Here is a 55,966-nt window from a genome sequence, read left to right as displayed (position 1 = left end):
CTGCTGTGCGGCAGCGCCTGGCTGCCCGCACTGTGGTTCAACCTATGCAACCTGGGTGTCGTGGTCACTCTCTGGCTGCTGCTATCGCGCCTGCCCCGTGTGCACCGGCGCTTGCGCACCCCCCAGGGTGTACTCAGCGTGTTCGCCGCCTGTGCCGCCGGCGCCGTGGTCGCGGCCAGCATGGCAGCAGCCATGGCCGCGCCCTGGTTTGAACAGTCCCTTGGCGCCACTTGGCGGGCGTGGTTCAGCGAACAGTTCTCGACCAGTGTGCTGATCCTGCCCGTACTGCTGACTGCACCCTCGATGCGAGCCCTTATACGCGGTGGCGCGCAGCCTGTACGGCTGGCACCACTGCTGGGGCTGCTGGCCTCACTGGCGTTCAGCATTGCCTTCGGCGGCCCTGGCGCCATCGCCTTCCCCATCGCCGCACTGCTGTGGTGTGCCTGGACCTACTCGCCGTTTCTGGTGTCGCTGCTGGCGCTTACCGCTGGGAGTACGCTGATCGTGGCCGTGGCACAAAACCTCATGCATTTCAGCGTGCCGCAAAGTGCGCCGGGGGTGACGACACTGTTGTCCGCGCGCCTGGGCATTGCCATGCTGGTGCTCGGGCCACTGGTGGTGGCCTGCGTCAGCCAGGCCAACCGCAGCCTTATGGCCCGCTTGGCCCACCAGGCTACCATCGACCACCTCACCGGCGCGCTCTCCCGCAGCGCCTTCACCCGCCGCGCCAACGCGCTGCTGGACAGCCGGCAACACGCCCAGGCACTGCCACTGACCCTGATGATGCTGGACATCGACCATTTCAAGTCGATCAACGACGCCCATGGCCATGCCGTGGGCGACCAGGTGTTGCGCCAGTTCGCCGGCGCCCTGCAAGACCAGTTGCACAACAATGAACTGTTTGCCCGCCTGGGCGGCGAGGAGTTCGTTGTGGTGATGCCAGGCCTTGCGCCCGAGCGGGCCACGTTCACCGCCGAACGGCTGCGCCGTGCCGTGCAGGACCTGCACGTGGTCCAGGGCGACAAATGCCTGCAAATTACGGTCAGCATTGGCGTGGCCGGCTGAGAAGCGCACATGCCGTCACCCAGCCTGGACCTGCTGCTGGCCAGCGCCGACCAGGCGCTGTACCGGGCCAAGGCCCACGGCCGCAACTGTGTGGAGCATGCCGACCCGCAGCGCCAGGTGGTGTGAGTCAGCCGACGAACACATCCCACGACAGCTTGGCGATCAGCACGCACAACAGCACCAGGAACAGCCCGCGAACGAAGCCCGCGCCCTTGCGCACGGCCAGCCAGGTGCCGGTCAACGCGCCAAGGATATTGCACAGGGCCATGGGCAGGGCAATGGCGTACAGCACGTTACCCGACGGCACGAAAAACACCAGCGCCGCCAAGTTGGTGGCAATGTTCACGACCTTGGCAGAGGCCGATGCGTGCAGGAAATCCAGGGCGAAGAAGCGGATGAACAGGAAGATCAGGAAGCTGCCGGTGCCAGGGCCGAACAGGCCATCGTAGAAACCGATCGCCCCACCGATCAGCACTGCCAGGCATTGCTCCTTGCGGCCGATCCGGGCCGGTTTGTGCAGGGTGCCGAAGTCTTTCTTGCAGAACGTGTACACCGCCATCAACACGATCAGCACCAACACCGCCGGGCGCATTACCCCCGGCGGCAGCAGCGACACCGTGGCAGCACCGGCGAACGACATGACAAAGGCGCTGACCGCCGCGGGCACGATCAAGCCCCAGTCCAACGTGACCTTGCGGATGAACGAACGCGCTGCGAAGGCCGTGCCACATACCGAAGCCAGCTTGTTGCTGCCTAGCAATGCCGCCGGTTGCGCGGTGGGTAGCACGTTGAACAACGCGGGAATCTGGATCAAGCCGCCGCCGCCCACGGCCGCATCGATCAGGCCGGCGGCAAAGGCGAATACAGAAAGTACAGCGATATCCATCATGACGCGGTTCCAGGCAGTGGGTACAGGTGCAAGGCTAACCAAAAGGGCGTGGCTGTGTTGAAATGCCATATTGCGAAAACTGCAATAAGGAGCAGCGCATGGCATTGGACATGCTGCGGGAAATTCAGGCGTTCGTCAGCGTCGCGCACAAGCGCAGTTTTGTCGCCGCGGCCCGGGCGTTAGGGCGTTCGCCCAGCGCGGTTACACGCGCGGTACAAACCCTGGAAGACAACGCCGGGAGCAAGTTGCTGAACCGCAACGCCAATGCGGTCACCCTGACGGCAGCGGGCGAACGCTTGCTGCCGCACGCCGAGCGCTTGCTGGATGTGCAACGCGATGCAGCCGACGAACTGGCTGCGCTCAGCGGGAACGCACAAGGCTGGATCCGCTTCGCCGTGCCGCAACTGTTGGCTGAACACCTGTTGCCCCAGGTGCTCGCAGATTTTTCCCGTCGCCACCCCCAAGTCACGCTGGATGTGCAGTACAGCGACGAAGCGCTCGACCCACTGCTGGGCAAGTTGGATTTTGCAGTACGCGGCGCCTTCCCGCAGTCCAGCGAACTGATCGGCTACCCGCTTTGGCCCTACCAGCGGCACTTGTATGCGAGCCCGGCGTACCTGGCCTTGGCCGGTACGCCGGCGCATCCCGAACAGCTGGAAGGCCACTCGCTGATCCTGCATACCGCACCGCGCATCCTCAAAGCCTGGCACTTTTGCCGCGATGGCCAGATCACCAGCGTGCGGCCCAGGCCGCGGTTGCGCCTGGCCTCGGGCACTGCGGTGTACCACGGCGCCCTGGCGGGTGCCGGTATCGCGCGCCTGGCAGCCTGGGTAGGCGAGGCGCAGGTCAAGGCCGGGCGCCTGGTGCGGGTATGCGCGCCATACCGCCTGACCTCCAGCACTGGCCAGGACCCGCAGATGCACGCGGTATACCCGGCTGGCGAGCTGCCCGCCCGGGTGCGCGACTTGCTGATAGCCCTGCGCCAGGCCTGCCGGGCGCCATGAACAGCCCTTCGAAAAAGGCTGTTCAATTTCTGCTCAATTTAACAGAGCCCGCCACCGGCATGGCTTACAGCACTTTATCCACAGACCTACCCACGTTTTTTGTGGACAGATTTCCCAACGCAAAGAATGACTTATCCCACACCCAGCAATGCCGCATTGGCCAGCTTTACCAGCTCGATCCACTCTGACGTGCTGATATCCCCCGCCTGCTCCAGCGCTTGTGCATTGCGCAGCGCCTGCTCGTAACCCTGCTCATCCAACGTGCCCTCGGCGAGGAAACGGCTACGCCACTCCAGAGCGGCGCAGGCGCCTTTCTTGCATTCCATTAATGTGTCGACTCCCAGCGGAAAAGGCCGATCCGAATGAGCGGCGGCGGGAGACTACACGAGGTATTAATGCTTGAAAATGACATGCAGCGACCGCTGGTCCAGCGATACTGACGAAGGGAATAGTGGCTATTTGCCAGGAAATTGGGCCCGAGCTTGAAGTAGACGGGCCGCGCAGAAAAAGCCGATCACCCTCAGCTTGGCGGAATGGTGCCAAGCAGGCCGATCAGAATAGTGAGTAGCAGAAAACCCCCCAGGAACAGCGCCAGCTTGCCCATTGGAACCTCGACAGTTGTGAAGCGGGAATGGGCGTATTGTCGGGCCTGGGCTGATACGGTTACAGATTCAGGTTGGCGCAAAAAAAGCGGATCAGATGCAGCGCACGGCACGTGGCAGCGTTGGGGCGCCCCTCAGCCCAATTGCTGAAGCTTCTCTGCCGGTAACCAGCCCAGCTCGCCGTTGCCATGGCGCCGACACCACAGCCACCCATTGAGCGGCCGCACCATCTGCACCAGTTGCCCCGGGTCGGCGTCCAGTTCGTGCGCACAGTAATGATCGAGCGCCCGCCCCTGGCAAACGCTGAGCCGTTCAATCAGCTGCGCGGGCACCCAGCCGGGCTCCTGGCCGGTGCAACTGCACAAATACCAGTCCTGCCAGCCAGGCTCGCCTTCATAGCGCGGGCCAATCTCCAGCAAAGTGCCTTTGGCAAAGCGGATAGGCCGCGGGTACTCACTGCGGTGGGATTCGATCACAACGTAGTGCATGGGCCTCTCCTTGGCCGGAAAACCTTCGCGCCAGGCTCAGGCGGCAGACACCGCCCGTCATCGGCGCATGTATGGGGCGACAACGGCAATGATACATACCAAATGCCACGGCGTTTCGTGCGGCATGCAGAGCATTGTGACAGCCCCTGTTTTGCAGAAGTTGCACCGGCCCGGGGTACGTCCCGCGCAGGTCGCTGAAGGCCTGGCACCTGCTGGCTGTGCAAGGTAAGTGCAACATAACATTTCCAAAGCTGATCGCGCCCTGCGCAGCGGGCCGGCCGAAGGAGAACCGGCCCAACCCAGCGGATACCGGATGCCAGACGGCACGTGGCGACATATACAGAAATGCATTTTGTAGGAAACTTTACCGCTCAATGTAGGAAATACCGCGAACACCAGATTTTCCTGTATGAAACATCAGTTTCTAGAGGTAATTCGAGCTGCTACGGTCCATGTTTCCTACAACGGCACGGAAGCCCACAGTGTGAGAAGCCCATGGACCCTTTCAACGCTTCAGCCCTGAAACTGCAGAAAAACCTCCTGAACCTTCGCATTGAGCGGGACCGCCTGAGAAGTGCGGGCAAACACCAGGAAGCTGATCAACTTGCCCAGTCTGTCGCGCAACTGGAGGCGGCTCTGCAGCAGTTGCCAGATGACCTCAAACCAAACACCTTGCAGTGAGGATACCCACGTGGTGCCCCCAGCCGGTGAAGCCTGCCGGGCTGAAAAGCGCCGCCTGGGGGCCCGCACAACGATCCCCTGCTGCCGGCTGACGCTGCCCCGCATCCACAATTCCACTGGCCTTGATCCTGATAATTAATTGGAGGCAAGCGCTCATCCGCCTTACCGTGGCAAGCCACCAAGCCCCCAGTAGAAAAGGCCAGTTCCATGAACGACCGTGAGTTCATCAATGCCATCGATGCCGATGGCCTGCCCCTGCACATTGCTGTCAGCAACGGCCGCATCAGCCACATTGGCGCGCAGCGCGCCGGCACCCCGGCCCGCGAAACGATCGACCTGGAAGGCTTGCTGGTATTGCCGGGTTTCGTTGATGGCCACATTCACCTGGACAAGAGCTTCGTGGGTGATCGCTGGCGCCCGCACCAACCTGTCGCCAGCCTGCGCGAGCGCCTGGCCGTGGAAAAACGTGAGCTGGCGAGCGCACCGCCCATCATCGAGCGCGCCGACGCGCTGATGCGTCAGGCAGCTGCGTACGGCACCTTGGCCATGCGTTGCCATGTGGACGTGGACGCCACCACCGGCCTGAGTCACCTGCACGCCATGCTCGAAGCCCGGGACAACTGGAAACACCTGCTCGACATCGAGCTGGTGGCCTTCCCCCAGGCCGGCGTGGTCACCTGCCCTGGCACCGCCCAGGTCATGGAGGCCGCTATCGGCGAAGGGGCTCAGGTGGTTGGCGGCATCGACCCCACCACCTTGGACGGCGACGCTGACGCCCAGCTGGATATCGTCTTCGGCATCGCTGAGCGGCATGGCGTTAAAGTCGATATCCACCTGCATGAACCCGGCGATATCTGCATCGCCCAACTTCAGCGCATTGCCGCGCGCACCCAGGCCCTGGGCATGCAAGGCCTGGTTGCGGTCAGCCACGCCTACGGCCTGGGCGACGTCACCGACGCGGTGGTCGACCACACCGCCGAAGCGTTGGCGGGCGCAGGTATCTCGATCATGACCAATGCCCCGGGCGACCGGGCCTTTCCGCCGGTGCTGCGCTTGCGCGCCGGGGGTGTGCAGGTGTTCACCGGCAACGACAACATCCAGGATGCCTGGTGGCCGTATGGCAATGGCGACATGCTGCAGCGGGCGATGCTGGTCGGTTACCGCTCGGGGTTCAACACCGACGAAGAGCTGCGGGTGGCACTGCAGATGGCGACCGAGGCCAGTGCCGCGGTCATGGGCAAGCAGGATTACGGCCTGCACCTGGGTAACGAGGCCAGCTTCGTGTTGTTGAGGGCGCCCAATGCGGCGGCCGCGGTGGCGGCTGCCATTCATGAACGGGTGATCGTCCGCCACGGCGCGTTCTGGGGCGGGCCTGCACAGGTGCACCTGCAGGCTGGCCAGTTCGCTGCCGAACTGCGGCGCTGACAACAGCCCTGGCCGGCTTCGGCACTCAAGCGGCAGCCGCCCGTTTGCCCTCTTCGCTGGTCTCGAACTGCCCGACCAGCTTCTGCAACTTGCCGGCATCCACCCGCACCTTCTGCGCACTGCTCTGCAACACCACCGCAGTCTGGCGCATCTCGTGGGAAGACTGGTTGACCTGCTCGATGGTCTTGCCATATTCCAGGCTGCGCCGGTTGAGCTGCTGGATGATCGCGAACATACCCTCCACCGCCTGGTGCAGTTGCACGTTTTCGGACGAAGCGTCCTCGGCCAGGCGCAGGCTGCTGTCCACGTCCTGCACGCCCCGCTCCATGAAACTCACGGCCTGACGGGTCTCACCCTGCAGGCTCTCGACCATGGTGCGTATGTCATCGGCAGCCCGCGCCGTTCGCGCCGCCAGGCTGCGCACCTCGTCGGCCACCACGGCAAAGCCACGGCCGTGCTCGCCAGCGCGCGCCGCCTCGATCGCAGCATTGAGCGCCAACAGGTTGGTCTGGTTGGTAATGTCACTGATCAACCCGGTGATGTTGTCGATCTCGACCATGCGGCTGTCAAGGCGTTGCACACTGGAGGACGAGCGCGCCACCACGTCGCGGATCGACTGCGTACCGGCCTGCACCGCCTGGAACTGCTCGCGGGCGCGGGTGACCACTTCGTCCATGGCCTGCTTCATCTGCTCGGCGCTGACCGAGGCCTGCTGCAATTCGCCCAACTGCTCTTCCATGATGATCATCATCTGATGCACGGCCTCGGCCACGTCAGCCGAAGTGACGCTGGCATCCTGGCTACGGCCCAGCATCATCTGGTTGGTGACGCCCACCGTGTGGCTGGCCTTGACCACCTGCCCTACCACTGCATCCAGGCGGTCGATGAAGCTGTTGATCCAGCGGGCCATGTCGCCGCTTTCATCGTTGCCCACCGTGTGGGTATCCAGCCGCTGGCGCAGGTTGCCCCCACCCTCGGCGATGGTCCGCAGCACATTGCTCATGCCATTGAGGCGCGCCGCCACACGGCGCGGCCCGAGCATGCCGAACAGCACCGCAGCGGCGAGCATGGCCAAGGCTTCGACCATCTCGTTCAGGCCCTGCGGCAGGCCCGCGTAGTGCTGCACCAGGTAGTTGCAACCGAACAGGCCGACCATCGTCGCAATGTAGGGCTTCATCAAGCCATAACTGAGCGAGCGGCGCCGGTACACTTCCTCGAGGTCTGCCTCGCACATCATTCCCCAGCGGTCCGGCGAGCCCGGCAGCTGGAAGGTCACGCCCTTGCCCACCACTGGCACATGACGGTAGTCGGAATACCCGGGGTAGGTAACGAACACATTGGCGCCGCAACGGATGGTTTCGCGTACCCCCGGGTGCAGCTCGCGGGTGGATGGGTCGGTGAAACGCAGCTCCAGCTCGGTATGGCGCTGCACCTGCACGGTGCCCCACGCCGTGTGAACGCCGTTTTTCAGGTTCTCGCCGTGGGTGAAGGTGGCATCCTCGAAACGCGAGCGCGACAACGCCGTACCGGGCTGGATAGTCGGGTCGAAGCGCGACTGCGCCATGAACAGGTAGTTGTCACCCGATTCGGCGTAAATGTGCCCGGCCTCGCGCTGGATCAGATCGCCCAGCACATCGTTGGGTACGCGACCACAGAGGCAACCCACGACGTTGCCGGTAACCTTCACAGGCTGGTAGAACATCAGGGTTACCTCATCGTGAAAGCGCGAAGAGGACGGGCCGATGCTCAAGGTCAGCGGGTCGCAATAGGGGCCGTGCAAAAATGGCGCCTTCAGCCCCTGCGCCAGCGCACGGGTGTGCTCGACGGGCGCTGTTGCCCGTTGCGGCCAGGTCGAGGCAAGCACCTTGCCAGTGGGGTCGACGACGAACAGCTCGGAGAAGTCCTCGGCCTGGGCCAGCTTGTCCTGCAATTGCGCGCTGCCCAGCCGGTCAAAGCCGGGGGCCAGTTGCTCGGCCAGCTCGGCCAGGTGCTCCCATTGTTCGTGCGCCCACTCCTGCAGCAAACGGACGCGGGTCTGGGCAATGGCCTCGAAGGTTTGCTCGATTTGCGGATAATTTGCCCGGTTCAAGTGACATGCCCAGCCCATGCTGAACTTGCCGGTTCTGCCAAACCAGGGCAGCCAGCCCTTCTCCTGAGATGACAACTGCATGGAAGCACTGGAAAGCGACATTATCTTCACCATAAGCGACATCGAATGGCAATTTGATAGCAAGTCGCAGGCCAATAGAGGCATCGGGGTAGAATCACGGTTTACCACCGCATCCCGCCCGCTAAGGGTGCAAAAACACGCCAGTCAGGTGGCGGGTTGCACCATGCAGGGGCAAAGGGAGGCGCCAAGCCCCTGAGCGCACGCGACTGCACCGCCGTTCGGGGTGCTCGCAGATCGCACAACAGTTCGATAATCGCACGAATTCCGCCAAACCCCCTCTACTGTAGCCCTGTCTTGCGGCACGCTATGGCCAAAGTCAGCAAGCAATTGCACATGCTGACAGGCCAATCGCTTTACAGGCGCCGGCCAGCCCGACAACTCCAACTCCAGGAACAACCAGGAGCTCGCCTTGATCAATAAAACGTACGAGTCCATCGCCAGCGCGGTGGAAGGGATCACCGACGGATCGACCATCATGGTCGGTGGCTTCGGCACTGCCGGCATGCCGTCCGAGCTCATCGATGGCCTGATCGCCACCGGCGCCCGCGACCTCACCATCATCAGCAACAACGCCGGTAACGGCGAGATCGGCCTGGCAGCCTTGCTGATGGCCGGCTGCGTGCGCAAGGTGATCTGCTCGTTCCCGCGCCAGTCCGACTCGTACGTGTTCGACGAACTGTACCGCGCCGGCAAGATCGAACTGGAGGTGGTACCCCAGGGCAACCTGGCCGAGCGTATCCGCGCAGCGGGCTCGGGCATTGGTGCGTTCTTCTCGCCGACCGGCTACGGCACGCTACTGGCCGAAGGCAAGGAAACCCGTGAAATCGACGGCCGCATGTACGTGCTGGAAATGCCGCTGCACGCCGACTTTGCGCTGATCAAGGCGCACAAAGGCGACCGTTGGGGCAACCTGGTCTACCGCAAGGCGGCGCGCAACTTCGGCCCGATCATGGCCATGGCCGCCAAGACGGCCATCGCCCAGGTCGACCAGGTTGTCGAACTGGGTGAACTGGACCCGGAACACATCATCACCCCGGGTATCTTCGTCCAGCGCGTCGTCGCCGTCACCGGCACCAGCGCTGCTTCGCTTGCCACCGCTGAATGAGGCCTGCCATGACCATCACCAAAAAGCTCTCCCGTACCGAGATGGCCCAGCGCGTGGCTGCAGATATTCAGGAAGGTGCCTACGTAAACCTCGGCATCGGCGCACCGACCCTGGTGGCCAATTACCTGGGTGACAAGGAAGTATTCCTGCACAGCGAAAACGGTCTGCTGGGCATGGGCCCTAGCCCGGCCCCGGGCGAAGAAGACGATGACCTGATCAATGCCGGCAAGCAGCACGTGACGCTGTTGACCGGTGGCGCTTTCTTCCACCATGCCGACTCGTTCTCGATGATGCGCGGTGGCCACCTGGACATCGCGGTACTGGGTGCCTTCCAGGTTTCGGTCAAGGGCGACCTGGCCAACTGGCACACCGGCGCCGAGGGTTCGATCCCGGCGGTGGGCGGCGCGATGGACCTGGCCACCGGCGCGCGCCAAGTGTTCGTGATGATGGACCACCTGACCAAGACAGGCGAAAGCAAGCTGGTGCCTGAATGCACCTACCCGCTGACCGGTATTGGCTGCGTCAGCCGCATCTACACCGACCTGGCAGTGCTGGAAGTTACGCCTGAGGGGTTGAAAGTGATCGAAATATGCGCAGACATCGACTTCCATGAACTGCAGAAACTCAGCGGTGTGCCACTGATCCAGTGATCGAGCGCAGGCGCCCGCTGTACAGGCAGCCCCGCGGCAAATGATCGATAACCGCATTCGGGTTCATCTGAATGCGGTTATTCGGTAGACTAACGCCCGGGTGTCTGCTGCATGGTGCAGTGAGGCAGGTTAAAGAACAGCGCAGGTCGGGCCGCCATGCGGGAGTACTTGCGCCTATGCCTAAAACAGATTTGCCTCGCGCCCAGAAACTGGCCGAGCGCGCCTTCGCCAGCCTTCAACGCTTTTTGCACATCGAAGCAGTCAGTGGCATCGTGCTGTTGGTTGCCGCTATCGCCGCCCTTGTCTGGGCAAATTCCCCTGCCGCCGACAGTTATGAAGCCCTGTGGCACGCCCCGATAACGTTCGGCGTGGGCTCGCACGTGTATGCACAGTCGCTGCATTTCTGGGTCAATGATGGGCTGATGACCATCTTTTTCCTGGTGGTGGGCATGGAGATCCGCCGCGAAATCCACGAGGGTGCCCTGGCCAGCCTGCGCCAGGCCATGCTGCCCATGGCCGCTGCGGTCGGCGGCGTAGCCGCACCGGCGCTTCTCTACCTCGGTATCGTTCATTCGCCAGCCGACCAACAGGGTTGGGCAGTGCCAACGGCCACCGATATCGCTTTTGCGGTAGGCGTATTGGCCCTGCTGGGCAAGTCGATTCCGTCCAACGTACGTGTGTTTCTGCTTGCCCTGGCGATCATCGATGACATTATCGCTGTGCTGATCATCGCGGTCTTCTACTCGGGCGGCCTCGACTACAGCGGTTTCGGCGTCGCGGCGATCGGCCTGCTGATGGTAATCGCGCTGCAGAAGATCGGTGTGGGGTCGGCTTACGCCTATATCGTTCCCGGTGCGATCGTTTGGCTGGGCATCCTGTTGACCGGTGCCCACCCGACCCTCGCCGGCGTTGTGCTCGGGCTGATGACCCCGGTAGCCGCCATGCCGATGCGTGAGCGCCCTCTGGACGCCATAAGCCGCTTCACGGGCGAGTTGATGGGCCGCGCCAAGGCGCCTGAGCGCGATGCCAGCGAACTCATCGACCCGTTGAAACGCCTGCGCCTGGCACAGCGCGAACTGCTGCCGCCAGTGGTGCGGATGCAAGGCACGCTGCACCCTTGGGTAGCCTACGGCATCATGCCAGTGTTTGCCCTGGCCAATGCCGGGGTCAGCCTGGCTGGGGTCGACCTGTCTGCGGCGGGCCCACAATGGGTCATGATCGCCGTGGTAGTCGCCCTGGTCGCAGGCAAGCCCTTGGGCATCATCAGCGTCAGCTGGTTGATGGTACGCCTGGGCTGGTGCGCGCTTCCCGCCGGGGTGAACTGGCGCAGCATCACGCTGGTGGGCCTGTTGGCCGGTATCGGTTTCACCATGTCGATCTTCATCGCCAACCTGGCGTTCTTCGACCCCGGCTCACTGGGGGCAGCCAAACTTGGCGTGCTATCGGCCTCGGTGATCGCGGCGGTGTTCGGGCTGACCTGGGGCGTATGTAGCGTGCGCCGTGCAGCCCCTGCAGGCAACCTGGGTTCGTCAACCTAGCAAAGCCTGCACAGGCCAGTTCTGGCCGGAGCTGAAATGCCCCGGCCAGAACTGGCCCTGCGGCCCTTTGCAATCGACAGAAGCAGCCGCGCCGCTTGAGCGCCTCCTGGCCTCTATGGCCTGTGGTACAAAGGAGGATCTGGGGGGCTGGTTGCCTTTTTCTCGCTCCATATTCCCAATCAGCCCCACACGAAGTGGCTTACTAGCCCTCATTTTCTTGTTAATGAGGCTCCCACGTGTCGATGGCACTCATGCCCCGCAGTAACAGTTCAGTGCCTTTGTCGAGTGTACGACTGTAGCCATGCCGACTGCTGGCTAAGAAATACCTGCTCAAGACGTTCCATCTCGTCGACTGGCCGGGCGTCATCAACGGCTTGCTGATGGGCCCGTATCGCCTGAAGAGTTTGCTTCAAGAGGGACTCTCCCGCCTCAGCCATTCCCAAGGCCGTTCTCTTCACTTAGGGCACCAGCAATGTCTGTTTGTGCGGTGAGCTTCAGGCATAAGCATCTTGCTCAGATTCTGCTCTGAAAGCGGTAACCCTATGGCCGGTCGCTTACCTAATCGCCACGATGAACTATTGAGTTGGTGCCTGCGTGACGATCAGGCAGGTGAGTTCAGACAATAAGGCCTGAGCATCCGCCTGGTAACCTTCGCACCACCGCTCGTGCCATGCCAAAGGAGAACCCTGTTCCTCCCACTCAGCCAACGCGAGTGCGTTGACGATCTCCATCTCAAACCAAATAGACGCCCACCTAACTGCATTCGAGACCAGGGTTGTGTTCTGCCAGACAAACTCCGTCAGCGCCACGAACAACGACCACGACTTCAGATCCTTGTGTGCGCCACGGCTCAGTGCTATGACCTCCGACGACGTGAGCATTGCTGTTCTACATTGATGCATTTTGGCTATTCAAAATCTCGCACCTGATTAAGCTGCATCCCGCTGAGCTGCTCGTATAGATCCTAGCGCCGCTACAAAATCTTCCGACTTCACTCGTTTGACAATGCAAGCGTTCCATAGTGATGGAATAGCATGAGTCTCGGCTGCAAGCAAAGCAGCTTCCCAGTAGCCTTTCAGTTTCAAACTGCCACCACCCACTGCCAGACGCGAGGGGTTGAGCAAATTTATGATACTGGCCATCCCTAGACCCAACGCCTCACCACCGGCCCTCACTGTTGCCGTGGCGATAGGGTCATCATCATTCGCCAATCGAGCGAGGGCTTCTCCACTGATGCCAAGCAAGTTGGCCATGGCGCCGCCACCGGCTATCTCATCCAGCCTCTTGACTGAACCATCAACGTGTAGCGGTAAATACCCAAGCTCCCCAGCCCAGCCATTAACACCACGTAATTCCCGTCCGTGAGTCATGAATGCAGCACCGATGGCAGTGCCCGCCATAATCACGCCACCAGTAAAATCATTACCAACATCCTGCATTTCTTCCTGCAGTGCCGCCTCGACATCATTGATAACTGTTATTTGGCACCCAAGTGCTTTGAGGGAGGTTTCTGGACGCCAGCCTGTCAGACAGGGTAGGACATCGCAGCTAACGATCTCGCCGTCGCGAGCGACCAGACCAGGCACCGCGATTCCAATACGAACCGGGCTTAGACCCACATCTTCGATGAAGGCATAGAGTTGGGTAGCAAAGTCTTCGGGTGTGTAGCCGGGCCCCGTTTCAAAACGTCTTGAATGAGCTCCGCATAATAGCAGCAGCTTAGTACCGCCCAAGTCGGCGCCAATGATGATCTCATTTCCTTCGGGGGCACTGTGCATTGCGATACCTTTGGTTAGCAAACGACGGGGTGGAAATACTCAGCACTCGAATTGGACGGTTCATCATTCAGTCATGAGCACTGGGGAAAGCTTGAGACATTGCACACGTCACGGCAAGTTGCCCAACTCATCGCTCGTGATGCGGACCAAGCCTTTACCGCTAAAGGCTCGGTGCTGCAGGCCTTCAAGATGATCTGGAAGACGCTCAAACGAGGCGACATTAAAACTCTCAGGCTCCCACTCGCCCCTCCCCACTGAGGTGAGGATACTCTCGCCTGCATCTACGAGGTCTTGCCAGGCACGATCGTCACCGAACGTATGCAACGCACCCAGTGCCACCTCGTGCATCGAAATCGTCCGAGTGAAAGGTGGTACTGGAGACGCCTGGAGCCGGTCTTGAACGCATACCAAGTGACCGTTGGCCCTAAGCGCGGCCACGAGTCGCGCAGCATGTTGAGCGTTCACCGTGTCTATTACAGCGTCGAACACCATGGGCCCATCCCATGCCTCAACGAGAGGGCCCTCCATGCAGTCGAACACCCCCAGATCGGTCAGCCGTTGCGCATGCCGCGGGTGGCTCAGCGAGCTGACCTTGAACCCTCGCCGCACAGCTATCTGAATCAGATGATTTGCAACAGATCCACCAGCCCCACTCACCAGCAGCGTCTGACATGACTGTGGTAGCTTTTCGAGAGCCAACCACGCGGTGAGTGCTGGGCACGGGAGACTGGCTGCTTGTTCCCAACTCACGCTTGCCGGAACCCGAAGGACTGCTCTGGCTTTCACAGAGGTATATTCCGCAAAACTACCATGACGACTAAGGCTTTGGTGGTAAGCAACACGTTGGCCAATCCAAGAAGCTGGGACATTCTCACCGACAGCAACCACAACACCCGCACCATCTACACCTGGTACGTGACCTGGCTGCCAACTGACCAGACGCCCACCCAAGACTTTCCAATCCACAGGATTGAGGCCGATCACGACGTTACGAATGAGCACATCGCCCGCTTCCGGCCTAGGAAGAGGGATCTCATTGAGTCTCAGCTCTGCTGGGTCAGCGCTGCCATGCCAGGTAAAAGCGCGGTGTGTTGTTGCCAGAATCATGATTGATAAGCTCCCGCCGAGTAGGTGAGCTCGTAGCTGTGGCTGTAGATTTCAAGGATGTTGCCGAACGGATCCTCCATGTAAACCATGCGGTACGGCTTCTCACCTGGAAAGTATTCACGCACCGGCATCCGCTGCTTACCGCCCGCAGCGACGATCTTGGCGGCTAGGCCTTCGACATCCGGATCTTGTACGCAGAAGTGGAAAACCCCCGTTTTCCAGTATTCAAAGTTATTCTCCGGACGCTCGGCGTTGGGAAACTCAAATATCTCGACGCCGATACGATCACCCGTGGACAGGTGGGCGATGCGGAACGAGCCCCACCCCTCACCAAAAACATCCGTACACATTACGCCAATTGCGGTTTGGTCTTCAGTGATGGTGGTCGGCGGCATGATCAGGTACCACCCCAGTACCTCTGTATAGAATTTGACGGCGCCGTCCAGATCGGTGACCGACAGGCCAATGTGAGAGAAATTGCGTGGATAAACGGACATATCGGCTAGCCTCCAAAACAGTTGGCCCTACCCTATCCCCCGCAACGTATAATGAAAACAACGATCACGTTATGGTTACGATAAGACTTCATGATGGTTAACCCGCAGTGGCTCCGATCCTTCGCAGTGCTTGCCGATCTTGGGAATTTCACCCGCACTGCCGAGCATCTGAATCTGACCCAGGCTGCCGTGAGTCAGCACATACGACACTTGGAACAGCAGTACGGTAGTCTATTCATCCGTCACCACCGGCACGTTGAGCTGACCCCTGCGGGGAATGCCTTGTTGGAATACTTCAGAGAAATGGAGCGCGCTGGCCGTGCACTCGATGCCCGCCTGAGCGCAGAAGAACAAGACGTAGGTGATATCAGCTTAGTGTCCCCCGGCAGTATAGGATTGGCACTGTATCCGCTCCTGCTGGACTATCAACAAGCCCATCCTGGACTGATCATTCGCCACAGGTTCGCCCCTGACGCGGAGGTGCTCGCAGCAGTACTGAGCAATCGTTTCGAAATGGGAATTGTGACTTACAAGCCAGACAACGAGAGGATCGAAGCACAGAGGTTTGCCGAGGAGCCATTGGAGTTGATACTGCCAACCGCCAAACCCTACGTGGGGTTCGAAACGCTCTCCGAACTTGGCTTCATCGATCACCCCGACGGGGCCGCTATGGCAACGCGCCTACTCAGCCGAAGGTATCCAGAAGCACAGGGTATTCAAGCAATCCAGAAACGAGGCTTCAGTAATCAGGTAGGCCTCATCTTGGAGCCGGTTTCAAGAGGTTTGGGCTTTACTGTGCTGCCGAGGTTCGCCAGGCGCGCCTTCCACAAACAAGATACTTTGCAGGTGGTGGAGTGTGGGAACCCCGTTGTGGACACGCTCTGGCTCATCTACAGATCAGAGTGGCCTCTGTCGTCCAGAGCCAGGCGAGTCGTTGATCAGATGCAACAACACCTGAATGTAACCAACTGCCGCATTTGAGTTTTAAGATTCGGTTAAAAGCTCAGGCCCTTTGCAGCATCGACCAGTCCACTTAACCAATTCTGATGGCCGCTGATCACAGGATTCGGCTGGGCCTGTGCAAGCTCCTGTGCAGGCTTTCCGATCTGGGTCTCTTGGGTGAGTATCCGAACTCGGCCACCTTCCAAGTTTTCAATAAGCCACGCGGTGACCGATGAAGCGCTGTCAAAGATTAATCGACGGCGAAGAGTCTCCGTCTCTGTCCCCAGCTTCCTCATACTCCCAGAGTTGCTAAGCACCTGTGATCTGATCGCTGTAGCACCAGAGCGGCTGACTCCAGCGGATGAAACACTTGTCGTGAGAGAGCCACCAGTCGATATTCCTGGGTTCACGAAAGCGATGGTTTGGCATGGAAGAACAGAGCGAGATGAAGGACAACGATGGATACGGTCATTCATGATTGAAGCATACAGTCGCGAAGCCCTGTGACTATGCTAGATATCCAGTATTTGACACACCAGCTAGGGGTGGCGTACAGCTCGCACGATGAAGTCTACAAATGCGCGCACCCGAGCTGAGAGGTGCCGGTTCTGGGGATAAAGGATGGAGAACCGGCGAGTACGTCCGCCAGCACTGTGCAAAACCTCAACAAGTTCGCCCCGGTCGACGGCTGCTTGGGCGATGAAATGATAAATCTGAAATAGTCCCCCGCCTGCAATCGCCCAGTTGACACAGCCAAGCACGTCGTCATGAACCCGCTTCTGGCTTCGGAAGGTAAAGTCGATATCTTTGCCGGCCACGTCCCTGAAAATCCAGGGCATAGCCCGTCCAGTGCTTGGAAGCACGAACTGTAGACAGTCATGGTCATTCAGATCGGCCAGCGTCGACGGTGTTCCGCGCGCTTTTAAGTAGGAGGGGGCGGCAAAAACCCCCAGAGTGGCATCTTCAAGGGTGTGCGCAATTAGCCTGGAGTCTTGCGGAATGCCCAACCTGATGGCCAGATCAAATCCCTCATCGACAAAGTCCACCACGCGATTCGAGATACTCAGCTCGATCTCGACCTGGGGATACATCGCTTGAAATTCAGGCAGCAGAGGAAGCAGCCGGTAATGCGCATAGGGGGTGCCGACGCTAAGGCGTAGCACTCCACTGGGGACTTTTTGGTTTCCAGTAATTATTCGTTCCGCTTCCGCTATCTGCTCCAGCGCTTGCTGACACTGCTGCCGGTAAAGCTCGCCCTCAGTGGTTAGACGGATGTGTCGAGTTGTACGCGCAAAAAGCCGGACACCTAATCTCGCCTCCAGTCGGCTGATTGAGCGGCTGACCGATGCTGGCGTCAGCCCCAACACTTCGGCGGCGGCGGTGAAACTGCCGAGTTCCGCTGCTTTGCAGAACAGCTCGATGCTGCCCAGTTGGACGGGGTCAAAGGCTCTCATTTGTTCACCAGTGTAATTAATGAATTGCTTTCTTGCCAGTTTATCTGCATCAGTTCTATCAATACAGTTGGCTCACACAAGCGACCACTTTGGCCTTTAGCAAAAACTATCTTTTACCCACAGCAACGGACAGATCGTCATGAAATCGCTGTGCAAATCACTATTACTCGGATTGGCATTTGCTATTTCTGCTACTTCTCATGCTGCGCCCAAAGGCGAGGTACTGGTGCTGCTCTCCAGTGAAACCGAATTGCCCCTTCAGGACGGCAAGACTTTGCCGACGGGTTACTACCTCAATGAATTCGGCGTTCCCGCTGATGCTCTGTTACGTGCCGGTTACCAGTTAACGGTAGCCACTCCGAAAGGAAACCAGCCCAAGGCGGATCCGCGTTCTATTGATCCGGTTTACTTCGCCGGCAAGGCTGGCGAAATGCGCCGTATACAGGGTGGCGTTGAGAGTCTAACCGCGCCCGATCACGTCAGGTCTCTGGCTGAAGTAATGAAATCTGGACTAGGCCGCTATGACGGCGTTTTCATCCCAGGCCGGCACGCGGGGCTTATTGATCTCTCGAACAATCCAAAGGTCGGACAGCTGCTGCAGCATTTTCATGCGCAAGGCAAGCCGACTGCCCCAATCTGCCGTGGCCCGATCGCGCTTCTGGCTGCTCAGGATGATCCATGCAGCTATGAGCAGGCTCTGGTCAATAGCCGGCTGGATCAGGCGCGGAACTGGGCCTACAGCGGCTACCGTATGACGATCTTTTCAGATGCCGAAGAGAAGGTTTTTGAAGATTCGCTGAAAGGCGAAAAACTGCGCTACTACCCGGCAAAAGCGATGGCGCAGGCAGGTGGCCAGATGCAGTTTGCTGATGCATGGCAGCCCAAGGTTGTAGTGGATCGTGAGTTGATCACTGGCCAGACCCCCTTCTCCGACCATGCTCAAGCAACCGAGTTTATCAAATCACTGAACCAACATTGACCCCTGATTAATAGCTGAACAAAGGAAAACTTCATGGCTCCTAAAATTCTGATGATCGTGACGTCCAGCAGCCGTATGGGTAACACTGACAAGCCCACTGGCCTCTGGGCTGAAGAACTTGCCGTACCCTACTACGCGCTAGTCGATGCAGGTGCGTCGATAGTAATTGCCTCAACTGCCGGTGGCAAAGCGCCGATCGATGCCGGCAGTGTTAAAGCTAAAGGGGCGAACGATCCCGATGTTGAACGTATGTTGGCTGATGACTCGTTGCTGGCTCAGATCGAAAGGACATTCCCTGTCAGCGAGCTAAGAAGCGAAGATTTCGACGCCGTTTTCTTCCCGGGTGGCCACGGCACGATGTGGGATCTGCCTACCGATCAAAGTGTGAAGGTCGCGGTGGAGTCAGCTTTTGAAAATGGCCGGCTCATTGCATCGGTATGCCACGGCGCTGCCGGTCTGGTTTCTGCGGTTCGAAGCGATGGGCTGCCGATGGTACATGGCAAGCGCGTCAATTCATTCACCGATGCCGAAGAGGTTGAGGTTGGCCTGGCAGGCGTGGTGCCCTTTATGCTGGAGACTCGATTGCGGGAACTGGGCGGTGTTTTTGAAGGCGGCGATAACTGGCAACCCTTCGCCATTCGTGATGGCCAGTTGATTACCGGCCAAAACCCGCAGTCCTCAGCGAAGGTTGCCGAGATTCTGATTGAGGCGCTTGGTATCAAGGCCTGATAGTCAGACGAATAGCTCATTAAAGCGCTGCTACTCACTGAGGTGGGCAGCCTATGCCTATCGGCTTAACGGTGATGTCAAGTTTGACTCAGACACACATGTCGACATAACCGCTTTGAAGGATACCGTAATGACCGTTCATGTTTTTGCCACTTTACAACCTAAGCCAGAGTACCGAATTAATGTAGAGAAAGCTCTGCAAGCACTGGTGAAAGCCACACGAACCGAGTTGGGAAATATTAGTTACGATCTCTTCGTTTCCGATACAGATAGCGGTTTCTATCTGATTGAAAGCTACAGGGACGAAGCTGCTTTTAAGGCTCACAAGCTGACGGAGCACTATCTTGGCTACCGTGAAAAAACTACCGACTGGCTCCTTGAGCCAACCATGGTGAAAGTTCTCTATCCGTTAAACGCGAATCATAAAAAGTAAGAGCGGGAGCCGGCACATGCACAAAACCATTGTTCTGACTGCTTACCCCAGGGTTAGTCTGTCAATATTGTCCTGAAGGACAAATCTTCTTCACTACCTTGTCGGCTCTTGATGTGATCAAAGCCTAATTTATTAATCGCATGGTAGTACTTATCAGCCAAGGATTTTTATGTATAAGCCATCCAGAATGTATGTAGCACTGTCTCTTGTTGCGCTGATCTCTCATCCGGCATTCAGTGCTGAGGCCGGGGAGCCTTCGTCATTACCTGCAGCCCGATCTATAGGCGTGATCGAGCCAGTGGCGACTTTCTACGGCGCAATGCCGACCGGGGTCACTGTCAGCGAAACCGGTCGGATTTTCGTTAATTTTCCGCGCTGGGGCGACGAAGTTCCGTACACAGTCGCTGAGTGGCGAAACGGCAAGTCGGTACCTTATCCTAATGCTCAGATTAACCGCCAAGACAATACCCACCCTTCCGAGCGATTCCTGAGTGTTCAAAGTGTCGTTGCCGATGGGCGGGGGCGTCTTTGGGTACTTGATACAGCTGCTCCTGAGTTCTCTCGCCCAATTAGCGGTGGTGCCAAGCTAGTTGCTATTGATCTAGCTACCGACAAGGTGGTGAAAACTGTAATCTTGCCGTCGAATGTCATCGACGCTAGCACATATGTCAACGATGTACGACTCGATTTCCGCGTTGGGCGAGAAGGTGTTGCATATGTCACGGACTCATCACCGAGCGGCCAAGGCGGAATTATCGTTGTCGACCTTGCCACCGGGAAGGCGCTAAAACGATTGGTCGGCCATATTTCGACCTCGGCAGATGCAGAATTCGTGGCAATTGTTGAGGGTAAACAAATGCTTTTCCGAAATCCTGACGGTACTACTAAGCCTTTCACTATCGCGTCTGACGGTATCGCTCTTTCGCCAGATGGCACTACGCTCTATTACTCCCCGCTTACAAGCCGTCGTCTGTATAGCGTGCCTACAGCGCTCCTACGTGACCCTGCTGTTTCCGAGGAGAGACTAGCTGCTGCTGTAATCGACTTGGGTGACAAGGGTGCCTCGGATGGCTTGGAAGCTGACGCTGCCGGAAACATTTACGCAAGCGACTATGAGCATAATGCTATCCATCGTCTCGATTCCCATGGCCGCTGGAGCACCGTTGTACAAGATCCACGCGTGCTTTGGCCTGATACTTTGTCAATAGGCCCTGACGGCTACCTGTACTTTACTGCCAACCAGTTACATAGACAAGCTGGTTTCAATGAGGGTGTTGACGTACGCCAAAAACCTTATGTTATTTATCGTACTCCTGCAAAGAATGGCCCGGCTCCCACTCGCTAATCTTCCAACTTTCGAGATTCGTTGACGGTGAGGCCATGTACGGCACTCACCACTCCGGACGATCCGTAAGGGCCTAGCAGCACGGCATCATGTGCAGGCTTTACCAGGTAGTAGTTATCCGAAGATACTGCCGGGGGGAGGTTGTTGACTCTCGTGCCCCCCAAATTCATTTTACCTCGGCCTCGATGGGATGGATCGTGGCCCATTCTTTGAAGTGCTCGATGAACGCTCGCACAGGTGGGGCCATATTCTCCCTAGAGGGGTACACAGCATAGACGCCTACATTCGGTTCCACATTCCAATCAGGCAACGCCTCGACCAACCTACCTGATACAAGATCGGGCTTGACATGCCAGTCTGCCAAGAGCGCGATGCCATGGCCATCCAACGCCATCTGCCTGACGACCTCCGCCTGGCTCGATTCGAATCGGCGTTTAATCTTGATCGATTGCTGACTACCACCTTTGGACAGTGACCAATTAACCTCTTTCCCGACAATGAGACCTTCCAAATTCGTAAGATCTCTGGGCAACCGTGGTACCCCGACCTTGTCCCAATACACGGGCGCAGCGCAGATGACTCGCCGCGAATCGCTTATACGCTGTGCAATCATGGAAGAATCCGCCAACACTCCATGACGGATGGCCAAATCAAAGCCCTTTGCAACAACATCGACGACCTGGTCGGTAGGGTGAAGATCTACTACAACCTTCGGATAGGCAGCTAGAAAGCTGCTCAGCACGCGAGCAAGGTAGCCCTGTGCGAATGTGGCAGAAGCTGTGATACGTAAAGATCCTGAGACGTCCTGTGCTTCAGAAAAAGTCCGCTCCGCCTCCATGACGCCATCCAGTATCTGCCTGGCAAACCGTTGGAGCTTTTCGGCATCAGCGGTTGGACTCAATTTCCGAGTCGTTCTGTTAAAAAGCCTTCGCCCTAGTCGATCCTCAAGGGCAAGCAATTTCTTGCTCCCGCCCGCCGCTGTGAGACCCAGTCGCTGCGCCGCCGCACGGATGGTTCCCTCCTCATAAACGGCAAGAAACAAGCGAAGCTCATCAAGGGAGTCGAGCATAAAAATTAACAACTTTTAAGACCGAATGAAGCAACAAGAATAGCATATTCGCGAATTTGCATTGCTGATAGATTTTGGGTTTTCAAGCGGAGCGATAATCGATGCAAGCAATCGTGATAAACCAGCACGGCCAGTCGGATGTATTTGAAGAAATAGAAACAGCTCGCCCTTCAGCACGCCCAGGCCACGTCGTCATTGATGTTATGGCCACCAGTGTCAACCCGGTTGATACCAAGATTCGCAGCGGGAGCGAAGGCACCGCAGGTCTCACCTTTCCCGCCATCCTGCATATGGACGTCTCTGGCATCATCAGTTCGGTGGGTGAAGGCGTTAGCCAATTCAAGGTGGGGGATGAGGTCTATGGATGCGTCGGAGGCATCGTGGGCATTCCTGGCGCCTTGGCGGAGCAAGTTGAAGCAGACGCAAGATTAATCGCTCTCAAGCCCGCCTCATTGAATTTTGCTGATGCGGCGAGTCTTCCGCTCGTGGCAATCACCGCCTGGGAAGCTTTGATTGATCGGGCCTCCATCCAGCCAGATGATGCAGTCTTGATTCATGGCGGAACGGGTGGCGTCGGCCACATCGGCATTCAGCTGGCAAAACTCATGGGAGCCCGTGTTGCCACTACAGTCTCGAATGTACAGAAAGCAGAGATTGCCCGCTCCCTGGGCGCCGACGATGTCGCCTTTTACCGAGAAGAATCGCCAGAAGAATACACCCGCCGTATTACCAACGGCTCTGGCTTTGACACAGTGTTCGATACGCTCGGTGGCACAGTGCTCACAAACTCGCTGAAGGCTGCCAAGCTCAAGGGCCATGTCATATCCATCATCGGCTATGACACTTACGACCTCACAGATATGCATTTCAAGGCACTACGGCTGGACTTGGTCTTCATGGCTGTATCAATCATCCATGATCTTGACCGTAGTCATCACGGCAAGATTCTCACAAAGCTGAGCAGATTAGTGGATCGCGGGTTAGTCAAGCCCCTTATCGACGAACGACACCCATTCACAGCTGAGGGTGTAAAGGCAGCTCATGCCCGCCTGGAGTCCGGAGAGGCTATAGGTAAAGTCGTCATCACTCGGTAAACCGGTTTCCCCCTTGGAGCAAGATCATATGCCTAACAATTTACCCATTGTGATTATCGCAAGATTGAAAGCGGAAGAAGGTCTGGAAGAAGACCTGTTAACCGAGCTCCGCAGCTTGGTCGAGGCCTCTAAAAAAGAAGAGGGATGTATTCAGTACGTCCTACATAAATTAGAGGGTGTACCTACCGACTTCATGATTTATGAAATCTGGAAAAGTCAGAAAGCTTTGGATGAGCACACGCTGCAGCCGCACTATCAAAATTTTTCTTTCAAAGCTGCGAGTATGCTGGCCGAGCAACCGACCATCGATAAGTTTGAGCAAGCCTTCTAGCAGTAAGATCTCGAAAGTCCTCCCTTGCGGATGATCATGACCAAATCCTCCGCAAGGGATCACCAGTAAAAATCAAGCGATAGACGTCCGGTCGTTGGCCAAGTGTACGCTCGCCTCAAGTTGGCTGGCGTTAAGCCAACAACAATGAGCGCCGTCGCAGAGACGTGGACTTTCGATTTGTCTCGGGTGGGTTAGCAAGATGCGTCCGAAACAAACCGCTAATAGAGATCTTCCGCCGCGAATGATTCGGCGTACGCGAAAACGCAAAAACGGCAACATCTGGGTTGCTTACTACTACGACGGGAGGGACGAAGATGGCAGGCGTCGAGAGATACCTTTGGGTAACGACCTGGACATCGCCAAAGTAGAATGGGCGAAGCTCGACAGGAAGGCCATTCCAAAGATAACGCGCTTGATGGGTCAGCTATTTGATCGCTATGAAAGGGATGTCATCCCGGGTAAAAAGCCGCGAACCCAGAAGGACAACCTGGCTGAGCTCAAACAGTTGCGCAAAGCCTTCGATGATGCCCCGATGGAGCTGATTACACCTCAAATACTTGCTCAGTATCGAGATCGACGGACAGGCAAGGTTAGGGCGAATCGAGAGATCGCCCTTCTCTATCACATTTTCAACATGGCAAGGGAGTGGGGCATTACTGACCGCCCAAACCCAGCGACCGGTATCCGCAAGAACAAGGAGACTCCTAGGGACTTCTATGCTGGGCCGGCGATCTGGGATGCTGTCTACGAATACGCCGCTCCTGAATTGCGCGATACCATGGACCTGGGCTATTTGACCGGGCAACGCCCAGCGGACGTGCTCGCCACTCGAGCCTCGGACGTGGTTGATGGTTACCTACAATTCGCCCAAGGCAAAACGACGAAAAAGCTGAGGATACGTCTTGGCACGGAAGCAGAGACCAGCCAGTTGGGGGTACTGGTTGAGCGCCTTCTGAGCCAACGCAAGGCGCGAGGGGTTCGCAACCCTTAGCTAATCGTGACAGAGGACGGCCGCAACGTGACGCAAGCGATGCTGCGCCTTCGCTTTGACGATGCGAGATCCAAGGCCGCCGCCAAAGCGATGGAAGACCTTGATAGCGTCCTGGCCGATAGCATTCGTCAATTCCAGTTTCGCGATATCCGGCCCAAAGCAGCGAGCGAAATTGAAGGCCTGGCGCACGTGAGTAGACTACTAGGACATACCGATAAGCGGATCACGCAGACCGTTTACCGCCGCGTCAGAGAGATCGTGAAACCAACCCGATGAAACCTTTTTTGCGAAAGAGTTGCGGAACACCATCGAAAAGTTGCGGAACACTTGGCCTTTTCAGCGTCGAGTTTTCCGCCCCTCAGAAACGCAAAAAGCCCTGAATAATCAGGGCTTTGAATATGGCGGAAGCGTAGAGATTCGAACTCTAGGATAGTTGCCCATCGACGGTTTTCAAGACCGTTGCCTTAAACCACTCGGCCACGCTTCCAGCTCGTTTGCGGCCGCCATAATACCGTAATGAAACAAGCTGTCAAACTCTCTGTGTCGCGGGTTGCAATGGCTCTGGTAGACTCCCAGCATCTGAACGTTCGAAACCACAGGTTTACCAAGGAGTGTCGCCATGCGCGAACAGGATTATGCCGTACATCACGGCCAGCAGGTCGAGCAGCAGGAGATCAGCAAGGTCCTGCGCAACACGTACAGTCTGCTGGCGCTCACCCTCGCCTTCAGCGGCGTCATGGCCTTCGTTGCCCAGCAAATGCGTGTCGGCTACCCGAACGTGTTCGTGGTGCTGATCGGCTTTTACGGGCTGTTCTTCCTGACCAACAAGCTGCGTGATTCGGCCTGGGGCCTCGTCTCCACCTTCGCCCTCACCGGCTTCATGGGCTTCATTCTCGGCCCAATCCTCAACCGCTACCTGGGCATGGCCGGTGGTGCCGAGGTTGTCAGTTCGGCATTTGCCATGACTGCCCTGGTGTTCGGTGGTCTGTCGGCTTACGTACTGATTACCCGCAAGGACATGAGCTTCCTCAGTGGCTTCATCACTGCCGGCTTCTTCGTGCTGCTGGGTGCGGTCGTGGCCAGCTTCTTCTTCCAGATCAGCGGCCTGCAACTGGCGATCAGCGCTGGCTTCGTGCTGTTCTCGTCGGTGTGCATCCTGTTCCAGACCAGCGCGATCATTCACGGTGGTGAGCGGAACTACATCATGGCCACCATCAGCCTGTATGTGTCCATCTACAACCTGTTCGTCAGCCTGCTCCAGCTGTTTGGCATCATGGGGCGTGATGACTGATTGTTGTAGGTTGTGAGAAAGCCCGCTTCGGCGGGCTTTTTTGTGGGTGTGGGAAAGGCATGCCGGTGTTCGCCTTTAGCATAGGTTAACCGGCGCAGCAGTGCACATTCGCGGCGGGCGGTTTTTGACTGAAAAGTCAGGTAATTAGGCGTAGGGTCGCCGATCATGTCGGCATCGTGCTTTGCTCTACCGCAATCTGCCTTCACCCCGTAGAATGCGCTCCTTTTTTCTTCAGGGGCAGCTTTCAGCCATGAGCACACATGAACACAGCCCAGCAGCATCGGCCCCCGCCAATGAGCTGGTGCTTGGCCTCGAGGACAAGCCTCGGCTGCTGATCGGGCTGCTGGCGGCGCTGCAACACCTGCTGGCGATCATCGTGCCGATCGTGACGCCCGGGCTGTTGATCTGCCAGGCGCTGGGGGTGTCCGCGCGGGACACCAACCTGATCGTCTCCATGTCGCTGGTAATCTCCGGTATCGCCACATTCGTGCAGTGCAAGCGCTTCGGGCCGTTTGGCGCCGGGTTGCTGATCGTGCAGGGCACCAGCTTCAACTTCGTGGGCCCGCTGATTGCCGGGGGTGCGCTGATGGTCAAGCAAGGCACGCCAGTCGAAGGTGTGATGGCCGCCATCTTTGGCGTGGTCATCGCTGGCTCGTTCGTCGAAATGGGCGTTTCGCGCATCCTGCCCTTCGTCAAACGCCTGATCACCCCGCTGGTCACCGGCATTGTCGTGCTGATGATCGGCCTGACGCTGATCAAGGTCGGCCTGATCAGTATGGGTGGCGGCTTCGGTGCCATGGCCAATGGCACCTTCGCCAATGGCGAGAACCTGCTGTTGTCGGGTGTGGTGCTGGCCATTATCGTGATCCTCAACCGTATTCCGGTGGTGTGGATGCGCAGCTGTGCCATCGTTATTGCCCTGGCGGTCGGCTATGCGCTGGCGGGCTATATGGGCCGCCTGGACTTCACCGGTATGCACGAGGCCGCGCTGTTTCAGGTACCGACGCCGCTGCACTTCGGCCTGAGCTTCTCGTGGGCACTGTTCATTCCGATGCTGGTGATCTACCTGGTGACGTCGCTGGAAGCCATTGGTGACGTGACCGCCACGAGCAAGGTGTCGCGCCAGCCAGTCGAAGGCCCGGTATGGATGCAGCGGATCAAGGGTGGCGTGTTGGTCAACGGCGCCAACTCGCTGTTGGCGGGCTTGTTCAACACCTTCCCGAGTTCAATCTTTGCGCAGAATAACGGCGTGATTCAGCTAACCGGTATTGCCAGCCGCCATATCGGCATGTGGATTGCCGTAATGCTGGTGATATTGGGGCTGTTCCCCAGTGTTGCCGGGGTGATTCAGGCGGTGCCAGAGCCGGTGCTGGGGGGTGCGGCAATGGTCATGTTTGGCGCGGTTGCAGCGTCGGGCATCAATATTCTGGCCAGCACCCGCCTGGACCGGCGTGCGCTGCTGATCATTGCCGTGTCGTTGGCGCTGGGCCTGGGTGTGGCGCAGGTGCCGGAGTTCCTGGCGCATATGCCGGCGGCGGTGCGCCATGTGCTGGAGTCGGGGGTGGCGACCGGTGGCATCTGTGCCTTGGTGCTGAACTGGTTCCTGCCGGAGAGCAAGGAACAGGCTTGAGGCCTGTTCCCTTCTGACAGGGCCTTGCGCAATCCCTGTAGGAGCGGCCTTGTGTCGCGATGGGCTGCAAAGCAGCCCCAGCAATTTGTGCATTTGCGCTGAAGCCCCGGGCTGCTTTGCAGCCCATCGCGACACAAGGCCTCCTACAAAAGCCCGCGCCCGCATGCACAAGCGGGCGCGGGCTTTTTTGCTTTATCATGGCGGTATTCCTTTGCATGAGTTACCCATGAAATTCGCTATCGCGGTGTTCTCCCCGGCCCATGCGCCCTCCTCGCGGCGCGCCTTGCGCTATGCCGAGGCGGTGCTGGCCGGCGGGCATGAGATTGCCCGGCTGTTCTTCTATCAGGACGGGGTACACAGTGCCTCGGCCAACGTGGTCGCGCCCCAGGATGAAGTGGACGTGGCCGCGCAGTGGCGTGCCTTTATCGAGACCCACCAGCTGGATGCCGTGGTGTGCATCGCCGCCGCCTTGCGCCGTGGCGTGCTCGACGAGGCCGAGGCCAACCGCTATCAGCGCCCGGCCGTGAACCTGCCCAGGCCATGGGAGTTGTCCGGCCTGGGGCAACTGCACGAGGCCGCGCAAGTCGCCGACCGCCTTGTCTGCTTTGGAGGCGACTGAAATGGCCAAATCCTTGTTGATCATCAGCCGCCAGGCGCCGTGGAACGGCCCATCTGCCCGCGAGGCGCTGGACATCGCCCTGGCCGGTGGCGCGTTCGACCTGCCGCTGGGCATGCTGTTCCTCGACGATGGCGTGTTCCAGCTGGCGCCATACCAGCAACCTGCCGCCGTGCAACATAAGAACCTGGCCGCCAACCTGCAGGCGTTGCCGATGTTCGGCGTCGAAGAACTGTTCGCCTGCAACCACAGCCTCACCCGCCGTGGCCTGGCCGCCGACAGCCTGGCACTGCCAGTGCAAGTGCTGGATGACGCGGCACTGACCGCACTGATCGCCCGTTTCGACCAGGTGGTAACGCTCTGATGACGACCCTGCACGTAATTGCCCACTCCCCGTTCGGCGACGAGCGCCTGGCCAGTTGCCTACGCCTGCTTGGCGCGCACGACGCCCTGCTGCTGTGCGGCGATGCGGTGTACGCCCTGCGCAGCGGCAGCGAAGCGTACCGCCAGTTGCAAGCCGCCAGCCTGGCCCAGCGCCTGTTCGCCCTGGACGAAGACCTGCAAGCCCGCGCGGTCGGCAACGACCTGGCCAAGGCCGTGGACTACGCCGGGTTCGTCGAACTGTCGCTGCACTACGACAAGGTCAACAGCTGGCTATGAATACCCTCACCGTTGCCGATCAGGCGATCGCCCTGGACAAGGACGGCTTCCTGGTCGACCTGCAAGACTGGTCCCATGCAGCCGCCGAGGCCCTTGCCGAGCGCGAGGGCATTGCGCTGACCGCGGACCACTGGGAAATCCTCGAACTGCTGCGGCAGTTCTACCAGGAGTACCAGCTGTCCCCGGCCACCCGCCCACTGATCAAGTACACCGCCCTGAAGCTAGGCCCTGACAAGGGCAATAGCCCGCACCTGAACCGCCTGTTCAATGGCACCCCCGCCAAACTTGCCGCCAAGCTGGCGGGCCTGCCCAAGCCGACCAATTGCATATGACCCTGCCACCCTTGAACCAAGCCCGCCCGCTGACCCTGGAAACTCCGGCCGAACACCCGTTCGCTGAATTCGTGCGCATTCTTGGCAAAGGCAAGCGCGGCGCGCGCGGCCTTACCCGCGAGGAAGCACGGGCTGCCATGACCCTGCTGCTGGAAGGCAAGGTCGAGGACACCCAGCTGGGCGCCTTCCTGATGCTGCTGCGGCACAAGGAAGAAAGCGCCGAAGAGCTGGCCGGCTTCACCGAAGCGCTACGCGGCCACCTGCAGGCCCCGCGCATTGCCGTGGACCTGGACTGGCCAACCTACGCTGGCAAGAAGCGCCACTTACCCTGGTACCTGCTGGCCGCCAAATGCCTGGCCGGCAATGGTATTCGTATCCTGATGCATGGCGGCGGTGCACACACAGCCGGGCGCCTGTATACCGAGCAGCTGCTCGGCCTGTTGCATATCCCCCTGTGCCGCGACTGGGCAGCGGTCGACACCGCGCTGGGCCAGCATCAGCTGGCGTTTTTCCCTTTGCACGACTGGGCGCCGCAACTGCAGCGCATGATCGACCTGCGCAACACCCTGGGCCTGCGCTCGCCTATCCACTCCCTGGCGCGGGTGCTCAACCCGCTGGGCGCGCGTTGCGGCCTGCAAAGCATCTTCCACCCCGGTTACCAGGCGGTGCACCGCGAGGCTAGCCGCCTGCTGGGCGACCATGCCGTGGTGATTAAGGGCGATGGCGGCGAGATCGAGGTCAACCCGGACGTCATCAGCCACCTCTACGGCACCACTGCCGGCGTAGCCTGGGATGAGGAATGGCCGGCGCTCAGCGAGCGCCGTCACGTCAAGCCCGCCACGCTGCAACCGGAGCATTTGCTCGCCTTCTGGCGTGGTGAAGTGCAAGACAGCTACGGAGAGAAAGCGCTGATCGCGACCATGGCCTTGGCACTGCGTGGCCTTGAGCAGACCCGGGAGCAGGCCTTCACCAATGCGCAGACCTATTGGGACAACCGTGATAGATCGATTTAGTCGATAACACTACCCCGATCTTTGCGCTATTTCTTCGAACGATCTGGCCTAGACTGGGCTCCAACGACAAACCCTTTGTTCCAGGAGCTCACCATGGGCCTTTTGATCGACGGCCGCTGGCATGATCAGTGGTATGAAAACGGCAAGGACGGCACCTTCAAACGCGAAAACGCCCAGCGCCGCCATTCGTTGCCCGCCCCCGAAGCCGGCCGTTACCACCTGTACGTGTCGCTGGCCTGCCCTTGGGCCCACCGCACGTTGATCTTCCGCGCCATCAAAGGCCTGGCGCCGTTGATCGACGTTTCGGTAGTGAGCTGGCTGATGCAAGACCATGGCTGGACCTTCGACCAGCAGCAAGGCTCCAGCGGCGATCACCTCGATGCACTGCAGTACCTGCATCAGCGTTATACCCAGGACGACCCGCACTACACCGGCCGGGTGACAGTACCCGTGCTGTGGGACAAGAAAGAGAAACGCATCGTCAACAATGAGTCGGCTGAGATCATTCGCATTTTCAACAGCGCGTTCAACGCGTTGACCGGCAACACCCTCGACCTGTACCCAGCGCCGCTGCGCCCGGCCATCCAGGCGCTGAATGAACGTATCTATCCGGCGGTGAACAACGGCGTCTATCGCGCCGGCTTCGCGACTACGCAGGAGGCCTACGAGGCGGCGTTCGATGACGTGTTCAACGAGCTGGATCATCTGGAAGATCTGTTAGGCCGCAATCGCTACCTGGCGGGCGAATACCTGACTGAAGCCGATGTGCGCCTGTTCACCACGCTGGTGCGCTTCGACGCCGTGTATCACGGGCACTTCAAGTGCAACCTGCGGCGCCTCAGCGATTATCACAACCTGTCGAACTGGCTGCGTGAGCTGTACCAGTGGCCGGGGGTGGCGGGGACGGTGGATATGGAGCATATCCAGAAGCACTATTACATGAGCCACAAGACCATCAACCCGAACGGGATCGTGCCTAAGGGGCCGTTGCAGGATTTCAACCAGCCGCATGATCGGGAGCGGTTGGTGGGTAAAGGGATTTGGCAGGGTTGAGGCACTGGGGGCTGCTTTGCAGCCCATCGCGACACAAGGCCGCTCCTACAGCGCAGTGCCTTGGTGTAGGAGCGGCCTTGTGTCGCGATGGGCCGCAAAGCGGCCCCGGCGGGTTCAGCTGTTCTGCGAACCTTCAAACCAGGCCAGCTTGTCGCGCAACTGCACCACTTCCCCAACAATCACCAGGGTCGGCGCATGCACTTCATGCTGGGCCACCAGCTCCGGCAAATCCGCCAAGGTACCGGTGAACACCCGCTGGTTACGCGTAGTGCCCTGCTGCACCAGGGCCGCCGGGGTACTGGCCGCACGCCCATGGCGAATCAGCTCTGCGCAGATCGTAGGCAAGCCCACCAAACCCATGTAGAACACCAGGGTCTGCGACGGCGCTACCAGGTCGTTCCATGGCAGGTTGCTGGTGCCATCCTTGAGGTGCCCGGTCACGAAGCGCACCGACTGGGCATGGTCGCGATGGGTCAATGGAATGCCGCCATAGGCGGAACAGCCACTGGCCGCCGTAATACCCGGAACCACCTGGAAGGGGATGCCATGCTCGGCCAGCTCTTCGATCTCTTCGCCACCGCGCCCAAAGATGAACGGGTCGCCGCCCTTCAGGCGCAGCACGCGTTTGCCTTGCTGGGCCAGGTCAACCAACAGGCGGTTGATCTGGTCCTGCGGTACGGCGTGATCAGCGCGGCGCTTGCCAACGTAGATACGCTCGGCATCACGCCGGCACATATCGATGATCGCCGGGGCCACCAGGCGGTCATACAGCACCACGTCGGCCTGCTGCATGAGGCGCAAGGCGCGAAAGGTGAGCAGGTCCGGGTCGCCTGGGCCCGCACCAACCAGGTACACCTCGCCCCCCTGCTGCACCGGTGCGCCCTCCACCATCGCCTGCAACAGGCGTTCGGCTTCGGCGCCCTGCCCGGCCAGCTGGCGCTCGGCGATCGGGCCCTGGAACACGCTCTCCCAGAAGCCACGGCGCTGGTTCACATCCGGATACAAGGACTTGACCTTGTGCCGGAACCGCGCCGCCAGCCCGGCCAGCTCACCGTAGGCAGCCGGGATCCAGGCTTCCAGCTTGGCGCGAATCAGACGCGCCAGCACCGGAGCGTCCCCGCCACTGGACACCGCAATCACCAACGGTGAACGGTCGACAATCGCCGGGAAGATCACCGTGCACAAGGCCGGCGCGTCCACCACGTTGACTGGCAGGCTGACGGCCTGCGCATCAGCCGACACCTGCGCGTTCAGCCCAGGGTCGTCAGTGGCGGCGATCACCAGCCGGCACCCGACCAGGTCGGCGGCCTGGTAGCCACGCACCAGCACCTCACCGCCACCTTCCCGGGCCAACGCAGCCAACTGGCCGTCGACGTCCGGCGCCACCACGCGCAGCACACTCCCGGCATCCGCCAGCAAGCGCGCTTTGCGCAAGGCGATCTCACCGCCGCCGACGACCAGAACACGGCCGCCCTGCAGCTTGTGGAACAGCGGCAGATAATCCATTTAGCGGATGACCTCGACGCCGCCCATGTAAGGCTTCAGCACCTCTGGTACGCGGATCGAGCCGTCGGCCTGCTGGTAGTTTTCCAGCACCGCAACCAAGGTACGGCCAACCGCCAGGCCGGACCCGTTGAGGGTGTGTACCAGTTCCGGCTTGCCGGTTTCCGGGTTGCGCCAGCGGGCCTGCATGCGGCGCGCCTGGAAGTCGCCGCAGTTGGAGCACGAGCTGATTTCACGGTACTTGTCCTGGCTCGGCACCCACACTTCCAGGTCATAGGTTTTCACCGCGCCGAAACCCATGTCGCCGGTGCACAGGGCCAGCACGCGGTACGGCAGCTCCAGCAGCTGCAGCACGCGCTCGGCGTTGGCCGTCAGCCCTTCCAGGGCTTCCATCGACTTCGCCGGCTCCACCACCTGCACCATCTCGACCTTGTCGAACTGGTGCTGGCGGATCATGCCGCGGGTATCCCGGCCAGAAGCGCCCGCTTCACTGCGGAAGCACGGGGTGTGGGCAACCAGCTTCAGCGGCAGTTGCTTGGCATCCAGAATCGCGCCTGCCACCAGGTTGGTCAGCGACACCTCGGCAGTCGGGATCAGGTAGAAGTCAGCCTCGCCTTCGCGGGTGATCTTGAACAGGTCTTCTTCGAACTTCGGCAACTGGCCAGTGCCCTGCAGCGCTGGGGCCTGCACCAGGTACGGGGTGTAGTGTTCCTCGTAACCGTGCTCGCCGGTGTGCAGGTTGATCATGAACTGCGCCAGGGCGCGGTGCAGGCGGGCAATCGGCCCGCGCAGCACGGCAAAGCGTGCGCCGGACAGCTTGGCGGCGGCTTCGAAGTCCAGGCCACCGCTGAGTTCACCCAAGGCAACGTGGTCCTTGATGTCGAAATCGAAGGTTTGCGGGGTGCCCCAACGGCGCACTTCAACGTTGTCGTCTTCGCTGGCACCGACCGGTACGCTGGCATCCGGCAAGTTGGGGATGGTCAGCAGGATGCCGTCGAGCTCGGCCTGGATCTCGTCCAGCTCGGCCTTGCCGGCCGCCAGCTCATTGGCCATGCGCTCGACATCGGCCATCAGTGGGGCGATGTCCTCGCCCTTGGCCTTGGCCTGGCCGATGGACTTGGAACGGGCGTTACGCTCGGCCTGCAGCTGCTCGGTACGGGTCTGCACCGCCTTGCGGCGTTCTTCCAGTGATTCGATGCGCGCGACATCCAGGCTGAAGCCACGGGAGGCCAGGCGATCCGCCACTTCCTGAAGTTGGCCGCGTAACAGTTTGGAATCGAGCATATCGTTCTCTCGTTATAGGTAGGTGTTGGTTCAGAAACGGGTCAGGGACAGGCCGGCCCAGGTCGCGAGCAGCCCGCCCACTACGCTGATACTGGTATAGCCCAAGGCCAGCGGCACTTGCCCGCTTTCCATCAGGCGCACGGTATCGAGCGAAAAAGAGGAAAAAGTTGTTAGGCCACCAAGGAAGCCGACGATCAAGCCGGCGCGCAACTCAACCGGCGCCAGTGGCTTGTGCAGGAACAAGCCGTAGAGCAGGCCGATCAGCAGGCAGCCAACCAGGTTGACCGCCAGCGTACCGGCATAGAAGTGCCGTGGCCAGTGGGCGGTGACCCAATTGGCGGTGGCAAAGCGCAGCAACGTACCGGCGACGCCCCCGGCACTTACGGCAGCGATCAAGGCAATCATGGTTTTCTCCGCTGACGGGGGCTGTTGCGGTCCAGGTCGGCCAGGTGGCGCAGCTTCTCGCCGATTTTCAGTTCCAGGCCGCGCGGCACCGGCTGGTAATACTGGCGCGGCTCGAGTGCATCGGGGAAGTAGTCCTCACCGGCCGCATAGGCGTCGGGCTCGTCATGGGCGTAGCGGTACTCGTCGCCATAACCCAGTTGCTTCATGAGCTTGGTGGGCGCATTGCGCAAGTGCAGTGGCACTTCCAGCGAGCCATGCTCGGCGGCTTCGCGCAGGGCGGTCTTGAAGCCCATGTACACCGCGTTGCTCTTCGGCGCACAGGCCAGGTAGGTGATGGCCTGGGCCACCGCCAGCTCGCCTTCGGGGCTGCCCAGGCGCTCTTGTACATCCCAGGCGGCCAGGCACAAGCCGAGCGCCCGCGGGTCGGCGTTGCCAATGTCTTCGCTGGCCATGCGCACCACACGGCGGGCGATGTACAGCGGGTCGCAGCCGCCGTCGAGCATGCGCGCGAACCAGTACAGGGCGCCGTCCGGGTTGGAGCCGCGTACCGATTTGTGCAGCGCGGAAATCTGGTCGTAGAAGGCTTCGCCGCCCTTGTCGAAACGGCGACGGCTGTCGCCCAACAGGCTCTGCAGCATCTCGACGTCGATTTCACTGCCGTCTTCGGCCAGGTCCGAGGCATTTTCGAGAAAATTGAGCATGCGCCGGCCATCGCCGTCTGCGGCGGCCAGCAGCATCTTGAAGGCATCGTCGCCCACCCGCAGGTTGCGCTTGCCCAGGCCACGCTCCTCGGTGAGGGCGCGGTCGACCAGCTTGCGCAACGCCGCCTCGTCCAGGCTTTTGAGCACATACACCCGCGCCCGCGACAACAGTGCGTTGTTAAGCTCGAACGAGGGGTTTTCGGTGGTGGCGCCAATGAACAGCAGGGTGCCGTCTTCCACGTAGGGCAAGAAGGCATCCTGCTGCGACTTGTTGAAGCGGTGCACCTCGTCGACGAACAGAATGGTGCGGCGGCCGTATTGCCCTGCCTGCTGCTTGGCAACCTCCACCGCCTGGCGAATTTCCTTGACCCCGGCCAGTACCGCCGACACGGTTTCGAAATGCGCATCACAGAACTGCGCCAGCAGCCGCGCCAGGGTGGTCTTGCCTACCCCTGGCGGGCCCCAGAAGATCATCGAGTGCAGCGCGCCTTGCTCCAATGCCTCGCGCAACGGTTTGCCGCGCGCCAGCAGGTGCTCCTGGCCTACGTACTCGTCCAGGTTGGACGGGCGCAGGCGGGCCGCCAGAGGCTGGGCGACAGGTTCGCTTCGAAACAGGTCCATGGCGAGCTCTGGTTACTCCTTGATCACGTCCGCGCCTTTGGGAATGTCGAACTTGAACCTGCTGTCCGGCACCGCCTGGTTGGCCTTGACGCCATTGAACAGGATGTTGGTGCGCTGGCCGACGCTGTCGATCAGCTGCATGTCATTGATCAGGCCCTTGCGGAACGACACGCGCAGCGAGTCGAACAAGGTGTCCTTGGTTTTCGGCTTGAGGGTGAAGTCCATCACTTCGCCCTGCTCCTTCGAAGTGATGTCGAAGCTCTGGCTGATTTTCGACACATCACCCGACAGCAGCAGCGCCGGAGTCTGGTTCAGGCGCACGTCGAGCTTCTTGATGGTGGCCTGTTCCAGGTCCGGGTCCCACAGGGTGACGTTCTTGCCGTCCGACACCACCACTTGCTCCTGCGGTGCGTCAGTATGCCAGTAGAACAGGCCCGGACGCTTGACGGTCATCTTGCCCGAGGTTTCCTGCAGGCTGGTGCCATCGGCGCCCAAGGTCAGCTGCGAGAAATTGGCCTCGATGGTCTGTGACTTTTCCAGCAACTGGGTCAGGCGTTGCACATCCTGCTCACCGGCATAAGCGGTAACCGAGCCCAGGGTCAGGGCAGAAACCAACAGCATGCGAATCGCGCGCATGGGAATCCTCATTGAGCATTGAAAAGGCCGGGCACCAACACTGGCGCCCGGCAGGGTGTTCATCAGTCGCGCGGGCCGCCTGGGGCAATTACTTCCCGCGAGCCGTTGCTGTTCATCGGGGTAACGACGCCGGCCATTTCCATCGACTCGATCATGCGGGCGGCACGGTTGTAGCCGATCTTCAGTTTGCGCTGTACCGCAGAAATGGAAGCACGACGGCTCTCGAGCACGAACTGCACCGCTTCATCATACAGCGCATCGGTTTCGGCATCGTCACCATCACCTCCACCGCCGCCGCCGTCGAAGCCGCTGCCGGCTTCTTCCACGCCATTGAGAATGTCGTCGTTGTAGTCTGGGGCGCCGCGCAGCTTCCACGCCTCGACCGTGCGGTGCACCTCGTCGTCGGAAACGAACGCGCCATGCACCCGGATCGGCAGGCTGGTGCCCGGCGGCATGTACAGCATGTCACCGTGGCCCAGCAGTTGTTCGGCACCGCCCTGGTCGATGATGGTCCGCGAGTCGATCTTGCTCGACACCTGGAAGGCCATGCGGGTCGGGATGTTGGCCTTGATCAGACCGGTGATCACGTCCACCGACGGGCGCTGGGTGGCGAGGATAAGGTGAATGCCCGCCGCACGCGCTTTCTGCGCGATACGGGCGATCAGTTCTTCGACCTTCTTGCCGACAATCATCATCATGTCGGCGAATTCGTCGACCACCACCACGATGGTCGGCAGGGTTTTCAGCGCCGGCGGCTCGTCGTCCATGCTTTCGCGGCGGTACAGCGGGTCGTGGATGATTTCCCCGGCTTCCTGGGCGTCCTTGATCTTGCGGTTGAAGCCGGCCAGGTTACGCACCCCCATGGCCGCCATCAGTTTGTAGCGGCGCTCCATCTCGGCCACGCTCCAGCGCAGGGCGTTGGCGGCGTCCTTCATGTCGGTGACCACCGGGCACAACAGGTGCGGAATGCCTTCGTAGATCGACAGCTCGAGCATTTTCGGGTCGATCATGATCAGCCGCGCGTCTTCCGGGCTGGACTTGAACAGGATCGACAGGATCATCGCGTTGACCCCCACCGACTTACCGGAACCCGTGGTACCGGCCACCAACAGGTGGGGCATCTTGGCCAGGTCGGTAATCACCGGCTTGCCGCCAATGTCGTGGCCCAGGGCCAGGGTGACAGGGGACTTCTGCTCGTCGTACTGCGGCGTGGCCAGCACTTCGGAGAAACGCACCATCTGGCGGTTTTCGTTGGGGATCTCGATACCCACGGTGGTCTTGCCGGGGATGACCTCGACCACACGCACGCTGGTCACCGCCAGCGACCGCGCCAAGTCCTTGGCCAGGTTGGCGATACGGCTGACCTTGACGCCAGCGGCAGGCTGGATTTCGTAACGGGTGATCACCGGGCCTGGGTGGATGGAGTCCACCGAGACCTCAACGCCGAACTCCTTGAGCTTGATTTCCAGCAGCTGACCGACACCGGCCAGGGATTCTGGCGAGTACTCGATCTTCTTCTGTTCGGCCGGGTCGAGGATGGATATCGACGGCAGCGTGCCCTCCACGGCGCTGTCGATGAACAGCGGCGTCTGCTTCTCTTTCATCACCCGCTTGCTCGGCTCTGGCACCTTGTCTGCGGCCGGGGGCACGATGGTTGGCGTGGACGACGGCACACGGGCAAGGCTTGGCTCGCGGGGCGGCACCACCGGCTCGCGGGCCAGGGCCGGTTCGCGCACCGGGGCAACGGGCTCGCGCCCGAGGGTCGGCTCGCGGGGCTCGACCACCGCTGCCGGCGCCTCTTCACGCTTGAAGATGCGCTCACGCAGCGCCGGTTTGGCGGGTTCGCGTTTCTCGGCGACCGTTGGCGCGGCCTTCACTACAGGCTCATCCTCACGCAACTGCGCTTCAAGGCGCTTGCGTTCGTTGCGGGCTTCCCACCAGCGATTGGCGGCGCCCTGCACCAGTTCGAACAGGTCGAGGGTGATCTTGCCCGTCAGGTCCATCACCTTGAACCACGACAGGTCGGTGAACACGGTCAGGCCGAACAGGAACAGGGCGATGAACATCAGCGTACTGCCCTGCACGTTCAGCAGGTTGCGCGCCAGGTCGCCAAGGCTTTCGCCCAGGGCGCCGCCGGCAGAAAACGGCAAGCTCGCAGGCGAATGGAAGTGGATGTGCGCCAGCGCGGCCCCCGACAGCACCAGGAACACCAGGCCGATCAGCCGCCAGGAAAACAGCCAGCCGCTCCAGTCCCAGGGCTGATGGCGCTGGCGGAAGATCTGCCAGGTTTTCACCGCCAGCAGCAGCGGGAAGATATAGGCGAAGTAACCCAACACCATGAACAGGATGTCGGCAAAGTAGGCACCGGCACGCCCGGCGGCGTTCCGCACCTGGTCGACGGTGGCGGTGTGGCTGAAGCCCGGATCCGAGGTGTCGTAGGTCAGCAGCGCCATCCACAGGTACAGGCACAGAGCGCCAACGGCGATCAACGCACCTTCCTTGAGGCGATAATGCAGCTGCTGCCGCCACAGGGGCACGGGCAAGGGAGCTGGGGTTGCGGTGGATTTCTTCAAAACACGTCTATTCCTGCGCGTGTTGCGCGTCCAATAGTGCTCGGCCGGCAGTGCGGCCAATGAATCACTACTTTTAACATTACTGCCCGCCCACTGCCATGACGGCGCGCCGTAAGGCGCTCAAGCGGGGGCGACTTTCACATGCCTGCAATTTGAGCACGCATTTTCTTTCGTGACAAAGGCTTATGCTGTGTTTTTGCACAGGTATGACAGCAAATGTAGCGGATGGTGCCTGTGGTTTCATCAATGGGCAGGAAATTGCCCGGATTCCGCGGCCGTGCCGGCCCTGGCCGCCGCTGCCGGCGCTCAGCCATTGACCCTGCCGGGCGCGCACGCCATGCTGCCCGCTCCCCTCCCCCACCGCACGATAGACCATGCTCACCTGGCTGACCCGCGACTCGCTGACCTTCCCGCCCCTGGAAAAGGCCCTGCACGAACCCAACGGCCTGCTCGCCGCCGGCGGCGACCTGAGCCCCGAACGGCTGGTGCAGGCCTACCGCCATGGCTGCTTCCCCTGGTACCAGGACGGCCAGCCGATCCTGTGGTGGTCACCCGACCCGCGCACGGTGTTGCTGCCCGACCAGCTTCACGTATCGCGCTCGCTGGCCAAGCTGATGCGCCAGGGGCGCTATCAGGTCAGTTTCGACAGCGACTTCCCGGCGGTGATCGACGCCTGCGCCGCCCCCCGCGATTACGCCGACGGCACCTGGATCACCGATACCATGCGCAACGCCTACTGCGAACTGTACCGTCGCGGCATTGCCCACTCGGTCGAAGTACGCCAGCACGGCGAACTGGTCGGCGGCCTGTACGGCCTGGCCATGGGCCAGTTGTTCTTCGGCGAATCGATGTTCAGCCGCGCCGACAACGCCTCCAAGGTCGGTTTCGTGACCCTGGTCGAGCACCTGCGCCAGGCCGGCTTCGTACTGATCGATTGCCAGATGCCTACCAACCACCTGCACAGCCTCGGCGCCCATGCCATCAGCCGCGCCGAGTTCGCCCGCTACCTGGCCCGCCACCTCGACCAGCCCAACAGCGCGACCTGGGTGGTTGCCTAGGCGGTTTTCCCTGGCTGGCTTACACTTAGAACAAAGTCTCACCGAGGGGTTGATCATGACAGAGTTGGCGCGGTTGAAGTTCTATGCCACTCAACCCCACTCCTGCAGTTACCTGCCCGACGAGCAGGCAACCACGCTGTTCCTCGACCCCAGCCAGCCGATGGACGTAAACGTCTATGCCGACTTGTCGGACATGGGTTTTCGCCGCAGTGGCGACCACTTGTATCGCCCCCACTGCCAGAACTGCAACGCCTGCGTACCGGCGCGCATTCCCGCGGCCCGCTTCATTCCCAACCGCCAGCAGCGGCGCATTCTCAAGCGCAATGCCGACCTCAGCGTGAGCGCAGCGCGGCCGGCGTTCAAGGAAGAGTACTTCGAGCTGTACCGGCGTTATATCGAAACCCGCCATGCCGACGGTGACATGTACCCACCCAGCCGCGACCAGTTTTCCACCTTCCTGGTGCGGGACCTGCCCTTCTGCTGGTTCTACGAATTTCGCCTGGCCGGCCGGCTGATGGCAGTGGCCGTGTGCGACGTGCTGCCCAATGGCCTGTCAGCGGTCTACACCTTCTACGAGCCTGACGAAGAGCGCCGCAGCCTGGGCCGTTTCGCCATTCTCTGGCAAATCGGCGAAGCCCTGCGCAAGGATCTGGAGGCGGTGTACCTGGGCTACTGGATCAAGAACTGCAAGAAGATGAACTACAAGACACAGTATCGGCCCATCGAATTGTTGATAAACCAGCGCTGGGTCACCCTCAACTGAAAGCATTGGCTTGACACACAGTTTTCCGGCATAATCCACGCCACTTTTTTGCCCGGTGCGGATATGCGTCGGGCCAACACTGGACACCGAGGGCTCAACTGCATGTCGAAAGAAGACAGCTTCGAAATGGAAGGTACTGTCGTCGACACCCTGCCCAACACCATGTTCCGCGTGGAGTTGGAAAACGGGCACGTCGTAACCGCGCACATCTCCGGAAAGATGCGCAAAAACTACATCCGTATTCTCACTGGCGACAAGGTTCGCGTCGAGCTGACGCCTTATGACCTGAGCAAGGGCCGCATCACCTACCGTGCGCGCTAAGCTCCAGCCATGAAAAAGCCCGGCCAAGTGCCGGGCTTTTTCATGCCTTCAAGTTTGTAGGGGGCTGCGTTGCAGCCCCATGTATCACGCTACTTCAGCCGTGGTCTCGAAGTCGAACACCAACTCGCCATCGCGCAAGTCGACGTGCACCACACCGCCATGCTCGGCCAGCTCACCAAACAGGATCTCCTCGGCCAGCGGCCGCTTGATCTTGTCCTGAATCAACCGCGCCATCGGCCGCGCGCCCATCTGCGCGTCATACCCCGAGGCCGCCAGCCAGCCGCGGGCCTCGTCGCTGACCTCAAGCAGCACGCGCTTGTCTTCGAGCTGCGCCTGCAGTTCGATAAGGAACTTGTCAACGATGCTCTTGATGGTTTCGGTGCTCAGGCGGCCAAACTGGATGATGGTATCCAGGCGGTTGCGGAACTCTGGCGTAAAGCTCTTGCGGATCACTTCCATCGCATCGGACGCATGGTCCTGATGGGTGAAGCCGATCGAGGCCCGCGACGCGGTTTCCGCGCCGGCGTTGGTGGTCATGATCAGGATCACGTTACGGAAGTCGGCCTTGCGCCCGTTGTTGTCGGTAAGGGTACCGTGGTCCATCACCTGCAGCAGCAGGTTGAAGACTTCCGGGTGCGCCTTCTCGATTTCGTCGAGCAGCAACACGCAGTGCGGCTGCTTGGTAATCGCCTCGGTCAGCAGACCACCCTGGTCGAACCCGACATAGCCGGGCGGTGCACCGATCAACCGCGAAACCGTGTGGCGCTCCATGTACTCGGACATATCGAAGCGCACCAGCTCCACACCCAGCGCCTTGGCCAATTGCCGGGCCGCTTCGGTCTTGCCGACGCCGGTAGGGCCGGCAAACAGGAACGAACCCACTGGCTTGTCAGGTGCCTTGAGGCCGGCACGCGACAGCTTGATGGCCGTGGACAGCGAATCGATGGCCTGGTCCTGACCGAAAACGGTCAGCTTCAGGTCGCGCTCCAGGTTACGCAGCAGTTCCTTGTCGGAGCTGCTGACATGCTTCGGCGGAATTCGCGCAATCTTGGCGACGATATCCTCCACCTGCGGCACGTCGATGCGCTTGACGCGGCTGGCTTCCGGCTGCAGGCGCTGGTAGGCGCCAGCCTCGTCGATCACGTCGATGGCCTTGTCCGGCATGTGCCGGTCATTGATGTAGCGCGAGGCCAGCTCGGCGGCGGCGCGCAGGGCTTCGTCGCTGTACTCGATGTTGTGGTGGCTTTCGAACCGCCCTTTCAGGCCACGCAGGATGCCCACGGTGTCTTCAACCGAGGGTTCGCTGACGTCTACCTTCTGGAAGCGCCGCGCCAAGGCACGGTCCTTCTCGAAGATGCCACGGAATTCCTGGAAGGTCGTGGAGCCGATGCAGCGGATTTCACCCGAAGACAACAGCGGCTTGAGCAGGTTGGACGCATCCATTACCCCACCCGACGCCGCACCGGCACCGATGATGGTGTGGATCTCATCGATGAACAGAATGGCCTGCGGCCGCTTGCGCAGCTCGCCAAGCAGCGCCTTGAAGCGCTTCTCGAAGTCGCCGCGGTACTTGGTACCGGCCAGCAGCGCGCCCAGGTCGAGCGAGTACACCACGCTCTGTGCCAGCAGGTCAGGCACCTGGCCATCGACAATACGCTTGGCCAGCCCTTCGGCAATCGCCGTTTTGCCCACCCCGGCCTCACCCACCAGCAGCGGGTTGTTCTTGCGGCGGCGGGCAAGGATCTGCGCAACGCGCTCCACTTCCTGCTCGCGGCCAACCAGCGGGTCGATGCGGCCAGCACGCGCCAGCTCGTTGAGGTTGCTGGCATAGGCGTCCAGCGGGTTGCTGGAAGAAGAGGTTTCACCACCCTCTTCGTCCTGCATATCCTGGTCGCTCTCGGATTGCGAGCCATGCCCCGGCACCTTGGAGATGCCATGGGCGATGTAGTTGACCACATCGATGCGGGCCACGCTTTGCTGTTTGAGCAGGAACACGGCCTGGCTTTCCTGTTCGCTGAAGATCGCCACCAGTACGTTGGCGCCGGTCACTTCACGCTTGCCAGAGCTTTGTACGTGGAACACGGCGCGTTGCAGCACACGCTGGAAGCCCAGGGTTGGCTGGGTTTCCCTGTCTTCATCGTTGACAGGAATCAGCGGCGTGGTCGAATCGATGAACTCTTGCAGGTCGTGCTTGAGCTTGTCGAGATTGGCGCCACAGGCGCGCAGAACGGTCGCGGCAGCCTCATTGTCCAGGAGTGCCAGCAGCAGATGTTCGACGGTCATGAATTCATGACGCTTCGAACGGGCCTCCTTGAAGGCAAGATTGAGGGTGACTTCGAGCTCGCGGTTTAACATAGCTTCACCTCATACCCAAGTGGTCGGCGATTAACCGTCCTTCTCGATTTCACAGAGTAGCGGATGCTGGCTTTCCCTGGCGTATTGGTTGACCTGCATAGCCTTCGTTTCGGCGATGTCACGGGTAAACAATCCGCACACTGCCCGCCCCTCGGTATGGACGGTCAGCATGATCTTGGTCGCCAGCTCGCGGTTCAGACTGAAGAACGTCTCGAGCACTTCGACGACGAAATCCATCGGTGTGTAGTCATCGTTGAACAAAACCACCTTGTACATCGGTGGCGCCTGCAGGATCGGCTTGGCTTCCTGAACCGCCAGACCGGAGCCATCGTCCTCATTCGATTGAGGACGATCCTGATTGAATGTTAGTCGAATCTGGCTGTGTGCATGCATGGAAAGAATTTCATCACATCGACAGGTTAAGGTTGTGGGTTGACCCTGCGAACGGCCATTGGTGCAGCCGCTGCATGACCTTGACTATCGGCAAAACGGTGTTACAACCAATAGGAACCCACCGTGGTCGATAAAGATCCGCGCAGTCAACCAGATTTTTTCGCAAGGTTCGTATGCGGATGAAGTGGATGATACTCCAGTGATGGAGTCCTTTGCAGAGGGACATAGGGATGGCAAGCGGTAAAGTCAAGTGGTTCAACAATGCCAAGGGCTATGGATTCGTCAATGAAGAGGGCAAGAACGACGACTTGTTCGCTCATTATTCAGCCATCCAGATGGACGGGTACAAGACGCTCAAGGCCGGCCAAGCCGTGACCTTCGATGTCATCCAAGGCCCGAAAGGTCTACACGCCGTCAACATCAGCAGTGCATCCACGGCTGCGCCCGCGCCGGCCAGTGCACAGCCCGCGGGCAGCACGGCCGACGCCTGACCGACTGCCCTGCCAGCGGGTAAACGAAAAGAAAGGCCGCTTCTTTACCAGAAGCGGCTGTTTCACATTCGCTTACATATGTTTGATCATGGCATCGCCGAAGCCCGAACTTCCCACCAGCGTGGCACCGTCCATCAGGCGCTCGAAGTCGTAAGTCACGGTCTTGGCCGCAATCGCGCCATTGGTGCCTTTGATGATCAGGTCGGCGGCCTCGGTCCAGCCCATGTGGCGCAGCATCATTTCTGCCGAAAGAATCACCGAACCCGGGTTGACCTTGTCCTGCCCGGCATACTTGGGCGCCGTGCCGTGGGTAGCCTCGAACATGGCCACGGTGTCGGACAGGTTGGCCCCCGGGGCGATACCGATGCCGCCCACCTCCGCCGCCAGGGCGTCAGACAAATAGTCGCCGTTGAGGTTGAGCGTGGCGATAACATCGTAGTCGGCCGGGCGTAGCAGGATCTGCTGGAGCATGGCGTCGGCAATGGCGTCCTTGACGATCACTTCGCGGCCGGTCTTGGGGTTGTTGAACTTCATCCACGGCCCGCCGTCGAGCAACTCGGCACCGAACTCGTCACGCGCCACTTCGTAGCCCCAGTCCTTGAAGGCACCCTCGGTGAACTTCATGATGTTGCCCTTGTGCACCAGCGTCAGCGACTCGCGGTCGTTATCCACCACATATTGCAGGGCTTTGCGTACCAGACGCTTGGTCCCTTCGCGGGAAACCGGCTTGATACCAATGCCGCAGTCCTGGTCGAAACGGATCTTGGTAACACCCATTTCCTCCTTGAGGAACTTGATCACCTTGTCTGCTTCCGGCGAACCGGCCTTCCATTCGATGCCGGCATAGATGTCTTCGGAGTTCTCCCGGAAGATCACCATGTCGACATCCCCCGGTTTTTTAACCGGGCTTGGCACACCCTGGAACCACAGCACAGGGCGCAGGCATACATACAGGTCCAGCTGCTGGCGCAAAGCCACGTTCAGCGAACGGATGCCGCCACCCACCGGGGTGGTCAGCGGGCCCTTGATCGACACCACATAGTCGCGCACGGCGTCGAGGGTTTCCTGCGGCAGCCAGGTGTCCTGGTCGTAGACCTGGGTGGCCTTTTCGCCGGCGTACACCTCCATCCAGGCGATCTTGCGCTTGCCGCCATAGGCTTTCTGCACAGCGGCATCGACCACCTTGATCATCACCGGTGAGACGTCAACGCCGATCCCGTCGCCTTCGATATAGGGAATGATCGGCTGGTCGGGCACGTTGAGCGAATGGTCTGCATTGACGGTGATCTTGGCGCCGTCGGTCGGAACCTTGATTTTCTGGTATGCCATGCTTGCACTACTCCGCTATCGGGTGTGGGTTGGACATCAAGCGTAGCAATGAGCCTAAACCACATCTGCCGACCTGCAAGCTGACGGCGTGGGCGCGGGCGCGCCCGCGCAGAACACCCCGCCAGCGCTGCGGCATTACGCCACATTGCCCCTCAGTCTTTGGTCTTATAAATGGGCCGATATCACTTGGCCTTGCTGATTAGGCCAAATGGTTTGGTATACTCCGCCGCGACCGTTGGGTCATCGGGGCGAATCCCAGGAAAATGCGGACCGCCCTGGGCCGTGATCGGCCGAAAAGCCGGGCCTTTTCCGCCTGGCTGCCAAAGCCTGGGCTGTTACCGCAGTTCAGCACTTGACGCTCGACTGATGCATCCACCATCACCGCTCGCAGCTTCTCGACTTTCCGCTCATGGCTTGCCAGGGCGATGCGCCTTACCCTGCGCACCACGAGACTCGAGCACGCTCAGCACACAGAGAGTTAACCCGCATGCCCACCCGTTCCAAGATCATCTATACCTTCACCGACGAAGCCCCTGCCCTCGCCACCTACTCGCTGCTGCCGATCATCGAAGCGTTCACCGCTTCGGCTGACATCGCTGTCGAAACTCGCGACATCTCCCTGGCTGGCCGTATCCTTGCCGCCTTCCCGGAGCAACTGGGCGCAGAGAAGCAAGTAGGCGATCACCTGGCGGAACTGGGCCAGCTGGCTACCACCCCTGAAGCCAACATCATCAAGCTGCCGAACATCAGCGCCTCGGTACCGCAGCTCAAAGCCGCGATCAAGGAGCTGCAAGGCAAGGGCTACAACATCCCTGACTACGCCGACGAGCCGGCCACCGAGCAAGAGAAAGAATCCCGCGCCCGCTACGACCGCATCAAAGGTTCGGCCGTGAACCCGGTCCTGCGTGAAGGCAACTCCGACCGCCGCGCACCGCTGTCGGTCAAGAACTACGCGCGCAAGCACCCGCACAAGATGGGCGCCTGGGCCGCCGACTCCAAGTCGCACGTCGCCCACATGACCCAAGGCGACTTCTACGGCAGCGAAAAAGCTGCACTGATCGAAGCTGACGACAGCGTACGTATCGAACTGGTCGGCAAAGACGGCAGCACCACCGTGCTGAAGGAAAAGACCGCGGTCAAGGCTGCCGAAGTCATCGACTGCGCAACCATGAGCCGCAAGGCCCTGAAGGCCTTCATCGCCGAGCAGATCGCCGATGCCAAGGCCACCGGCGTGCTGCTGTCGGTACACCTGAAAGCCACCATGATGAAGGTCTCCGACCCGATCATGTTCGGCGTCATCGTCGAAGAGTTCTACAACGACGTGCTGGCCAAGCACGCCGCCGCCCTGGCCGAAGTGGGCTTCAACGCGAACAACGGCATCGGCGACCTGTACGCCCGCATCAAGGACCTGCCAGCTGACAAGCAGGCCGAGATCGAAGCCGATATCCAGGCCCTGTACACCCAGCGCCCGGCCCTGGCCATGGTCAACTCCGACAAGGGCATCACCAACCTGCACGTACCGAGCGACGTGATCGTCGACGCCTCGATGCCGGCCATGATCCGTGACTCGGGCAAGATGTGGAACACCGCTGGCGAACTGCAAGACGCCAAGGCAGTGATCCCGGACCGTTGCTACGCCGGCATCTACCAGGCCACCATCGAAGACTGCAAGGCCAACGGCGCCTTCGACCCGACCACCATGGGCAGCGTGCCGAACGTTGGCCTGATGGCGCAGAAAGCCGAAGAGTACGGTTCCCACGACAAGACCTTCCAGGTCAAGGCCGACGGCGTGGTTCGCGTGGTCGACAGCAAGGGCAACGTGGTTCTGGAGCAGAACGTCGAGGCCGGTGACATCTTCCGCATGTGCCAGACCAAGGACGCGCCGATCCAGGACTGGGTCAAGCTGGCCGTCAACCGTGCCCGCCTCAGCGACACCCCAGCGGTGTTCTGGCTGGACCCGGCCCGCGCCCACGACGGCGTGATGATCGAGAAGGTGCAAAAGTACCTGAAGGATCACGACACCACCGGCCTGGACATTCGTGTCATGGCCCCGGTCGACGCCATCAAGTTCTCCCTGGCCCGCATTCGCGAAGGCAAGGACACCATCTCGGTTACCGGTAACGTACTGCGCGACTACCTGACCGACCTGTTCCCGATCATGGAACTGGGCACCAGCGCCAAGATGCTGTCGATCGTGCCGCTGATGAGTGGCGGCGGCCTGTTCGAAACCGGCGCCGGCGGTTCGGCACCCAAGCACGTGCAGCAGCTGGTCGAAGAGAACTTCCTGCGTTGGGACTCGCTGGGTGAATTCCTGGCCCTGGCCGCTTCCCTGGAGCACCTGGGCAACACCTACGACAACCCGCGCGCCAAGGTTCTGGCCAGCACCCTGGACCAGGCAACCGGCAAGTTCCTCGACACCAACAAGTCGCCATCGCGCAAAGTCGGCGGTATCGACAACCGCGGCAGCCACTTCTACCTGACCCTGTACTGGGCCCAGGCCCTGGCTGCACAGAGCGACGACGCCGCCCTGCAGGCACGCTTCGCCCCACTGGCCAAGACCCTGACCGAGAACGAGGAGACCATCGTCGCCGAGCTCAACGCCGTTCAGGGCAAGCCAGCCGATATCGGTGGCTACTACGCCCCGGATGCCGAGCTGACCGCCAAGGTGATGCGCCCAAGCCAGACCCTGAACAGCGCCATCGCCGCCCTGTAAGGTCCGCTTGACGTAACAGCACAAACCCCGGCCACGCACCGGGGTTTGTGCTTTTTCAGCTGTAAGTTTCAAGCTACAAGCTACAAGCTACAAGTCGAAGCGGTACGCGGATTGCTTCAACTTGCTACTTGCTACTTGCTACTTGCTACTTAGGGAGAGCATCGACCGTGTCTTGGCAACCCCACATCACCGTCGCCACCATCGTCGAGCAGGACGGCAAATTCCTGTTCGTCGAGGAATTCAAAGCCAACCGGCACGTCTTCAACCAGCCCGCCGGGCACCTGGAAGCCAACGAGACCCTGCCCCAGGCCGCCCTGCGCGAAACCCTGGAAGAAACCGCCTGGGAAGTCGAGCTCACGGGCGTGGTCGGCATCTACCTGTACACCGCGCCCAGCAACGGCGTGACCTACCAGCGCATCTGCTTTGCCGCCCGCCCCGTGCGCCACCATGCCGACCTGGCCCTGGACAGCGACATCGTCCGCGCTGTCTGGCTGACCCGCGAAGAGCTGCTGGCCGACCCCACCCGCTGGCGCAGCGAGCTGGTGCCGCGCTGCCTGGACGACTACCTTGCAGGCCCGCTGCACAGCCTTGCGCTGCTGCGCGACTGACGTAGCGCCGCGGCTTTGATAGAATCGGCGTTTTTCCCCCTTGATACACACCGGTACCCATGACCAGCCCAGCACTCAAAGACCCCGCCAAGACCCGCGTCATCGTCGGCATGTCCGGCGGCGTGGACTCTTCCGTCTCCGCCCTTCTGCTCATCGAGCAGGGCTACCAGGTGGAAGGGCTGTTCATGAAGAACTGGGAAGAAGACGACGGCACCGAATACTGCACCGCCCGTGAAGACCTGGCCGACGCCCAGGCCGTGTGCGACCGCATCGGTATCAAGCTGCACACCGCCAACTTCGCCGCCGAGTACTGGGACAACGTGTTCGAGCACTTCCTCGAAGAGTACAAGGCCGGCCGCACGCCCAACCCGGACATCCTCTGCAACCGCGAAATCAAGTTCAAGGCGTTCCTCGACTACGCCCTGTCGCTGGGTGCAGACCTGATTGCCACCGGCCACTATGTACGCCGCCGCGACACCGGCGCCGTTACCGAACTGCTCAAAGGCCTGGACCCGAACAAGGACCAGAGCTATTTCCTGCACGCCGTTGGCGGCAAGGAAATCGCCCGCACGCTGTTCCCGGTGGGCGAACTGGAAAAACCCGAGGTCCGCGCCATTGCCGAAAAACACGGCCTGGCCACCGCCAAGAAAAAGGACTCCACCGGCATCTGCTTCATTGGTGAACGCCGCTTCAGCGACTTCCTCAAGCAGTACCTGCCCGCCCAGCCAGGTAATATCGAAACCACCGAAGGCGAGGTGATCGGCCGCCACCATGGCCTGATGTACCACACCATCGGCCAGCGCCAGGGCCTGGGTATCGGCGGCCTGAAGGACGCCGGTGACGAGCCCTGGTACGTGCTGCACAAAGACCTGACCCGCAACGTGCTGGTGGTCGGCCAGGGCAACGAACACCCATGGTTGTTCTCCCGCGCCCTGCTCGCGTCGGAAATCTTCTGGGTCAACCCGGTAGACCTGAGCAGCCCGCGCCAGCTCACCGCCAAGGTACGCTACCGGCAGAGCGACCAGCGCTGTACCCTGGCGCTGACCGACGGCGGCTACCGCGCCGTGTTCGACGAGCCCCAGCGCGCCGTGACGCCGGGCCAGTCGGTGGTGTTCTATGATGGCGAGGTGTGCCTGGGTGGTGGCGTGATCGAGGCGGCCGAGCCGTGGAGCCCGCGGGCATGAGCACACTGCGCGAGCAATTGATTGCCCTGGGCGGCGTCTTCCAGGCAGCCGTACTGGTTGACCGCATCGCCCGCACCGGCCAGGCCAGCGAGGCCAACATCGGCTGCATGCTGGGCAGCTTGCTGGTACGCGACCCCAAAGACACCCTGGAAGTGTTCGGCGGCGACGACCTGAACCTGCGCGATGGCTATCGCGCGCTGGTCGGCGCCCTGGAGCGCGACCCCAGCAGCCTGCAGCGCGAGCCCCTGCGCTACGCCCTGTCGATGCTGGGCCTGGAGCGCCAGTTGAACAAGCGCGGCGACCTGCTCGACACCATCGGCAACCGCCTGCCACAAATCCAGTCGCAGGCCGATCATTTCGGCCTGGTTCACGAAAATGTCATCGCTTCCAGCGGAGCCTTGTACCAGGACACCTTGAGCACCCTGCGCCAGCGCATCCAGGTACACGGGGACATGCGCTTCCTGCAGCAGGCCAGCAACGCCTCGAAAATCCGCGCCCTGCTGCTCGCCGGCATCCGCGCCGCGCGCCTGTGGCGCCAGCTGGGCGGGCACCGCTGGCAACTGGTGTTCAGCCGGCGCAAACTGCTGAACGAGCTGTACGACATGATGCGAGGGTAAGCTGCAAGCTCTAAGCTACAAGCAGCAAGCAGCAAGCAGCAAGCAGAAGCAGCACGTCGGCTTTTACTTGCTACTTGCAGCTTGAAGCTCGCCGCCTGCCTTTTTCATGTATGATATGCGCCCTTCCAAAAGCCTGACTGTCCGAGAACACCCCATGCAGCTTTCTTCGCTCACTGCGGTTTCCCCTGTAGACGGCCGTTACGCCGGCAAAACCCAGGCCTTGCGCCCCATCTTCAGCGAATTCGGCCTGATCCGTTTCCGCGCCCTGGTCGAAGTGCGCTGGTTGCAGCGCCTGGCCGCCCACCCGCAAATTGGCGAAGTGCCCGCGTTCTCCGCCGAGGCCAACGCCCTGCTGGACACCCTGGCCAGCGATTTCAAGCTTGAGCACGCCGAGCGCGTCAAGGAAATCGAGCGCACCACCAACCACGACGTCAAGGCGATCGAATACCTGCTCAAGGAGCAGGCCGCCCAGTTGCCTGAGTTGGCCAAGGTCAGCGAGTTCATCCACTTCGCCTGCACCAGCGAGGACATCAACAACCTGTCCCACGCCCTGATGCTGCGTGCTGGCCGTGACGACGTGCTGCTGCCGCTGATGCGCCAGATCGCCGAGGCCATTCGTGCCCTGGCCCACGCTCACGCCGACGTGCCGATGCTGTCGCGCACCCACGGCCAGCCGGCTTCGCCGACCACACTGGGCAAGGAACTGGCCAACGTCGTGTACCGCCTGGAGCGCCAGATCGCCCAGGTTGCCGCCGTACCGCTGCTGGGCAAGATCAACGGCGCCGTGGGCAACTACAACGCCCACCTGTCGGCCTACTCGCAGATCGACTGGGAGGCCAACGCCCGCGCCTTCATCGAAGACGAGCTGGGCCTGCAGTTCAACCCGTACACCACCCAGATCGAGCCACACGACTACATCGCCGAACTGTTCGACGCCATCGCCCGCTTCAACACCATCCTGATCGACTTCGACCGTGACGTATGGGGTTACATTTCGCTGGGCTACTTCAAGCAGAAGACCGTCGCCGGCGAAATCGGCTCGTCGACCATGCCGCACAAGGTCAACCCGATCGACTTCGAAAACTCCGAAGGCAACCTGGGTATCGCCAACGCCCTGTTCCAGCACCTGGCCAGCAAACTGCCAATCTCGCGCTGGCAGCGTGACCTGACCGACTCCACCGTGCTGCGCAACCTGGGCGTGGGCTTCGCCCACAGCGTCATTGCCTACGAAGCCAGCCTCAAAGGCATCGGCAAGCTGGAAGTGAACGAAGCCCGCATCGCCGCCGACCTGGACGCCTGCTGGGAAGTGCTGGCCGAACCGATCCAGACCGTGATGCGCCGCTTCAACATCGAAAACCCCTACGAAAAGCTCAAAGAGCTGACCCGTGGCAAGGGCATCACCCCACAAGCGCTGCTGACCTTCATCGACGGCCTGGACATGCCAGCCGAAGCCAAGGCCGAGCTCAAGCTGCTGACCCCTGCTACCTACATCGGTAACGCGGCAGCCCAGGCCAAACGCGTCTAAGCGGACCGCCGCATACAACGCCCGGCCTGGCCGGGCGTTTTTATTCCCGTACGAAAATTACGTTTTTTCAATAGGTTGAACATGAATCCTGATACTCCACTGCAGCTGCTCGGCGGCATCTCGGCCCGCGAATTCATGCGCGACTACTGGCAGAAAAAGCCGCTGCTGGTGCGCCAGGCCTTCCCGGACTTCATCAGCCCAATCGACCCCGACGAGCTGGCTGGCCTGGCCCTGGAGGAAGAAGTCGAGTCGCGTATCGTGCTGGAGCATGGCGCCCACCCGTGGGAACTGCGCCGTGGCCCGTTCACCGAAGACACCTTCGCCGAGCTGCCGGAAAAAGACTGGACCCTGCTGGTACAGGCCGTCGACCAGTTCGTTCCGGAAGTCGCCGAGCTGCTGGAGAACTTCCGCTTCCTGCCCAGCTGGCGCATCGATGATGTGATGATCAGCTTCGCTGCCCCTGGTGGCAGCGTTGGCCCGCACTTCGACAACTACGACGTGTTCCTGTTGCAGGGCCACGGCCAGCGCAATTGGAAGGTCGGCCAGATGTGCAGCAGCGACAGCGCGCTGCTGGAGCATGCCGACCTGCGTATCCTGGCCGAGTTCGAGCAGGGCGAAGAATGGACCCTGGAGCCAGGTGACATGCTGTACCTGCCACCACGCCTGGCCCACTACGGCGTTGCCGTGGACGAGTGCCTGACCTACTCGGTTGGCTTCCGTGCCCCTAGCGCCGCCGAAGTACTCACCCACTTCACCGACTTCCTCGGCCAGTTCCTGCCCGACGAAGAGCGCTACAGCGACGCCGACGCCCAGCCTGCCAGCGACCCGCACCAGATCCAGCATGACGCCCTCGACCGCCTCAAGGCGCTGCTCGACAAGCACATGAACGACAAGGACCTGCTGCTGACCTGGTTTGGCCAGTTCATGACCGAGCCGCGCTACCCGGAACAGATCGTCGGTGAAGAGCTGAGCGAAGAGGAGCTGGTCGATGCGCTGGAGCAAGGCGCCATCCTGATCCGCAACCCGAGTGCCCGCCTGGCCTGGTCGGAATTCGAAGACGACCTGCTGCTGTTCGCCAGCGGCCGCAGCTGCCCATTGCCTGGCAAGCTGCGCGAGCTGCTGAAACTGGTGTGCGCGGCCGACGCCCTGCACATCGACAACCTCGGCGAATGGCTGCAGGATGAAGATGGCCTTATGCTGGTACAGCAGCTGGTGAAACAAGGAAGCCTGGGATTCGCCAATGAATAAGATTCGTGTGCGCCTCGCCGACTGGCACAAGGACAACGCCGACATCCGCCGTATCCGTGAAGCGGTGTTCATCGCCGAACAGCACGTGCCGCCGGAGCTGGAATGGGACTCGGAAGATCCGACCGCCGTCCACTTCCTGGCCCTGGAAGGGGACTATCCGATCGGCACCGCCCGCCTGCTGCCCGATGGCACCATCGGCCGGGTCTCGGTATTGAAGGACTGGCGCGGGCTGAAGGTGGGTGACGCACTGATGAATGCGGTGATCGTCGAAGCGCAGAACCGTGATCTGAAGCAGCAGATGCTCAGCGCCCAGGTCCACGCCACGCCGTTCTACGAGCGGCTGGGCTTCCGCGTAGTCAGCGAAGAGTTCCTCGAAGCCGGCATCCCGCACGTAGACATGGTGCGCGACTCGCGCCCCTGACCCATAGCCTTTACCGGCCTCTTCGCGGGTAACCCGCGAAGAGGCCGGTAAAGGCAGGTGACATGCTCGCTCACAAAAAGCTGTACATCCATCCAGATAAAACTTGCCTCCGCGCCCCTGCTTGCGCATCCTAGTGCTCATCATTCCCCGATGAAGCGTTCCCGGCCATGCGCCTGTTCCTCTGCGAAAAACCCTCCCAGGCAAAAGACATCGCCAAAGTGCTCGGCGCCACCCGCAAGGGCGACGGCTGCTGGCAAGGCACCGACGTCTGCGTAACTTGGTGCATCGGCCACCTGCTGGAAACCGCCCCGCCCGACAGCTACGACGAACGCTACAAGCGCTGGAACCTGGCCGACCTGCCGATCATTCCAGACAAATGGAAGATGCTGGTCAAACCCAAGACCGCCAGCCAGTTCAAGGCGGTCAAGCGCCTGCTTGGCGAAGCGCGCGAGCTGGTAATTGCCACCGACGCCGACCGTGAAGGGGAAATGATCGCCCGTGAGCTGGTCGAGCATTGTCGCTACCGTGGCCCGGTGCAGCGCCTGTGGCTGTCGGCGCTGGACGACGCCTCCATTCGCAAGGCCCTGGCGCGCCTGCTGCCGGGGCACGAAACCCTCAACCTGTACCATTCCGCCTTGGGCCGCTCGCGCGCCGACTGGCTGATCGGCATGAACATGAGCCGGCTGTTCACCCTGCTGGGCCGGCAATCCGGCTACCAGGGCGTGCTACCCGTGGGTCGGGTGCAAACGCCCACCTTGCGCCTGGTGGTTGACCGCGACCGCAGCATCGCGAACTTCGTGCCGGTGCCGTTCTGGGCTATCGACGTGCAACTGGAACACGCCGGCCAGGGTTTCAACGCGCAATGGCGGGCGCCGGAAGACGCCTGTGACGACCAGGGGCGCTGCCTGAACGAGGCACTGGCGCAACGAGCGGCTGCCGATATCGGCCAGGCCGCCACCGCAAGGGCCATGAAGGTGGCCACCGAGCGCGTGCGCGAAGCAGCGCCATTGCCCTTCGACCTCGGTACCCTGCAAGAGCTGTGCTCGAAAAAATTCGGCCTCGGCGCCCAGGAAACCCTCGACATCGCCCAGGCGCTGTACGAAACCCACAAGCTGATCACCTACCCGCGCAGCGACTGTGGCTATCTGCCACAAAGCCAGCACGCCGAGGCAGCAGGCATCCTCGCCGCCCTGCAACGGGCCGATGCCAGCCTGGCGCCCCTGCAGCCCTACCTCGAGCCGCAACGCCGCTCGCGGGCCTGGAACGACGCCAAGGTCAGCGCCCACCACGGCATCATCCCCACTGCCGCTGCCAGCGACCCGGCGCGCCTGCCAGCCAAGTACAAGGCGGTGTACACCCTGATCCGCGCCCGCTACCTGGCGCAGTTCCTGCCCAACCACGAGTTCGACCGCACCCAGGCCGACTTCGACTGCGCGGGCCATGCCCTGCGCGCGGTGGGCAAGCAGATCGTCGAGCCCGGCTGGCGCCGCGCCCTGCCCGAAGCCCTGACCCCGAGCAAAGGCCGCGAGGCGCCCCCCGCCCAGGTGCTGCCAGCATTACGCGAAGGCCAGGACTGCAGCGTGCAAGGCCTGCAACTCAAAGACCTGTGGACCCAGCCACCCAAGCCCTTCACCGAGGGCGACCTGATCAAGGCAATGAAGAACGTCGCCAAGCTGGTGGACGACCCGCGGCTGAAACAAAAGCTCAAGGAAACCACCGGCATCGGCACCGAGGCCACTCGGGCGAGCATCATCCAGGGGCTGCTAGACCGCGGCTACCTGGTGAAGAACGGCAAGGCATTGTCGGCCACGCCTGCCGCGTTCAGCCTGATCGACGCCGTGCCCCGTGCCATCGCCGACCCAGGCACGACGGCCATCTGGGAGCAGGCCCTGGACATGGTGCAGAGTGGCGAGATGAGCCTGCAAGACTTCGTCGCCCGGCAGTCGGCATGGATGGGCAAGTTGGTGGAGCGTTGCCAGGGTATGCGCATGACCATCAGCGGGCCGGCAGCCGGGGCGGCGCCGCCGTGGAAGAAGAAGCGGCGTAGCGGTGCTGGAAAAAGCAAACCGACTGGGAGCAAGCCGGCGGCTGGCAAACCGCGTCAGCCTCGGAGGAAGGCGGCGACCTGACACTTGTGCATTGCCAGTACCGGCCTCTTCGCGGCTTAAGCCGCTCTCACCTGTGGGAGATTCTATGGTTTCTGGCAAGGGTAGCCGCTGCATCTTCAGTGCCTGTGAGATTGAGCGCCGCCCGCGC

At 60.8% G+C, this 55,966-nt stretch carries 53 protein-coding genes, 1 tRNA gene and 2 pseudogenes (1 of these 56 cut by a window edge); 36 read left to right on the top strand and 20 right to left on the bottom strand.

What is annotated here, in order from left to right; genetic code table 11:
• Positions 1–1,191, top strand: a pseudogene (locus tag EGJ22_RS09995) (diguanylate cyclase); it begins 231 nt to the left of the window's first position.
• Between the two features lies 1 nt (position 1,192).
• Here EGJ22_RS09995 and EGJ22_RS09990 read toward each other — a convergent pair.
• Positions 1,193–1,954: a TSUP family transporter gene (locus tag EGJ22_RS09990; RefSeq protein WP_009682109.1), complete on the bottom strand. Its 762-nt coding sequence runs from the start codon at positions 1,952–1,954 to the stop codon at positions 1,193–1,195.
• A gap of 98 nt (positions 1,955–2,052) precedes the next feature.
• Here EGJ22_RS09990 and EGJ22_RS09985 point away from each other — a divergent pair, with 98 nt between their 5' ends.
• Positions 2,053–2,958 (top strand): LysR family transcriptional regulator, encoded by a 906-nt coding sequence (locus tag EGJ22_RS09985; RefSeq protein ID WP_029885001.1) that lies wholly within the window; start codon positions 2,053–2,055, stop codon positions 2,956–2,958.
• A 131-nt stretch (positions 2,959–3,089) separates the two neighbouring features.
• Here the strand turns inward: EGJ22_RS09985 and EGJ22_RS09980 are convergent, their stop codons facing one another.
• Complete coding sequence (locus EGJ22_RS09980) at positions 3,090–3,284, bottom strand: hypothetical protein (RefSeq protein ID WP_029885002.1); 195 nt, start codon at positions 3,282–3,284, stop codon at positions 3,090–3,092.
• 410 nt (positions 3,285–3,694) lie between these two features.
• Positions 3,695–4,048, bottom strand: coding sequence for an SH3 domain-containing protein (locus EGJ22_RS09970; protein ID WP_029885003.1), 354 nt, complete (start codon positions 4,046–4,048; stop codon positions 3,695–3,697).
• Positions 4,049–4,543: 495 nt separating this feature from the next.
• On the opposite strand from EGJ22_RS09970, the gene EGJ22_RS09965 reads away from it, so the two are divergent.
• Both EGJ22_RS09965 and EGJ22_RS09960 read left to right on the top strand, forming a co-directional pair.
• Positions 4,544–4,729, top strand: a complete 186-nt coding sequence (locus EGJ22_RS09965) for a hypothetical protein (protein WP_029885004.1) — start codon at positions 4,544–4,546, stop codon at positions 4,727–4,729.
• 207 nt (positions 4,730–4,936) lie between these two features.
• Entirely contained in the window at positions 4,937–6,154 is a 1,218-nt protein-coding gene (locus EGJ22_RS09960) for an amidohydrolase family protein (protein ID WP_029885005.1), read from the top strand.
• A 25-nt stretch (positions 6,155–6,179) separates the two neighbouring features.
• On the opposite strand, the gene EGJ22_RS26885 is transcribed toward EGJ22_RS09960, so the two are convergent.
• A complete protein-coding gene (locus EGJ22_RS26885; protein WP_370593820.1) occupies positions 6,180–6,830 on the bottom strand; it encodes a methyl-accepting chemotaxis protein in 651 nt (216 codons plus the stop codon).
• A gap of 1,492 nt (positions 6,831–8,322) precedes the next feature.
• Here EGJ22_RS26885 and EGJ22_RS26110 point away from each other — a divergent pair.
• From EGJ22_RS26110 to nhaA, 4 genes are all read left to right on the top strand, one after another.
• Positions 8,323–8,520: a hypothetical protein gene (locus EGJ22_RS26110; RefSeq protein WP_172828385.1), complete on the top strand. Its 198-nt coding sequence runs from the start codon at positions 8,323–8,325 to the stop codon at positions 8,518–8,520.
• Between the two features lie 213 nt (positions 8,521–8,733).
• A complete protein-coding gene (locus EGJ22_RS09950) occupies positions 8,734–9,429 on the top strand; it encodes a 3-oxoacid CoA-transferase subunit A (protein ID WP_009682100.1) in 696 nt (231 codons plus the stop codon).
• Positions 9,430–9,437: 8 nt separating this feature from the next.
• Entirely contained in the window at positions 9,438–10,079 is a 642-nt protein-coding gene (locus EGJ22_RS09945) for a 3-oxoacid CoA-transferase subunit B (RefSeq protein WP_029885007.1), read from the top strand.
• A 176-nt stretch (positions 10,080–10,255) separates the two neighbouring features.
• Complete coding sequence (nhaA, locus tag EGJ22_RS09940) at positions 10,256–11,617, top strand: Na+/H+ antiporter NhaA (RefSeq protein ID WP_029885008.1); 1,362 nt, start codon at positions 10,256–10,258, stop codon at positions 11,615–11,617.
• A 575-nt stretch (positions 11,618–12,192) separates the two neighbouring features.
• Here the strand turns inward: nhaA and EGJ22_RS09930 are convergent.
• The 4 genes from EGJ22_RS09930 to EGJ22_RS09915 all read right to left on the bottom strand — a co-directional run bounded on the left by EGJ22_RS09930 (position 12,193) and on the right by EGJ22_RS09915 (position 14,999).
• Positions 12,193–12,498 carry a hypothetical protein gene (locus tag EGJ22_RS09930; RefSeq protein WP_029885009.1) on the bottom strand — a complete coding sequence of 102 codons (306 nt, stop codon included), beginning with the start codon at positions 12,496–12,498 and terminating at the stop codon, positions 12,193–12,195.
• 48 nt (positions 12,499–12,546) lie between these two features.
• Positions 12,547–13,395 carry an ROK family protein gene (locus EGJ22_RS09925; protein WP_029885010.1) on the bottom strand — a complete coding sequence of 283 codons (849 nt, stop codon included), beginning with the start codon at positions 13,393–13,395 and terminating at the stop codon, positions 12,547–12,549.
• A gap of 108 nt (positions 13,396–13,503) precedes the next feature.
• Positions 13,504–14,502, bottom strand: a complete 999-nt coding sequence (locus tag EGJ22_RS09920) for an alcohol dehydrogenase catalytic domain-containing protein (RefSeq protein WP_029885011.1) — start codon at positions 14,500–14,502, stop codon at positions 13,504–13,506.
• Entirely contained in the window at positions 14,499–14,999 is a 501-nt protein-coding gene (locus tag EGJ22_RS09915; protein WP_029885012.1) for a lactoylglutathione lyase family protein, read from the bottom strand. Before EGJ22_RS09915 ends, EGJ22_RS09920 begins: the two co-directional genes overlap by 4 nt.
• 90 nt (positions 15,000–15,089) lie before the next feature.
• Here EGJ22_RS09915 and EGJ22_RS09910 point away from each other — a divergent pair, with 90 nt between their 5' ends.
• Positions 15,090–15,980 carry a LysR family transcriptional regulator gene (locus tag EGJ22_RS09910; RefSeq protein ID WP_029885013.1) on the top strand — a complete coding sequence of 297 codons (891 nt, stop codon included), beginning with the start codon at positions 15,090–15,092 and terminating at the stop codon, positions 15,978–15,980.
• Positions 15,981–16,480: 500 nt separating this feature from the next.
• Here the strand turns inward: EGJ22_RS09910 and EGJ22_RS09900 are convergent, their stop codons facing one another.
• On the bottom strand, positions 16,481–17,395 hold the full coding sequence (locus EGJ22_RS09900; RefSeq protein WP_029885015.1) for a LysR family transcriptional regulator: 915 nt from the start codon (positions 17,393–17,395) through the stop codon (positions 16,481–16,483).
• 139 nt (positions 17,396–17,534) lie between these two features.
• Between EGJ22_RS09900 and EGJ22_RS09895 the strand changes: the two genes are divergently transcribed.
• The 4 genes from EGJ22_RS09895 (at position 17,535) to EGJ22_RS09880 (ending at position 20,881) form a co-directional block, all read left to right on the top strand.
• Positions 17,535–18,374, top strand: coding sequence for a type 1 glutamine amidotransferase domain-containing protein (locus EGJ22_RS09895; RefSeq protein ID WP_029885016.1), 840 nt, complete (start codon positions 17,535–17,537; stop codon positions 18,372–18,374).
• A 33-nt stretch (positions 18,375–18,407) separates the two neighbouring features.
• Positions 18,408–19,103 (top strand): type 1 glutamine amidotransferase domain-containing protein, encoded by a 696-nt coding sequence (locus EGJ22_RS09890; RefSeq protein ID WP_029885017.1) that lies wholly within the window; start codon positions 18,408–18,410, stop codon positions 19,101–19,103.
• Between the two features lie 130 nt (positions 19,104–19,233).
• Entirely contained in the window at positions 19,234–19,536 is a 303-nt protein-coding gene (locus EGJ22_RS09885) for a putative quinol monooxygenase (protein ID WP_029885018.1), read from the top strand.
• A gap of 169 nt (positions 19,537–19,705) precedes the next feature.
• Positions 19,706–20,881, top strand: coding sequence for an L-dopachrome tautomerase-related protein (locus EGJ22_RS09880; protein ID WP_080709154.1), 1,176 nt, complete (start codon positions 19,706–19,708; stop codon positions 20,879–20,881).
• Positions 20,882–21,047: 166 nt separating this feature from the next.
• Here EGJ22_RS09880 and EGJ22_RS09875 read toward each other — a convergent pair whose 3' ends face one another.
• Entirely contained in the window at positions 21,048–21,950 is a 903-nt protein-coding gene (locus EGJ22_RS09875) for a LysR family transcriptional regulator (RefSeq protein WP_050492165.1), read from the bottom strand.
• A 101-nt stretch (positions 21,951–22,051) separates the two neighbouring features.
• Here EGJ22_RS09875 and EGJ22_RS09870 point away from each other — a divergent pair, with 101 nt between their 5' ends.
• The 3 genes and pseudogenes from EGJ22_RS09870 to EGJ22_RS09860 all read left to right on the top strand — a co-directional run bounded on the left by EGJ22_RS09870 (position 22,052) and on the right by EGJ22_RS09860 (position 24,642).
• On the top strand, positions 22,052–23,044 hold the full coding sequence (locus tag EGJ22_RS09870; protein ID WP_029885020.1) for a zinc-binding dehydrogenase: 993 nt from the start codon (positions 22,052–22,054) through the stop codon (positions 23,042–23,044).
• A gap of 28 nt (positions 23,045–23,072) precedes the next feature.
• Positions 23,073–23,375 carry a putative quinol monooxygenase gene (locus tag EGJ22_RS09865; protein WP_050492166.1) on the top strand — a complete coding sequence of 101 codons (303 nt, stop codon included), beginning with the start codon at positions 23,073–23,075 and terminating at the stop codon, positions 23,373–23,375.
• 199 nt (positions 23,376–23,574) lie between these two features.
• A pseudogene (locus EGJ22_RS09860) lies at positions 23,575–24,642 on the top strand (integrase).
• 123 nt (positions 24,643–24,765) lie between these two features.
• On the opposite strand, the gene EGJ22_RS09855 reads toward EGJ22_RS09860, so the two are convergent.
• Positions 24,766–24,853 (bottom strand) — tRNA-Ser (locus EGJ22_RS09855).
• Between the two features lie 132 nt (positions 24,854–24,985).
• On the opposite strand from EGJ22_RS09855, the gene EGJ22_RS09850 reads away from it, so the two are divergent.
• The 8 genes from EGJ22_RS09850 (at position 24,986) to EGJ22_RS09810 (ending at position 30,961) form a co-directional block, all read left to right on the top strand.
• Positions 24,986–25,657, top strand: a complete 672-nt coding sequence (locus EGJ22_RS09850; RefSeq protein ID WP_003251184.1) for a Bax inhibitor-1/YccA family protein — start codon at positions 24,986–24,988, stop codon at positions 25,655–25,657.
• A 250-nt stretch (positions 25,658–25,907) separates the two neighbouring features.
• Entirely contained in the window at positions 25,908–27,287 is a 1,380-nt protein-coding gene (locus tag EGJ22_RS09840) for a nucleobase:cation symporter-2 family protein (RefSeq protein WP_029887840.1), read from the top strand.
• A 226-nt stretch (positions 27,288–27,513) separates the two neighbouring features.
• Entirely contained in the window at positions 27,514–27,906 is a 393-nt protein-coding gene (gene tusD / locus EGJ22_RS09835) for a sulfurtransferase complex subunit TusD (protein ID WP_029887839.1), read from the top strand.
• A gap of 1 nt (position 27,907) precedes the next feature.
• Positions 27,908–28,267: a sulfurtransferase complex subunit TusC gene (gene tusC, locus EGJ22_RS09830; protein ID WP_029887838.1), complete on the top strand. Its 360-nt coding sequence runs from the start codon at positions 27,908–27,910 to the stop codon at positions 28,265–28,267.
• The gene (gene tusB / locus EGJ22_RS09825; RefSeq protein ID WP_029887837.1) at positions 28,267–28,563 is read left to right on the top strand and encodes a sulfurtransferase complex subunit TusB; all 297 of its coding nucleotides are present in this window, start codon (positions 28,267–28,269) and stop codon (positions 28,561–28,563) included. Before tusC ends, tusB begins: the two co-directional genes overlap by 1 nt.
• Positions 28,560–28,895, top strand: a complete 336-nt coding sequence (locus EGJ22_RS09820; RefSeq protein WP_029887836.1) for a TusE/DsrC/DsvC family sulfur relay protein — start codon at positions 28,560–28,562, stop codon at positions 28,893–28,895. The genes tusB and EGJ22_RS09820 overlap by 4 nt, the downstream gene beginning before the upstream one ends.
• An 11-nt stretch (positions 28,896–28,906) precedes the next feature.
• On the top strand, positions 28,907–29,908 hold the full coding sequence (locus EGJ22_RS09815; protein ID WP_029887835.1) for a glycosyl transferase family protein: 1,002 nt from the start codon (positions 28,907–28,909) through the stop codon (positions 29,906–29,908).
• Positions 29,909–30,001: 93 nt separating this feature from the next.
• Complete coding sequence (locus EGJ22_RS09810) at positions 30,002–30,961, top strand: glutathione S-transferase family protein (RefSeq protein ID WP_029887834.1); 960 nt, start codon at positions 30,002–30,004, stop codon at positions 30,959–30,961.
• Positions 30,962–31,075: 114 nt separating this feature from the next.
• Here EGJ22_RS09810 and cysG read toward each other — a convergent pair whose 3' ends face one another.
• From cysG to EGJ22_RS09780, 6 genes are all read right to left on the bottom strand, one after another.
• Positions 31,076–32,467 carry a siroheme synthase CysG gene (gene cysG, locus EGJ22_RS09805; protein WP_029887833.1) on the bottom strand — a complete coding sequence of 464 codons (1,392 nt, stop codon included), beginning with the start codon at positions 32,465–32,467 and terminating at the stop codon, positions 31,076–31,078.
• Positions 32,468–33,748, bottom strand: coding sequence for a serine--tRNA ligase (serS, locus tag EGJ22_RS09800; RefSeq protein WP_009683105.1), 1,281 nt, complete (start codon positions 33,746–33,748; stop codon positions 32,468–32,470).
• A gap of 30 nt (positions 33,749–33,778) precedes the next feature.
• On the bottom strand, positions 33,779–34,153 hold the full coding sequence (gene crcB / locus EGJ22_RS09795) for a fluoride efflux transporter CrcB (RefSeq protein WP_009683106.1): 375 nt from the start codon (positions 34,151–34,153) through the stop codon (positions 33,779–33,781).
• On the bottom strand, positions 34,150–35,475 hold the full coding sequence (locus EGJ22_RS09790) for a replication-associated recombination protein A (RefSeq protein ID WP_029887832.1): 1,326 nt from the start codon (positions 35,473–35,475) through the stop codon (positions 34,150–34,152). Before EGJ22_RS09790 ends, crcB begins: the two co-directional genes overlap by 4 nt.
• A 12-nt stretch (positions 35,476–35,487) precedes the next feature.
• Positions 35,488–36,111, bottom strand: coding sequence for an outer membrane lipoprotein chaperone LolA (lolA, locus tag EGJ22_RS09785; protein WP_009683108.1), 624 nt, complete (start codon positions 36,109–36,111; stop codon positions 35,488–35,490).
• A gap of 62 nt (positions 36,112–36,173) precedes the next feature.
• Positions 36,174–38,735 (bottom strand): DNA translocase FtsK, encoded by a 2,562-nt coding sequence (locus tag EGJ22_RS09780; protein WP_371921041.1) that lies wholly within the window; start codon positions 38,733–38,735, stop codon positions 36,174–36,176.
• Positions 38,736–39,058: 323 nt separating this feature from the next.
• On the opposite strand from EGJ22_RS09780, the gene aat reads away from it, so the two are divergent.
• From aat to infA, 3 genes are all read left to right on the top strand, one after another.
• Positions 39,059–39,742, top strand: a complete 684-nt coding sequence (gene aat, locus EGJ22_RS09775) for a leucyl/phenylalanyl-tRNA--protein transferase (RefSeq protein WP_125920186.1) — start codon at positions 39,059–39,061, stop codon at positions 39,740–39,742.
• Positions 39,743–39,797: 55 nt separating this feature from the next.
• Positions 39,798–40,505, top strand: a complete 708-nt coding sequence (locus tag EGJ22_RS09770; protein WP_009683113.1) for an arginyltransferase — start codon at positions 39,798–39,800, stop codon at positions 40,503–40,505.
• Positions 40,506–40,607: 102 nt separating this feature from the next.
• Positions 40,608–40,826 (top strand): translation initiation factor IF-1, encoded by a 219-nt coding sequence (gene infA / locus EGJ22_RS09765; protein WP_002553999.1) that lies wholly within the window; start codon positions 40,608–40,610, stop codon positions 40,824–40,826.
• An 84-nt stretch (positions 40,827–40,910) separates the two neighbouring features.
• Here the strand turns inward: infA and clpA are convergent, their stop codons facing one another.
• On the bottom strand, positions 40,911–43,181 hold the full coding sequence (clpA, locus tag EGJ22_RS09760; protein ID WP_029887829.1) for an ATP-dependent Clp protease ATP-binding subunit ClpA: 2,271 nt from the start codon (positions 43,179–43,181) through the stop codon (positions 40,911–40,913).
• 30 nt (positions 43,182–43,211) lie between these two features.
• A complete protein-coding gene (gene clpS, locus EGJ22_RS09755) occupies positions 43,212–43,574 on the bottom strand; it encodes an ATP-dependent Clp protease adapter ClpS (protein ID WP_009683116.1) in 363 nt (120 codons plus the stop codon).
• A 230-nt stretch (positions 43,575–43,804) separates the two neighbouring features.
• Here clpS and cspD point away from each other — a divergent pair, with 230 nt between their 5' ends.
• The gene (gene cspD / locus EGJ22_RS09750; protein WP_009683117.1) at positions 43,805–44,065 is read left to right on the top strand and encodes a cold shock domain-containing protein CspD; all 261 of its coding nucleotides are present in this window, start codon (positions 43,805–43,807) and stop codon (positions 44,063–44,065) included.
• A 72-nt stretch (positions 44,066–44,137) separates the two neighbouring features.
• Here cspD and icd read toward each other — a convergent pair whose 3' ends face one another.
• The gene (gene icd / locus EGJ22_RS09745) at positions 44,138–45,394 is read right to left on the bottom strand and encodes an NADP-dependent isocitrate dehydrogenase (protein WP_009683118.1); all 1,257 of its coding nucleotides are present in this window, start codon (positions 45,392–45,394) and stop codon (positions 44,138–44,140) included.
• A 487-nt stretch (positions 45,395–45,881) separates the two neighbouring features.
• On the opposite strand from icd, the gene EGJ22_RS09740 reads away from it, so the two are divergent.
• The 8 genes from EGJ22_RS09740 to EGJ22_RS09705 all read left to right on the top strand — a co-directional run bounded on the left by EGJ22_RS09740 (position 45,882) and on the right by EGJ22_RS09705 (position 55,839).
• Entirely contained in the window at positions 45,882–48,107 is a 2,226-nt protein-coding gene (locus EGJ22_RS09740) for an NADP-dependent isocitrate dehydrogenase (RefSeq protein WP_029887828.1), read from the top strand.
• Between the two features lie 167 nt (positions 48,108–48,274).
• Positions 48,275–48,715 carry an NUDIX hydrolase gene (locus EGJ22_RS09735; RefSeq protein WP_029887827.1) on the top strand — a complete coding sequence of 147 codons (441 nt, stop codon included), beginning with the start codon at positions 48,275–48,277 and terminating at the stop codon, positions 48,713–48,715.
• 59 nt (positions 48,716–48,774) lie between these two features.
• Positions 48,775–49,899 (top strand): tRNA 2-thiouridine(34) synthase MnmA, encoded by a 1,125-nt coding sequence (mnmA, locus tag EGJ22_RS09730; protein ID WP_029887826.1) that lies wholly within the window; start codon positions 48,775–48,777, stop codon positions 49,897–49,899.
• Positions 49,896–50,516: a high frequency lysogenization protein HflD gene (gene hflD, locus EGJ22_RS09725; RefSeq protein WP_029887825.1), complete on the top strand. Its 621-nt coding sequence runs from the start codon at positions 49,896–49,898 to the stop codon at positions 50,514–50,516. The genes mnmA and hflD overlap by 4 nt, the downstream gene beginning before the upstream one ends.
• Before the next feature lie 154 nt (positions 50,517–50,670).
• Entirely contained in the window at positions 50,671–52,041 is a 1,371-nt protein-coding gene (gene purB, locus EGJ22_RS09720) for an adenylosuccinate lyase (RefSeq protein WP_009683124.1), read from the top strand.
• A gap of 81 nt (positions 52,042–52,122) precedes the next feature.
• On the top strand, positions 52,123–53,289 hold the full coding sequence (locus EGJ22_RS09715; protein WP_029887823.1) for a cupin domain-containing protein: 1,167 nt from the start codon (positions 52,123–52,125) through the stop codon (positions 53,287–53,289).
• Complete coding sequence (locus EGJ22_RS09710; RefSeq protein WP_009683126.1) at positions 53,282–53,710, top strand: GNAT family N-acetyltransferase; 429 nt, start codon at positions 53,282–53,284, stop codon at positions 53,708–53,710. Before EGJ22_RS09715 ends, EGJ22_RS09710 begins: the two co-directional genes overlap by 8 nt.
• A gap of 167 nt (positions 53,711–53,877) precedes the next feature.
• Positions 53,878–55,839, top strand: a complete 1,962-nt coding sequence (locus EGJ22_RS09705) for a DNA topoisomerase III (protein WP_029887822.1) — start codon at positions 53,878–53,880, stop codon at positions 55,837–55,839.
• Positions 55,840–55,966: the final 127 nt, after the last annotated feature.

Source organism: Pseudomonas sp. p99-361 (genome assembly GCF_003935475.1).
Classification (GTDB): domain Bacteria; phylum Pseudomonadota; class Gammaproteobacteria; order Pseudomonadales; family Pseudomonadaceae; genus Aquipseudomonas; species Aquipseudomonas juntendi.
This window is presented reverse-complemented; position numbering and strand designations above follow the sequence as displayed.

Bases quoted from the DNA above. Each gene is read 5' to 3' on its own strand.
- EGJ22_RS09990 (WP_009682109.1), bottom strand. From the start codon at position 1,954: ATGATGGATATCGCTGTACTTTCTGTATTCGCCTTTGCCGCCGGCCTG.
- EGJ22_RS09985 (WP_029885001.1), top strand. From the start codon at position 2,053: ATGGCATTGGACATGCTGCGGGAAATTCAGGCGTTCGTCAGCGTCGCG.
- EGJ22_RS09980 (WP_029885002.1), bottom strand. From the start codon at position 3,284: ATGGAATGCAAGAAAGGCGCCTGCGCCGCTCTGGAGTGGCGTAGCCGT.
- EGJ22_RS09970 (WP_029885003.1), bottom strand. From the start codon at position 4,048: ATGCACTACGTTGTGATCGAATCCCACCGCAGTGAGTACCCGCGGCCT.
- EGJ22_RS09965 (WP_029885004.1), top strand. From the start codon at position 4,544: ATGGACCCTTTCAACGCTTCAGCCCTGAAACTGCAGAAAAACCTCCTG.
- EGJ22_RS09960 (WP_029885005.1), top strand. From the start codon at position 4,937: ATGAACGACCGTGAGTTCATCAATGCCATCGATGCCGATGGCCTGCCC.
- EGJ22_RS26885 (WP_370593820.1), bottom strand. From the start codon at position 6,830: ATGGACGAAGTGGTCACCCGCGCCCGCGAGCAGTTCCAGGCGGTGCAG.
- EGJ22_RS26110 (WP_172828385.1), top strand. From the start codon at position 8,323: ATGGAAGCACTGGAAAGCGACATTATCTTCACCATAAGCGACATCGAA.
- EGJ22_RS09945 (WP_029885007.1), top strand. From the start codon at position 9,438: ATGACCATCACCAAAAAGCTCTCCCGTACCGAGATGGCCCAGCGCGTG.
- nhaA (WP_029885008.1), top strand. From the start codon at position 10,256: ATGCCTAAAACAGATTTGCCTCGCGCCCAGAAACTGGCCGAGCGCGCC.
- EGJ22_RS09930 (WP_029885009.1), bottom strand. From the start codon at position 12,498: ATGCTCACGTCGTCGGAGGTCATAGCACTGAGCCGTGGCGCACACAAG.
- EGJ22_RS09925 (WP_029885010.1), bottom strand. From the start codon at position 13,395: ATGCACAGTGCCCCCGAAGGAAATGAGATCATCATTGGCGCCGACTTG.
- EGJ22_RS09920 (WP_029885011.1), bottom strand. From the start codon at position 14,502: ATGATTCTGGCAACAACACACCGCGCTTTTACCTGGCATGGCAGCGCT.
- EGJ22_RS09915 (WP_029885012.1), bottom strand. From the start codon at position 14,999: ATGTCCGTTTATCCACGCAATTTCTCTCACATTGGCCTGTCGGTCACC.
- EGJ22_RS09910 (WP_029885013.1), top strand. From the start codon at position 15,090: ATGATGGTTAACCCGCAGTGGCTCCGATCCTTCGCAGTGCTTGCCGAT.
- EGJ22_RS09900 (WP_029885015.1), bottom strand. From the start codon at position 17,395: ATGAGAGCCTTTGACCCCGTCCAACTGGGCAGCATCGAGCTGTTCTGC.
- EGJ22_RS09895 (WP_029885016.1), top strand. From the start codon at position 17,535: ATGAAATCGCTGTGCAAATCACTATTACTCGGATTGGCATTTGCTATT.
- EGJ22_RS09890 (WP_029885017.1), top strand. From the start codon at position 18,408: ATGGCTCCTAAAATTCTGATGATCGTGACGTCCAGCAGCCGTATGGGT.
- EGJ22_RS09885 (WP_029885018.1), top strand. From the start codon at position 19,234: ATGACCGTTCATGTTTTTGCCACTTTACAACCTAAGCCAGAGTACCGA.
- EGJ22_RS09880 (WP_080709154.1), top strand. From the start codon at position 19,706: ATGTATAAGCCATCCAGAATGTATGTAGCACTGTCTCTTGTTGCGCTG.
- EGJ22_RS09875 (WP_050492165.1), bottom strand. From the start codon at position 21,950: ATGCTCGACTCCCTTGATGAGCTTCGCTTGTTTCTTGCCGTTTATGAG.
- EGJ22_RS09870 (WP_029885020.1), top strand. From the start codon at position 22,052: ATGCAAGCAATCGTGATAAACCAGCACGGCCAGTCGGATGTATTTGAA.
- EGJ22_RS09865 (WP_050492166.1), top strand. From the start codon at position 23,073: ATGCCTAACAATTTACCCATTGTGATTATCGCAAGATTGAAAGCGGAA.
- EGJ22_RS09850 (WP_003251184.1), top strand. From the start codon at position 24,986: ATGCGCGAACAGGATTATGCCGTACATCACGGCCAGCAGGTCGAGCAG.
- EGJ22_RS09840 (WP_029887840.1), top strand. From the start codon at position 25,908: ATGAGCACACATGAACACAGCCCAGCAGCATCGGCCCCCGCCAATGAG.
- tusD (WP_029887839.1), top strand. From the start codon at position 27,514: ATGAAATTCGCTATCGCGGTGTTCTCCCCGGCCCATGCGCCCTCCTCG.
- tusC (WP_029887838.1), top strand. From the start codon at position 27,908: ATGGCCAAATCCTTGTTGATCATCAGCCGCCAGGCGCCGTGGAACGGC.
- tusB (WP_029887837.1), top strand. From the start codon at position 28,267: ATGACGACCCTGCACGTAATTGCCCACTCCCCGTTCGGCGACGAGCGC.
- EGJ22_RS09820 (WP_029887836.1), top strand. From the start codon at position 28,560: ATGAATACCCTCACCGTTGCCGATCAGGCGATCGCCCTGGACAAGGAC.
- EGJ22_RS09810 (WP_029887834.1), top strand. From the start codon at position 30,002: ATGGGCCTTTTGATCGACGGCCGCTGGCATGATCAGTGGTATGAAAAC.
- cysG (WP_029887833.1), bottom strand. From the start codon at position 32,467: ATGGATTATCTGCCGCTGTTCCACAAGCTGCAGGGCGGCCGTGTTCTG.
- serS (WP_009683105.1), bottom strand. From the start codon at position 33,748: ATGCTCGATTCCAAACTGTTACGCGGCCAACTTCAGGAAGTGGCGGAT.
- crcB (WP_009683106.1), bottom strand. From the start codon at position 34,153: ATGATTGCCTTGATCGCTGCCGTAAGTGCCGGGGGCGTCGCCGGTACG.
- EGJ22_RS09790 (WP_029887832.1), bottom strand. From the start codon at position 35,475: ATGGACCTGTTTCGAAGCGAACCTGTCGCCCAGCCTCTGGCGGCCCGC.
- lolA (WP_009683108.1), bottom strand. From the start codon at position 36,111: ATGCGCGCGATTCGCATGCTGTTGGTTTCTGCCCTGACCCTGGGCTCG.
- aat (WP_125920186.1), top strand. From the start codon at position 39,059: ATGCTCACCTGGCTGACCCGCGACTCGCTGACCTTCCCGCCCCTGGAA.
- EGJ22_RS09770 (WP_009683113.1), top strand. From the start codon at position 39,798: ATGACAGAGTTGGCGCGGTTGAAGTTCTATGCCACTCAACCCCACTCC.
- infA (WP_002553999.1), top strand. From the start codon at position 40,608: ATGTCGAAAGAAGACAGCTTCGAAATGGAAGGTACTGTCGTCGACACC.
- clpA (WP_029887829.1), bottom strand. From the start codon at position 43,181: ATGTTAAACCGCGAGCTCGAAGTCACCCTCAATCTTGCCTTCAAGGAG.
- clpS (WP_009683116.1), bottom strand. From the start codon at position 43,574: ATGCATGCACACAGCCAGATTCGACTAACATTCAATCAGGATCGTCCT.
- cspD (WP_009683117.1), top strand. From the start codon at position 43,805: ATGGCAAGCGGTAAAGTCAAGTGGTTCAACAATGCCAAGGGCTATGGA.
- icd (WP_009683118.1), bottom strand. From the start codon at position 45,394: ATGGCATACCAGAAAATCAAGGTTCCGACCGACGGCGCCAAGATCACC.
- EGJ22_RS09740 (WP_029887828.1), top strand. From the start codon at position 45,882: ATGCCCACCCGTTCCAAGATCATCTATACCTTCACCGACGAAGCCCCT.
- mnmA (WP_029887826.1), top strand. From the start codon at position 48,775: ATGACCAGCCCAGCACTCAAAGACCCCGCCAAGACCCGCGTCATCGTC.
- hflD (WP_029887825.1), top strand. From the start codon at position 49,896: ATGAGCACACTGCGCGAGCAATTGATTGCCCTGGGCGGCGTCTTCCAG.
- purB (WP_009683124.1), top strand. From the start codon at position 50,671: ATGCAGCTTTCTTCGCTCACTGCGGTTTCCCCTGTAGACGGCCGTTAC.
- EGJ22_RS09715 (WP_029887823.1), top strand. From the start codon at position 52,123: ATGAATCCTGATACTCCACTGCAGCTGCTCGGCGGCATCTCGGCCCGC.
- EGJ22_RS09710 (WP_009683126.1), top strand. From the start codon at position 53,282: ATGAATAAGATTCGTGTGCGCCTCGCCGACTGGCACAAGGACAACGCC.
- EGJ22_RS09705 (WP_029887822.1), top strand. From the start codon at position 53,878: ATGCGCCTGTTCCTCTGCGAAAAACCCTCCCAGGCAAAAGACATCGCC.